Source organism: Vibrio sp. Vb0349 (genome assembly GCF_033338975.1).
Genome location: NZ_JAWOTS010000021.1, coordinates 20,976 through 61,417, shown reverse-complemented (window position 1 = coordinate 61,417; position 40,442 = coordinate 20,976). Strand labels below are relative to the sequence as shown.

Below are 40,442 nucleotides of genomic sequence, written 5' to 3'. Positions count from 1 at the left end.
TTAAAATACAAAACGCCCGATGAAGTACATCGAGCGTTTTAGTTAAAAAGTGTCAACCCATATCAGGACGGGTCATAAACTATTGAATGAACGATTCAACCTGTTGAAATAGTAGAACAATCCATACAAAATTATTGATAAACATAATAATTAACTAGCAACTCTACTTACTTCTCATATCGTCACTTTACTTCGTCCGCTTTGCAAAACTGTCGACAACTCGACACATTATTTTTCTATACTGATTTACGCCCATTAATTAGCACAAATGTAAAACAGCATGAATATGGAAGTTGAAGTGTGTACACATGGTGCTTACTTACAACGCGTACCGCGCAGTTTTTTTCAAAAGCTGCTGGGCATCAAGGAAGTATACGTATGCACAAAATGTGGTTACGTCATGAAAGTTAAGTAATTAGCCCAAGAAAAAACCAACCGCAAAAAAAAAGCGGCTCAATTGAGCCGCTTTTCACATCTAGATTAGCCTTATTCTTCGGTTTCCGCTTCTACTTCTTCGCTTCGACGAGTATAAAAACGCGCGAAGAACAAACCGACTTCAAACAGTAAACACATCGGAATAGCGAGTAAGGTTTGCGAGATCATGTCTGGTGGCGTTAACACCATACCTACGACAAACGCAGCCACTATAATATAAGGACGTTTCTGTCTTAAATCTTCTGGTGTAGTGGCCCCAGTCCAACACAACAAAATAATCGCAACAGGCACCTCAAATGCGATACCAAACGCCATAAATAGCGCCAGCACAAAGTCGAGATAACTCGAGATATCAGTTGCAAACTCTACTCCACCAAGAGAGATGGCGGTAAAGAAGCCAAACACCAATGGAAATACCACGAAGTAGGCAAATGCCACTCCACAGTAGAACAATAGCGAACTAGAGAACAGCAGTGGCATGATCAATCGACGTTCATGCTTGTACAAACCTGGCGCTACAAAGGCCCAAACTTGATACAAAATAAACGGCACCGCAATAAATACCGAAGCAATTAACGTCAGCTTAAGTGGCGTAAAAAAAGGTGACGCTACATCCGTAGCAATCATGGTCGCGCCTTCAGGTAGACGTTCTACTAAAGGTGCGGAAACAAACTCGTAAATGTGGTTAGAGAAATAAATTAGTCCGACAAACACGACCAACACTGCGAGGATTGAGCGCAGTAGTCGGTTGCGAAGCTCCAACAAATGACTAATTAAAGGTTGTGTCTGCTCGACGGTAGACATGGCAAACCTCTTATTAAAAACCAGATCAAAAAGGAGCTACCAATCACTAGTAGCTCCTCCTAATGAGACTATTCGGCTTTCTTATCTGCCGCTGTAACCTTGCTCTCTTCCGCTTTCTCTACCTTTTCTGCTGCTGGCTCTGTTTTTACAGGCTCAGCCTCTGAATCGGTGTTCTTTGCGTAAGGACGATTTACAGATTGCGCTGCCTTCTTCAACTCTTCAACTGAAGATTTCAACTCAGGGGATAAATCATCCATCCCCATTTGTTCTGCTTTGCGCAAGTTTTCTTGCAGCTCTTGGACTTTCAGCTCGTGTGACAATTCGTCTTTGACGCTATTTGCCATACTCTTAGCGGCACCGATAAAGCGAGACACGCTGCGAATAGCATGAGGCAAACGCTCCGGCCCAAGAACGACCAGACCAACAACAGATATTAATACCAGTTCCCAAAAACCGATATCAAACACGTTTTACGCCTGCTCTTTGTCTTTTTTCGTTTCAGGAGCAGCTTCTTTTTTCTGCTGCTCTTCTAGACTTTTTGGTTCGAAGTCTGCGTCTTTGTCATTTTTCGCAGGTTCATCTTCGCTCATCGCTTTTTTGAAGCCCTTAACGGCACCACCCAGATCGCCACCGATACCACGTAGTTTCTTTGTTCCGAATAGCAATACAACAATTACAGCAATGATTAGAAGTTGCCAAACACTGATACCACCCATTCTCTTTACCTCGGGTCTTTAAACAAACAAAAATATTTCAAGAGTTTAACGTCTATTGACGATAAGCTCGCCAACTAAGCAGCCAAAATGTGACACCTGCGATACCGCAGGCCAACGAAAGCTGCTCAAAAGCATCGTTCACCAATATTGCCGAGCATACGACTAAAGTCGCGCCAACGCCAAACAAAAACTTTCCTGTCGCCTGCTGGCGCTTGCTCTGGCGATACCCTTGATAAAGCTGATCCATACGTTGATTCATCGCTTTACCTTGTTTCAGGCTATCGTAAAGTAGCTCTGGCAGTTCAGGTAATTTCTCTGCCCAAAATGGTGCGCGGTCTTTAATCGCATTCACTAGAGCTTGCGGCCCAACTTGATTCATCATCCATTCCTCCAGGAATGGTTTTGCGGTCTCCCACAAATCAAGTTGAGGATATAGCTGCCTACCAAGCCCTTCCACGTACAACAGCGTTTTTTGCAACAGTACAAGCTGTGGCTGAACCTCCATATTGAATCGACGTGCCGTGTTGAACAAATTCAACAACACATGACCAAAGGAGATTTCGCACAATGGCTTAGCAAAAATAGGCTCACACACAATGCGAATCGCGAACTCAAACTCATCGACATTGGTATCCGCAGGCACCCACCCTGAATCCACATGTAACTCCGCCACTCGGCGGTAGTCACGATTGAAAAACGCCAGGAAGTTTTCCGCCAGATAACGCTTGTCTTCGCTATTAAGTGTACCAACGATTCCGCAATCTAGCCCTATCCACATTGGGTTCTCTGGATGTTCGGGTTTGACGAACACATTACCCGGATGCATATCGGCATGGAAAAAGCTGTCTCGGAACACCTGAGTGAAGAACACACTCACACCGCGTTCCGCGAGCAATTTCATATTGGTGCCATTTGCTTTCAAGCCTTCAATATCAGAGACTTGAATGCCATATATTCGCTCAGAAACCATGACAGTTTCATTACTGAAGTCGGGAAAAACTTCAGGAACATACAATTCTTCGCTGCCCTCAAAGTTGCGGCGCAACTGAATGGCATTCGCCGCCTCACGTCGCAAGTCGAGTTCATCAAGCAGGGTTTTCTCGTACTCACGCACGACTTCAACTGGTTTTAAACGACGTGCTTCAGGCATCGCTCCGGCGACTATACGCGCCATTCGGTGCATCAGTTTTAGATCTGAATCAATGACTGGGCGAATATCTGGGCGGATAACCTTTAATACCACTTCTTGGTTAGTGTCTTTTATGCGCGCAGTATGTACTTGAGCAATCGACGCAGACGCCAGTGGTTTGATATCAAACTCGGTAAACCATTTTTCTAACGGACCACCTAATGCTTGCTCCATCTGCTTTTTTGCCAACTCGCCATCAAAAGGCGCGACTTGGTCTTGAAGTAAAGCTAGGGGATCAGCGATATGCGGAGGAAATAAGTCACGGCGCGTCGACATCATCTGACCGAACTTAATCCAAACCGGCCCCAGCTCTTGCAGTGCTAAACGCAGACGTTCACCGAGTGGTTTTTCTGGGTGCTTGTTCTTAATCCAAAACAAGCTTTTGCGCAGTAAAAGCGGAGCTTTGGTCAGTTGGTGATCGGGAAGCAGCTCATCTAAGCCGTATTCCAGTTGTACTTTGGCGATGTGGTATAAGCGCTTTAGTTCTGCTGGCGTCATGGTTTCTCCAATGCAGGCTTATCTGCATCCAGCTTATTCAGCAAAGCCGTTAAACGAGCTTCAATGCGAGAAGCCTGGCTGCGAACCTCATCAACTTGGTCGCAGAAATAGGCCACTTCTAACGGAGCGGGAGCCAGTTTCCATTCTTCAGTCACTACTTGCGCAAGATGACGCTGGTGTTTTTCTGCTTGAGACGCAAGAAAGTTGCCGATGTTTTTTGAACCTTGCACAAAGGTATGTGCGGCGACATCGCCAGTCACGCGAGACAACCACTCTTCAACATCTGGTTTGCAATCCACCATCAACTGAGAGAATTTCTGCGCCAATTGAATATCGCCTTCGAGTTCAAGTTTATCTTGTTTAATAAGACGAGTGATGTTGGCCTGATCGCGCAGCTCTGGTAACACACTCAAGTTGAGCGATAGATAGCAGTTAGGCTGCCCTTCGTAATGACCGAGCACATCAATTTGCTGACTAAAAACGAATGTCAGTGTTTTATTGATCTCTTTCAGGTGAACTTGAATAACTTGACCTTTTAGACGCGCTAAACGACGGCCCAATGCAGGGTCGTCTTTGATCAGTGTATTCAGTGACGTTTCAATCACAGCGGTGATAAGTGGTTCAAATGGCATGCCGTTAACCCTTAGAATTTATAACCGCGATGCAAAGCCACAATACCACCAGTTAAGTTGTAGTATTTGGTGTTTTCAAAACCTGCTTCTTGCATCATGCCTTCCAGCGTTTCTTGGTCTGGATGCATACGGATTGACTCCGCTAGGTAGCGGTAACTCTCTGAGTCATTCGCAACTAGCTCACCGATTCTCGGCAACAAGTGGAATGAATATGCGTCGTATACTTTCGATAACGGCTCTAGCACTGGTTTTGAAAATTCCAACACCAATAGACGGCCGCCTGGCTTCAGTACGCGGAACATTGAACGAAGCGCTTTGTCTTTGTCAGTCACATTACGCAAACAAAAACTGATGGTGATAACATCAAAATAATCATCAGGGAACGGCAGTTCTTCTGCGTTGGCTTGAACATAATGCACGTTACCCACAATACCGTTGTCACGCAGTTTATCGCGACCAACGTTAAGCATTGAGTTATTGATATCGGCAAGGATGACATGGCCTTCATCGCCAACAATGCGCGAGAATTTCGCCGTCAAATCACCCGTACCACCACCTAGGTCAAGAATACGTTGGCCAGGGCGAGCACCACTACAATCGATAGTGAAGCGCTTCCAAAGGCGGTGAATACCACCAGACATCAGGTCATTCATGATGTCGTATTTTGTTGCCACGGAGTGGAATACTTCGGCAACCTTAGTCACTTTTTCGTCTTTTGCCACTGTAGAGAAACCAAAGTGAGTGGTTTCATTCTCTAACGCTGTATTGGATTGCAAACTTGTGTCCGTCATTCTAATTCCTCTTAGGCAGCGCTTTCCTCTACGGGGCGTTTGTTGACAAATAAAATCGCCCACTGCACTGCGGGCGATTAGTTTACTTTATCCTCAGCCGGATGTCTTTCTACTAACGGGTCATTTTCTGAAAATGCATCACTCTGCGCTAACTGCGCGAGGTCGGAAGAAATCGGTCGTTTAATTTCAACTCCCAAGTGTTTAAAGCTTTCGGCTTGGCGAATCACATTTCCGCGCCCTGTGGCAAGCTTGTTCATCGCACCTTGATAGCTTTGATTCGCCTTATCCAGCGCACCGCCGAGCCCCTCCATGTCGTCTACAAACAATCGTAATTTGTCGTAGAGTTTTGTCGCACGCTGCGCAATCATTTTGGCGTTTTCATTTTGGCGTTCATTGCGCCATAGATTATCAATGGTGCGCAATGCCACCAGCAACGTTGTTGGGCTCACCAAAATGATGTTTTGCTCCATCGCGTCTTTAATCAAGCTCGGATCGGCTTGAATCGCGACTTGGAACGCCGGCTCAACCGGGATAAACATCAGAACATAGTCCAAACTCTGAATACCTTTGAGTTTGTGGTAGTCCTTCATGCTTAACCCTTTGATATGTGAACGTAGAGCAGCTAAGTGCGCATTCAAAGCCTGATCGCGCTCAGCATCAGTTTCGGCGTTGAAGTAGCGCTCATAGGCAACCAGCGCCATTTTAGAATCCACAACCACTTGTTTGTTTTGTGGGAGATGCACAATGACATCAGGTTGGTAACGCTTGCCTGCTTCATTTTGTAAGTTCACCTGAGTCTGATATTCGTGCCCTTCACGCAAGCCAGATTCGGCAAGTACCCTAGCGAGCACCACTTCGCCCCAGTTACCTTGCTGTTTGTTGTCCCCTTTCAACGCTTGGGTCAAATTAACCGCTTCGCGCGTCATTTGCTCGTTCAAACGTTGCAGGTTTTTCAGCTCATGCACTAAGGTATGGCGCTCTTTAGCTTCTTGGCTAAAGCTGTCATTAACGTGCTTTTTGAACCCTTCTAACTGTTCTCTAAGCGGTGACAACAAGCCTTCTAAACTCTGACGGTTTTGCAAATCGACCTTCGCTGTTTTTTCTTCAAACAGTTGATTTGCCAAGTGCTCAAATTGTTGTTTCAAGCGTGCTTCCGCTTGTTCTAAAATTTGCAGTTTTTCGGCATTAGCTTGGTTAATTTGCTCATGGCGAGCTTGCTGTTCACGCAGCTGCGTTTCTAGACGTGATTTGTGTTCACGCATTTGACCAAGCTCATCAAAGTATTGCTGGCGCTCTTGCTTTACAGCCTCGAAGTAACGCAGTTTTTCCATAGCTGCCATCAGCTTTCCGTGCGTTTGACGCACTTCAAACGCGGCTTTATCGCGCTCATCATCTAATTCATCCAACTCTTGCTGGGCATCGGCAAGGCTTTGCTTGACCTGTTCAAGTTGCTGTTGATGAAGCTGTTTTTCTGAAACAAGTTGTTGCTCGAGAAGCTGAGTTTGGGTGATAAAACGCTGTTTCACCCACCAACCGGCAGCGACACCACTAAGCGTGGCAGCACAAAGAGAAGAGAGAATGAGAGATTGGTACTCAAGAATCCATTGCATAATAGCGAGTTAGCCTGTGTTTTGTATCTATAACAATGGTATTTAGACACTGGATAAATGTCCAGTTTGTTGGATGAAAAATCCTCGCATACACTAGGCCTTCCTATAATATTCTTTCTTCCGCTCAAATTATCCAAACCGAGCGGCACATCATCACGCAGAGGCATCATGAACGAGCGTCGCGCCCTAGGATTTGGGCTCTCAGCAGTATTACTTTGGTCTACCGTTGCAACCGCATTTAAACTCACGCTGGCAGAATTTACGCCGATTCAAATGCTATGCATTGCCAGCATCGTCTCTGCGATTGCACTAACACTAATCTGTGGTGTGCAAGGTAAATTGGGCCAGTTAAGCGCTACATTTTTCTCAAACCCTTGGTATTACCTACTGCTTGGGTTGATTAACCCTTTGGCGTATTACGTTATTCTGTTCAAAGCATATGACTTGCTGCCCGCATCTCAGGCTCAAGCAATCAACTACAGCTGGGCCATCACCTTAACGCTAATGGCCGCTGTTTTCTTAGGACAAAAGATCCGTGGTAAGGACTGGCTGGCTTGCGGTTTTAGTTATGTCGGTGTGATAGTGATTGCCACACAAGGCAATCTTTTAGGCATGGAATTTGAGAGCCCGTTGGGTGTTGGTCTTGCGCTGCTATCAACGCTGCTGTGGGCCGGTTACTGGATTTTAAATACCAAAAATAAGGCCGACCCTGTGGTTGGCGTTCTGCTCGGCTTTTTGGTCGCTATTCCATTCGCCATTGGTTTAAGTCTTTATGAAGGTGCGAGCTGGCAGGCAATCTCAGCTAAAGGCTGGGCAGCGGTGACGTATGTCGGACTGTTTGAAATGGGGATCACTTTCGTTTTGTGGCTGAGCGCACTCAAATCAACGCAAAACACCGCGCGTATCAGTAATCTGATCTTTGCTTCTCCATTTATCTCACTCATGTTGTTAGCTACCATCATCGGCGAAGAAATTCACCCTTCAACCTTGATTGGCCTGGTATTGATCATCAGTGGCTTAGTCATTCAGCAAGTCTCATGGGGCAAGAAAACCAAAGCGGTAAACGCTTCTTAATCACCTATCAAAAGCCCTAAAAAACAATGCAATAAGTTGGATAAAAAAGAGATATAGATAACATTTTAATGATAGAAAGCACTTTACGCTGCTAGGATTTAGCTACGCGTTGGATACGATACTCACAAAGCCCAATAGCTTACGCTAGATTCTAATATAATTACCTTTGGGCGATTTAGGACTCGTTATTAATTATGTTTCGCTTCGCTATTCCTTCGCCTTTGATGGCAGACTGGCAACACGTTCTGCGACAATGCTGTAATGTAACTCAAGCTCAGGGACAGCTTTATACTCTGAGCGATACTCAGCAGTGGCTATCGACTGAGGTGTCCACCTCAACCCAAAATCATCGTGCTATCGTCGATGTGATAACGCAAGTTGTCGATCACTTTACGCCGACAGATTTTACAGTTAGCCATACCCCCTTTGAAGAGCAAACCTTGAGCATAGGACCGATTTGGCTACCAAATGGCGAATTGCTTGCCGTACTGACACTGACTCACCCTAATGATCAATCAACGGTTGTTTCGGCATGGCTAAGCGCAATGGCGGGGCGGATCAGCTATGATATCAACTTGCACTGTCAGCAAGAACAAACGCGACATCAAAGCGCGGAAATAAAGCCAACACCAACACTACAAGAGTTTATCGACTGCCTTGAAGACCACGTATGGATAAAAGGCATGGATGGTCTTTATTCGATGACCAACCGAAGCGTAGAAAATGCGTGGCAAAAAACCAACAGTGAAATCATTGGAAAAGACGATTTTGCTCTGTTTAGCCATGAACGTGCGGAAAAATTCATTGATGCCGATAAATTGGTGGTAGCCACGGGCACGCAAAATATTGTTGAAGAATGCCGTCAAATTGATGAAAACAATAACCCCACTTGGCTAGAAACCATTAAGTCTCCTGTCCGTGATCATGCGGGAAACTTAATCGGCATTCTGGGGATGACACGTAACATCACCCGCCGAAAAATGGTAGAAACGCAGCTCTCCTTAGCGTCCCAAATTTTCAACAATTCGCAAGAAGGCATGGTCATTACAGACCGCAATGCCAACATCATTGATGTAAACACGGCTTTTACCCAAATTACAGGTTACCGCTCTGAAGAGGTGATAGGAAAAAACCCACGAATTCTGCGCTCAGGCCATCATGATCAAGGTTTCTATCAACAGTTGTGGCATCAACTCGAAAACAAAGGCCAATGGAAAGGCGAATTCATCAACAGAAAGAAAGATGGCAGCATTTATCCGCAATTAGCGACCATTAGCGCCGTAATGGACGATAAAAACCACCTTATTAACTACATTTGTGTGTTTGAAGATATCTCTGTGCGTAAGGCACACGAAGAAAAGCTGCAGCGCATGGCTTTTTACGATCCATTAACCAATCTACCTAATCGCACTCATTTACTTAGCTTACTCGAGCAACACATCGAAACCGGACACAAAAGCCAGCAGACGTTTGCCACCCTATTCTTAGATATCGACCATTTCAAACACATCAACGATAGCATGGGCCACTTCTGTGGTGACCAATTGCTGTCTAAGTTAGCGATTCGTCTGCAAGATGTGCTTCACCTCAATGCGCATGTGGCTCGCATTGGCGGCGATGAATTTGTGATTATTTTGCCAGACATCCATAGTGATGTTGCCTTACTGGAAACCGTCGGCGATATTCTAAGCGTATTCCAGCAACCATTCGACTTGGCAAACCACGACTCACTTCGTGTCTCGACAAGTATTGGTATTGCCTTGTACCCAAGAGACGGTCAAGACAGTGAAACCTTACTGAAAAACGCAGACACCGCGATGTACTTAGCGAAGAAAAATGGACGCAACGGCTACGCGTTTTACTCACCGGATTTGACCGATAAATCCGTATCCCATGTACGCATTCAATCCGCTTTGCATCAAGCAATAGAAAAACAACAACTCCGGTTAGAATTCCAACCGCAATACAATTTGGAACAAAATACGATTGTCGGCGTGGAAGCTTTATTACGCTGGCAGCATCCAGAGTTTGGCCTTGTACCACCAGCAGACTTTATTCCAATTGCAGAAAAAACAGGGCTGATTCAAAGCATTGGTGAGTGGGTGTTACAACAAGCCTGTTTGCAAGGTAATGCTTGGCTGGACCAGGGCATCGAGTTTGGCAAAATCGCCGTCAATGTTTCTGCGTTGCAGCTTCAGCAGTCAAATTTCATTCAGCGATTAAGTACTATCCTCGATAACACCGGATACCCTGCCCAACGGTTAGATTTGGAGATCACAGAGAGCTTTTTACTGATCGACCCTCAACAAGCCATTGCATCGTTAAATCAATTACGAGAACTGGGTATTGAGATTTCTCTGGATGACTTTGGAACTGGCTATTCGTCTTTGTCTTACTTGAAAGGTTTGCCAATCAACAAACTGAAAATTGACCGCTCATTTGTCAGTGATGTCCCAAGTAATAGCGACAGCAACGCGATTGTGAATGCCATTATTGCCATGGGAAAAACGCTGTCGTTGAAAGTCGTCGCGGAAGGGATAGAAACTCGGGAACAAGCCGATTATTTATTCGAAAAAGGCTGTATTTATGGTCAGGGATATTTATTTAGTCAGCCAGTGAGCGCTGAAAAACTGTTTCGTTGAACCAGCTTGCTCCTCAAGTCACTCTCGCGGTGCCACGTCCGCGGAGGTGATTTGTTTTGCTTGATTTTGGGTTGATTGGCATAGCTCTAGACGATCAACCAAAATATTGATACAAACCAGCAACGGCACACCGATCAATAGTCCCATTCCGCCCCAAAGCCAGCCCCAAAAAACAAGCCAAACAAAAATCACTAATGGGTTTAAGTTAAACCTTTTCCCCAATAGTGTTGGTGTAACAAACTGACTTTCAATCAAATTGAGCAGTAAATAGATAGACACCACCGTCAGCATAAAACTGACCGACTCCAACTGAAGATAAGCAACAAAGCCAAAGCTCACCATGGATATGACAGGGCCGAGGTACGGCGCAAAATTCATCACGCCTGCAAATGCGCCCCATAGAAATGGATCTTCAAGGCCTAGAACAAAAAACACGGCCCCGACACTCAACCCCAACCCCGCATTCACTAAAGTGATGGTGCCAATGTATCGAGATAGGTCTTTCTGTAGCGCTTTGACCAACTCAATCGCTTGGCGCTGTTTGGCGAACCCATGTAAGTAAGACACTGACTTTCGAAATAAGCTTCGTCCATGATTGAGCATAAAGTAAACCATAAACAGCACGATCATCGCTTGTGTCAAAATCGTCGGCGTAGTGGTCGCGAGCGTTTTTACCAAAGAAAAGAAGGTGTTGTTCCCGACCTCATCCATACTCATATCATTGGCGATATTCAATGGAGTATTAAGGTGATCAGCCGAAGCTTTAGTAACTTCGCTTACTTCTTGCGACACATTTTTCACGATACTGGGCAGCTCAGACCACCATTGCTTGGCGGGCTCCGACATGGCGGCAAGACCAATAATTGAGGCGCCAACGAGGAATGACAGCGTCAACACGACGGTAATAGCACGTGGTAAACCTTTGTCTTCAAGATAATTAATGAAAGGACTGCACAGCAGAGAAATAAAGGTGCTAAGCACAATAGGTAACAATATTGGCTTGGCAAAATACAGCCCTGGGACGAGTAACAGGACGAGAAGCGTTGCACCAATCGCAGTGTTGGCAGGAATGTTCAATTTCGCTGTCATAATAAGCTCAGAATCGGTAAGAAAATTTTGCGGTGAAATCCGCTATTAGAGTGGTTCGCCCTCTGTCGTAGCAGCGTTGCTTACTTGTGTTGCTGCATTTCCATTTTGCTCCGCATCTGACTCATCCAGAGAAGCTGCCGCGACCGGCTTTGTGAGCGAATCGGTAATATCAGACACGCTGCTAACCAATAGCCCCATTGACGAAATAGAAGAAGTCAGTCGAGACAATCGACCTGCTTTTGCTGCGGTAACGGCAACGACAGCACTAATGCCTAATGTCGTCCAAGGGTTTTCTCTCACAAACTTCTTGGTGGTAAACGTGAACATTTCCATCGACAAACAGCATTGCTCTAGAGACGCTTTACCTTCCATCCGCTTGATCCGCATGGCTCGATTGAGCTTTTGTAGCGAGCGCATCCCACCCCTCCTGTAATTGTTCTGTCGTATTTTTGAATCCAAGAAATCCAACTAAACGCTTCTGCCACCAGGCTAAAGCAAATAATGCCAAGCCTAATGATGTGATAAATACACCCACGGCAACATATACGTTGGCAGTTAACTGATAAGCCACCACTCCAGAGGCAAGGCACAAACTGAATACGAACAATACCGACAATAGGGTAAAAACAACGGTACACAGCAAAATCTGACGCACTGCGGACACGTTAACTTTCATCTCCAAGAGGAACAAATCCAACGTTGAACCTGACCATGCTTTTAGCGATTTCGTCAGTTGGTCCAATTGCGCAAGAATGCTGCTCAAACCATTAATGGTTTGTTGGATATCCTGTTCTTCTGCCCCATCAGGGGCTCGGCCGCTGTCTGAAGCCGCCGAGCCTGATTGCTGATTGGTAACTTGCCCTGAGTTATTCATGTGAAGCCTCGCCTTTCTGTTGTGTGGCTTAATCCTTGGTGACCACTATTATTTGATCAGCTTCGAAACCGCCCAACCAGCAAGGAAGGCACAGCCTATGCTCAGCAATGGGCGCTCCTTGATTACATTTTCTGCCGACTTAGTCGCCTGCTGAACTTGCTGTGCACCGACATCCAGCTTCTCTTTGGCTTGGTCTTTCATCGCGCCAACGGCTTCCGTCGTGGCTTGTTCCGCTAAGTGATATGCTTCTTCTAACTGCTCTTGAGGTTTTACTGTGCTTTCTTTTGTAGTAGCCATAACTAGCCTCCATTAATGAGTTGAATAGTGAATCAAGTGAAACAATGTTTGACCTCACTTACTCCCTACAAAGCCATATCCATGCCATAATTTTAAGTCATTGTTTTTTATTGATTTTATTTTTATTTCGATAAAAAGCCGTATCTGTACGTGTAATTCTTTCCAGGCTTTCCCCGCCATTCTTGTAATTTTTTCTTAGCGCCTTACCGACTGTTAGCAAGTTATTGCAAAACAAGACATTAAGTCACTGATTAATAAGACTTAAAGTTCATTGGCATACAACCTGCAAATGAAGACGAAACATCGTGTTTGTATTCCATACGCTCAAACACCCCTATCACCAGTAAATAAGGAGTGGCATATGAAAAATGAAAACATCGCCTCAATCATTGAGCTTATCGAAAGCGGAAATGAAATTTACAACAAGGCCATCGAGAACATCGACAACACTTCTTTGAATAATGTGTTGGTAGAACTGCTCAGAGTACGTGAGCGTGCAGTCATTGAGCTCACTCCCTACTCTCTAGCAAGTAACAATGAAGAATCTGCCGACGACACTCCGGTTTCCTACACCATCAAGGCGCGTGAGGTCTACAGCGACGTGATGAAGGAAGTGTCCTCTGACAAAGAGTCTATGTATTTAGAACAGCTTGAAGGTGTCGAAAGCAAGGTACTCAAAGAGATTGAGAATTTGATTACTTCCCACCCAGAGCAGGCGGATAACTCGGTTCTGCTGAAAGTTCGTAGCGATATAAAAAGCTGCAAAGAAAAACTCAGCAGCATCAGCCTTATTAGCTAAAACTTGGTGGTCGCCTTTGCAATAAAGCTCGGTATTGATCAAAGAAATGGCCAACTTGCTTTGGCCATTTCTGACAAGCCCACAGGCGCATTAACATAACCATCACGAGAAATGTCCCACGACAATAGTCATAAATAAAGAGGTCACTATGACATTGGATAACAATCGAGTAAGGGAGCTACTCGTAAAAATGACACACCATCGCCAAACGTGTTTGCCTCTCGTTAACCCGCAATCACACATGACACTCGCAAGAGCGGCATATCGATTCGTGAAAATAGAAAAAGTGATGATCAAAAAGATGGCGAAGCTGTTCTTCGATCAAGATGGTGAACAATTCATTGCAGAAAATGCCACCGAATACGGCGTTGCCGAGTTAGGCAATTACAAAGAAATGCATTTTATGAATAAACTACTGTTAGATGATTTAAAAGCCCTGCTTAGAGCCATTGACGACACCAACTTAACCGCACTTGTTTCTTATTGGTTAGCTGCTTTACAAGTTGAAAACGATGAAATTGAAAAGCACTTACCTCAGGGTGAGTAATTGTACTCGCCCTTCTTTCTTTCACTTTGTTTAACCCTCATCCCCAATCAACCTAATAAAAAGGTGTAGATAGACAAAAGCCGCTGCATCTACGCAGCGACCTTAATAGCCTTTTTACGACGCACACCAAATCATCAAACAACACAGAAAAAGCGCCATGTAGAATACGAAGCAAATGGCGCGTAATCCGCGGATTATCTGTGTTAAAGCGAAGCTGATTTACGTCTCTGGCTTGGAACAAATACGTTCAATGACTTTGGACGCAGCTTGATTGCCAGTTGCTCATCAGAATACAGTTCACCATCAATCACATACTCAATCGGTTTATTCGCAGAAATAGTGACGCTCTGAGCCGTCGCGTATTGAAAATGTGTCGATTCTTCCTGTGCGCCTACGCTCGTTAATGTCAGATCCGACAAGGCGATAAGACGTCCGCCTAAAGACTCGGTGTTATCTAAATATGTGATATGCAGCTTGCCATCATCAGGCTGCGGCGCATCACCACCTTGGGCAAGCAACGTACTAAATGGAGCGATATTCGCAACGACAAAACTATGGACTTCAAGCGTTTGTGTATTATTGTCGTGGTTTCCATCTTCAGTTGGATCGTCTAACGAAACGGTTAAAGCTTGCGTTTCTTCCGCCACTACAGCATTAAAAAAGCCGGTGAGGTAAGCGAGTTGTCCAAAAACATTTTTCTCTTCTCGCTGAGCGTGCTCGATCATTTTCTGTTCTAGCCCAATACCTAAGACCAATAAAATAAGCCGCTGATTGCAGTCCGCAGTATCAATACGTTGGCAGTGTCCGCCAAGCAACGCTTCACACGCTTTTTCGACCGGTGAGAATTTTGCGCCAACGCCATAGAGCACATGACATAACGCATTGGCAGTTCCGAGCGGAACAATACCGAGTTTGAGGTCGGTATCCACCAATTGGCTCGCAACCTCTGTTACAGTGCCATCGCCACCAGCTACGATGATTTGCTTAGCTCCACTTTCTTTTGCCTGTTGTGTTAGCTGCTCGGCGCTGAGGTTTGTGGTGGTTTGATGAATACTCAAGCGATATTTTTTGGTTAGCTCACGAATCAAGTGCTGTTCGTTTTCCCCCCATTTGCCGCCACCTGCAACAGGGTTAACCACCATCCAAGTGGATTGATCCAGCCCCAGTACGCCTTTTTCACTGATCGCTCGTAACGTCCTAATCTGTAATTTATTCAATCTCGCGGTACTGCGTACGTCATTGATTTTTTTCATCACGGATTCAACCGTCAGTGACGGGTCTTTGCTCAGTAAATACGCCGCCACAACAAACACTGAACGACCACGCCCTAACGCACAATGCACAACCACGGCCCGCGAGCACGAGATTTGAGTATCAATCCAGTTAATCGCATGGCGAAGACGCTCTAGCGTTGGGGCTTTGTGGTCGAGTACCGGAATCGAAAGGTAATGAAACTGCTTGTCGGTCATCGCGCTTTCAAGGCCTGCAAATTCTGCGGTGACATCGACAATACAAGAGATCTCATTGGATTCGAGAAAATCTAAGTCACTCTGAAACAAACGGCGAGATAGGTATAAATTGTCGCTGACTTTTTGGATTGGAGGTACAGTATCACGCCGTCTTTCCCAGGCGTTATACGCTCTAGCCCCCAATAAAAATGGGATGAATGCCCAGCGAATCCACCTGACAATCTTGCCATCTTGGTTTTTTCTAAAAATAGAGGGAATGTCGAATACGTAGGCTACGCTGACCAACGCTAAAGAAAGAGATATCCACAAGAACAGCAGACTAACGATAATTTGAGGCGTATAGATAGCGGCCAATAAACTGATCAGAGCGCCAAGAATATAATATTTGATGATAAACATTCGCTCTCCTTGCCTTCAGCGAGTGCACTTTTTAGTGGAAGTTAGAATACGCGGGGGATTGAGCTTGGATACATGAACTTGAGTAAACGCCTTGATTGAGTGCCTTCCCGTGCCGAAATGGCACGAAAAGGTCCAACACTCTACCTAGCTTGCCATCTCTTCAACATAACCATCCGCTAGTTTCATTTTCTGCTTATCGGTCATTACCTTGCCGGCTAACTGGAAGAAACGCTGCTCTTCTTCCTCAAGATGGTGCAACACTTTGTGACGTAAGGTTTTCATTAGGTTGAGCCACGCTGGCGAGCTCATATCGGTTGCATCAAGCTGTGCAATCACTTTATCAATTTCATGATGCTCTGCGATGCCATGGCGAGTGAGATCAATGGTCTTATCGCTATCTATTAAAGGCGCGTAGAAAAACCGCTCTTCTGCCGCTGCGTGCTGTTCGAGTTCCTCTTTAAGGTTGTGATAAAACTCTTCACGAGCGGGGGAATCTCCAGACGTTTCCATCAGAGCATCGAGTAAAAGGCGTTGCTTTTCATGACTCTCTTTCAGTACATCAAATATGTTTTTCATCTTTGACTCCTTATCTGATTGTAAACAATTGGGACAAAAGGAAGGGCGGTTATTGACCGCCCCTCTCTTACATAGCTATGCGTAAAAAACCTAACCTGATTCGGCTAACAGTCTTGGTCTTCAGCGTTTAGATTTTCTTTAATGTTTTCACATTCATCTTCAATCGCATTTTGGGTTTCTTCGGCGGCTTCATCTATCTTTTTGCCGGCCTGTTCCATTGGCCCTTCTTCACTACAAGCTGCCAACGCAAACACCAAACCGAATACTGCGGCGATACGGTAAATAAATGACGTAAGTCGCATGGAATCTCCTATCTATTTACGTTTTTTCTTCCCAGCAGAACAATCACTATTGATACAATTAATGACAATAGGAATAGGTAAAATATCACTTGCGCGATAGAGGCAGCAGCTCCTGCAATACCGGTAAAGCCTAATAGTGCAGAAATTAGTGCCAGTGCCAGAAAAATAAACATCCAACGAACCATAGTGTTACCTCCTAATAAAAGTGGGTTAAATCACTCGGCTCGCTATTATTGAACCACTTCTAGCTTATCAATCACCTTATTTACGTCATTGGTGTTATTTGCAATTGAAATTGCAAGATCATGCTCCGCATCTGAATTAACTTTACCTGCCAACGTTACCGTTTTGTGTTCTGTCGTTACATCAATATCCGTGCCACTCACATTGGTATCCATTAGTAGGCGCGTTTTAACTATAGTCGTGATTTTAGAATCGGTCAGTGTAGCTAAAGCTTCTGAATCAGTTTCTTTCTTGCCTTCATTCACTACTGACAATTCGTTGTTTACTTTTTTCACACCATCAAGACCAGTAACAAGCTCTTCGGCAAGTGATTTTTCAAGATCATTGTTTACCGAACCAGAAAGGGTAACGACCTGATTCTCAACATCGGTATTGATATCAAAAGAGTTGAGATTGCTGTTTAGCAGTAGCGTGGTTTCAGCTTTACCATCTAGCCAAGCGTCCATGGATTCTTTTTCCCATTTATCACTCGCTAAGACTGCTGTAGATGAAGTAGCAAGAACTGACGTAAGTACAATTTTAGCTGCGATGTTATTCATGGTAATTCTCCTTTATTGACGTTGCACTTCCCTAGGAGCAAACCATGTGCCAACTTTATAACTTATTGTTTTTAATTAACTAATAAAGAAAAGAGGTAAAAATGAGATGAGCAATAAAGTATAAGCATGAATTATTTACACGTAAAAAATGTAATTTTTAATCGGTGATAAAGCCTCCGTCACTTGTGCCGAAATAACCTGATAAAACAGAAAGGCTATTTCTCCAGAATCAATTAATAGCAAAATTATTATTTAAAAAATAAAAATCTGAACAAAAGGAAATATCTACTGATGGCTCTCACCGATATATATCAAAAAGGGGCTAACAACATAAAAATACCGAACAAATCCTTAAATCTATGCTGACAATATTTTGTCTTGTGAAGTGAGAATAATCCACGTACATTGTTTCTGTCATAGTAAAGAGGACATTTCTATGTCGATGCCAAGCCTGTTTCTAAGAATACAAGATCCATCACTTAAAAATGCCATCGCTTCTTGCCAGGAACTGAACAAATTTCGTCTGCATGACATCGATGCCGCAGACCAATGGATTGAAGATTTCCTACAACTCAAACCGGAAGTTGCGATTGTTGAAGTCGCCCACTTTACTAGTGCAGATTATCAACGTCTTTCTAATATCGAAGACATCTATGATATGGACTTGATCATCATTAGCTCAGGCGCTCCAAACGAGAACTTGGATAAGCTGATGAACTTGGGTGCTATTTTTCACTACAGAAAGCCCGTTGATATTGCCATTCTGACGGACACCCTGAGCGAAGTCAGCCAGTACTATCAACACAAACAAGATCAAGGGCGTAAAGTGTCCACCAGCGATCTTGACCAATTTGGTCTTTTGGTCGGCTCTTCCTCTCCGATGCATCAGCTCTATCGTATGATCAGGCGCGTTGCAAAAACCGAAGCCAACGTCCTTATTGTCGGTGAAAGCGGATCAGGCAAAGAACTGGTGGCGCAGACCATCCACTTAGCGAGTGAGCGTAAACAACAGCCCTTTATAGCGATTAACTGTGGTGCCATTAGCCCTGAATTGGTTGATAGTGAACTGTTTGGCCATGAGAAAGGCGCTTTTACCGGAGCAAATAAAACTCACCAAGGTGTATTTAAGCAGGCAGAGGGCGGCACCCTATTTTTAGATGAAATCACCGAGATGCCTATCGAGCATCAAGTGAAGCTATTGCGGGTGCTAGAAACCGGAGAGTATCGCCCAGTTGGCAGTAATACGGTTCATATCGCTAATACTCGCATCATTGCTGCTACAAACCGTGATCCTAAAATCGCCATTGAGGAGCAGTTCCTGCGTGAAGATCTGTTTTTCCGCTTATCGCATTTCCCATTAACGATACCGCCACTGCGAGAACGAGGCGGTGATATCGTCGGTCTGGCCAAGCACTTTATCGCGCACCGCAACGCCAATGAGGCAAAAACCAAAACGATTCTTGACTCTGCGATCCAAAAAATCGCTGCACACGACTGGCCAGGTAATGTCCGTGAGCTCAAACACACGATCGAGCGTGCATTTATTTTGGCTGATGACACCATCCGAGATGAACACCTTATCTTCGACACACCACCATTGGAAACAGGCACCAGCATCGAAGACCTTGTTCCGGCGGGCGTTTCGCTAGAAGAGCTAGAAAAAGCCGCCATTCTCAATACCCTTGAAGAGAATCAAGGCAATAAAACGGAATCAGCGCAGGAGTTAGGCATTAGCGTGAAAACGCTCTATAACAAACTCGAAAAGTATCAAGACGAGTAACTCGCTATGGGAATACAAAAAGAGCACTGACTTTTATTCAGTGCTCTTTTTGTATCTTATCTTTTATGCAGTTAGGCTGCGTTTGGTGTTTGATTAAACCCACTGCCCCGCAACAAAGCCGCTCGACCAGCACCACTGAAAATTGTAGCCCCCTAGCCAACCAGTCACATCCATCACTTCACCAATAAAATAAAGCCCTTTAATGTCTTTGCATTCCATGGTTTTCGAGGATAAGTGATCAGTATCGACACCGCCGAGTGTCACTTCCGCGGTTCGGTAGCCTTCAGTGCCATTCGGGGCGATATCCCAATGCTCTAGACGCTCCACAATCGCCGCAAGCTCCTTTTGATTGAACTGTTTTAGCGGTTTATCGACTAGCTCTTTACGTTCAATTAAGACTTCAACCAGACGCTTAGGCAGCACTTTGGCAAGCGTATTCTTGAGTGACTGATTTGGATGCTTCTCACGACTGCGTTCTAATAACTCAGCAACATCATCGTTTGGCACAAGATTGATCAACACCTTTTGTCCGGCTCGCCAGAATGAAGAAATCTGTAACACTGCTGGACCAGATAACCCACGATGTGTGAACAACAGGGCTTCTTTGAACATGGTGCCATCTTCAGCCGTAATTTCCGCAGGTACCGCGATACCAGATAACTCAGCAAAGTCTTCTTTGTCTTCTTTATGCAGAGTAAATGGTACAAGCCCTGCCGTGGTTGGGATAACTCGAAGACCAAATTGTTCCGCGACTTTATAACCAAATGGTGTCGCTCCCAGTTTTGGCATCGACAAGCCACCTGTTGCGATAACTAAAGACTCACATTCGACAATCTCAGTACCAGCATGCAAACGAAAGCCTTCATCAATTTTTTCAATCGAATGAACATCGCATTGGTAACGCTGCTCGATGTTCGGCATGTCACACTCAGCTAACAACATCTTCACGATATCTTTGGCCGTAAATGCATCGACACAAAACAACTGGCCGTGATCACGCTCTTCGAACTCAATGCCATGTTTACACACCATCGAGATAAAATCCCAGTTAGTGTATTGGGAGAGCGCCGACTTAACAAAGTGCGGGTTTTGACACAAATAGTGATTAGCTGAAACGTCGTAGTTAGTGAAGTTACAACGACCACCGCCCGAGATAAGGATTTTACGTCCTGGCTTTTTAGCATGATCGAGCACCAAAACACGGCGGCCTCGCTTGCCTGCTTCTGCAGCACACATTAAACCTGCTGCGCCTGCGCCAATTACAACAACATCAAATTTCTTACTCATCGGTAGCTCTTAGACTGATTGGTATCGAATCAAAATAAAAAAGGATGTGCACATTGCACATCCTTGCTTTCTAGGCGCGACATTCTACCGACAAATACCGAAAGGGAAAAGCGCTTAAACTCTAAGCGCTCTGTATGTCCGTAAAATCTCAGACAGAACAACTATCTAGATTATTGACTCTTAGAGAATGAAGGCTGCAAGTAGCGTCACGCCGAGCAACGCGGTCGATAGAACAAACAATTCACGCACTCTTTCACACTTACCAGTAAAAATTTCATCGTGGTGATGATGATATTCTTTACTTTTAATGTAGTGATACAACCTCACCTGCTTGGTGACATTTCCATGAGTGGTAAAAAAACCATTACCATCAACTTGCTGATATAACAGCGGATGCGCTTCACGCATGATATAAATTAGAGAACGAAGAGCGGTGAGATACCGGATCATATTAACTCCAGTTACCACCATTAGCGCAAATAAGATTGTGTCTCCACTGATCATCTTTTCCTCCCTACATCTTCAACAATGCTCAAGAGAAAAAGACGACCAAGACTTCGTCTTTACCCGCTACTTACAACGTCCCAAAACGCGTTTACGCAGCTGGAGCATCCATGATTGAAGATGAACCTTCTTTCGCCATTTGTGCTAGATCTTTGTCGATGAAGAACAACGCTTTACCGTCTTCACCTACCAGTTCGATCTTATCTAAAATCCCTTTAAACAACTTCTCTTCTTCGTGCTGTTCTGACACGTACCACTGTAGGAAGTTAAACGTTGAGTAGTCTTGGCTAGTAAATGCAACGTGCGCCAGTTTGTTGATTTTTTCCGTGATCATTTGCTCATGTTCAAATGTCTCGCGGAAAACGTCACCTAGGCTCGCAAAGTCATGCTTTGGCGCATCAATAGCGCCTAAGATTGGCATTGAGCCAGTTTCACTCACGTAAGTGAATAGGCGTTGCATGTGCTCCATTTCTTCTACGGCGTGAGCGCGTAAAAATTCAGCCGCACCTTCAAAACCTTTGTCTTCACACCAAGCACTCATTTGTAAGTATAGATTGGATGAGAAAAATTCTAGGTTAATTTGCTCATTCAATTGTTCGACCATAGTTTGAGACAGCATGTTAACTCCTATTATTGTGCATGCAATATACCCAAGTAACCTCGAAATAAATGACGCTGCGAGAATAGCTTGGTCTGGCAGACACGGCGAAGTTTCACTTCAACTCTAGTCAGTAACACTACGCTTATTTCAGCATATCAAAGTCACTTGGGTATAACGCCACTATAACATGATTACTGAGACAAGACTTTGTACCTACGGCACCGATATGAGATCACTTCAGCAAATTTTTTTTGGGGTTGGTGCTAATCTAAAACTATGACCTTACAAGGAGATAGCAATATGAGTTACAAACACATACTTGTGGCAGTCGACCTTTCAGACGACAGTAAAGTGTTGATTAAGAAAGCCGTATCACTGGCTAAACCTCTGGATGCGAAAGTCTCTTTTATTCACATCGACGTGAACTACGCAGAACTCTACACCGGGCTTATCGATATCAATATGGCAGAAGCGCAACATCAAGCAATGGAAGCATCGCGCACACAATTGGCAAACTTCGCAGAATATGCGCAATACCCAATTGCCCATACTTTAGTCGGTAGTGGCGATTTGAGTAATGAGCTGTGCGATACCATTCAAGACTACAGCATTGATTTGGTGGTTTGTGGTCATCACCAAGATTTCTGGAGCAAGATTCTATCTTCGACTCGACAGCTGATTAACTGCTCACCAGTCGATATGCTGGTCGTACCGCTAAAAGACTGATTGGCGCAACGATAAAACTTGGTTAGACTGCGGGCACATTTGTTGTTGATAAAGATTCTCATCCATGGCTTATCTATCCGCAGTTACCCTACTTTGGGCATTCTCATTTAGCCTGATCGGCGTTTACCTCGCCGGTCAGGTTGATTCTTGGTTCTCGGTGTTCATGCGCGTGGCACTGGCGAGTTTGGTTTTCATTCCCTTTTTGAAATTCCGTGGCGTTAGCAAATCCCTAATCGCGAAACTGATGACCGTCGGTGGCTTCCAGCTCGGCTTGATGTATTGCTTCTACTACCAATCTTTTTTGCTCCTTTCCGTGCCAGAAGTATTGCTGTTCACCGTATTCACACCCATTTACGTCACGCTAATCTATGACTTCTTGAAAGGTCGCTTTTCACCTTGGTACTTAGTTACCGCTGCAATAGCCGTATTTGGTGCCGCCTGGATTAAATTTGCAGGCATTAATGAAGATTTCCTACTGGGCTTTTTGGTCGTACAAGGAGCAAACCTCTGCTTTGCCATCGGTCAGGTGGGCTACAAATATATCATGGAGAGTGAACCCGTCGATTTGCCACAACACACCGTGTTTGGCTACTTCTACTTAGGTGCACTTTGTGTAGCAACCGTGGCTTTCGCGCTCATGGGTAACCTCGACAAACTACCCACCACTACAACGCAATGGGGCATTCTGACATACCTTGGGTTGATTGCTTCTGGTTTTGGTTACTTTGCTTGGAACAAAGGCGCGACTATGGTGAACGCAGGCGCACTGGCAGTAATGAACAATGCATTGGTTCCGGCGGGCTTGATTGTAAACATTGTGATTTGGAACCGCGATGTTGATGTCATGCGACTCGCCATTGGCGGTGCGATCATCATGCTATCCCTATGGATTAACGAAACCTGGGTGAAAAAGCGCGTAGAGATGAGTTACGCCAATAAGTAACGCGGCTAATCCTATAAACATTTCGACAATAAAAAACGCTCTCCGACTGGAGAGCGTTTTTTGTTTGATTAATGCACTTTGGCTTGTGAGATTGCGCTCATCAAAGCATTAGGTGGCGTTGGCAGCAACACTTCTAGTTTCGCATTGCGCGCTTCAAGCTTGCGCTGACGCTTAAGTAACTTTTGTTGTTTTTTCGCCACTTTTAGCAACTTCTTTTGCTGCTTATAGTGCTTTTTCAGTGTTTTTTTCGCTTTCTTGAGCGATTTTTTATCCGCTAAATCAAACCATACTAGTGCGTCGGCTCTTACTGGCTCCGGAGATTTTTCGGCTTGTTTTTTCTCTTTCACACGCTCAACAACACGCTTCACAATCGCGGCTTTTTCGTTGCTTTGTTTAGTGGTCACTGGAATCGCTTGTGATGGCAGAGCTTCAACCAATAAGCCACATGCTTGTTGCTCACTCAATGGCTTGTCTTGGCATTTTTGTGGAGGAATTGCGGCTGGCTTACAAAGGGTATCTTTGGCCGATGAAGAGCGTGCGCAAGAACGACAAACGAATTTTGGTGCGACAACTAAACGATGGATATCACCAAGTTCTGCCGCGATCTGTTTGCGACTCATTTTACATAAACGTTTAGCCATTCTACTACTCCAGCTTCCCAGTTATCGACCGCATCACAACAAGTGAAATAATAATAATTCTTAGTTAGATATACAGTCAGGGAAGGGAATTAGCAAGAGAAAACTATCAATATAGACGAGGAAAGAGAGGCTGAGTCACAGCACGATACACCGTACTGTGACAAGAAAAGTTGAGCCGTCAGGAAGTTATGCCATCGATGCTTTAACATAGACATCGAAGCGATTTTTTTTCGTTTCAATCGCCATGGTCGGTTTTTTCTCGTTCAGCCAGTTAGCATAATCTGGGCGTTTAACTACTACACGCTTTGTGGCTAACGCCATGGCTGGTTCTAGTAGGCCATCGGCGTCCAAATCAGCGCCAACCAACGATTGGAAAACGCGCATTTCTTTTTTCACGAGCGCCGACTTCTTTTTATTTTCTGGGTGCGGATACATCGGGTCAAGATACACCACATCTGGCTGGACAAAGTCTTTATCTTGCGCCAATTGTTCCAGCGCATCATGGCTAGAGGCATGGATTAGCGACATGCGCTCAGATACCCAGGTGCCGATTTCTGGGTCTTGTTTCGCTCGATCCAAGCCATCATCTAACAAAGCCGCTACGACTGGATGACGCTCGACCATCTGCACTTTACAACCTAGCGAGGCGAGCACAAACGCATCACGACCAAGACCTGCCGTGCCGTCTAACACGGTTGGCGTTGCCCCTTTGTTCAACCCCGCCGCTTTCGCAATTGCTTGGCCTTTACCACCACCGAACTTGCGACGATGACCTACCGCACCACCAATCAAATCCACAAAGATTGCACCCAGCTTTGGCTCATCCACTTTACGTAGCTCCAAACGCTCGGTGGTTAGCACCAAAGCAAAATCGCTATCGTCAGTGTGTGAAAGCTGCCAACGCGCAGCGAGTTCATCAAGATGAGATTGTTGAGACGGGTTTTCACAGATCAATTGCAGTTGCAAAAGGAGGCTCCAATAAAAATCGAGGTAACTGGCGCTGAGTGTATACCTAAGTTACCTATTAATGCTAGGTTGAGCTTGCTACGCAGAGGTTATACAGCCGTCAGTTGCTCCACTAGCTCAGAAAGCGGCTTAGGATGGCCAATACCGTAGCCTTGGCCGTAGTCCACACCGAGGTCTATCAAATGCTGCATGACCTGGTCATTTTCGACAAACTCCGCCACCGTCACTTTGCCGAGCTGTTTCGCCAAGTCATTGATTGAACGAACCATCACGCGGTCCATTTCATTTACGTTGATATCTTGCACGAAAAGACCATCAATTTTCACGATATCGACAGGAAGTTTCTTTAAGTAACCAAATGAAGACAATCCAGATCCGAAATCATCCAATGCAATCATGCAACCCAAAGCCTTTAGCTTGGTAAACAGCTCAATGGCTTGATCCAGATTACTCATCGCTGCTGTCTCGGTGATTTCTAAGCAGATTTTTTCACACGGCAGAGTCGAACTTTCCAATCGATCCAATAAGAAATCAATAAACTCTTGATTCCCCATAGATTGACCTGAAAGGTTTATCGAACAGCGACCAAGCTGTTCAACCACCTCAGGACGCTGTTCAAACCACTCTAGCGTTTGAGTAATAACCTGCTTATCAATCCAATGGGCAATGTTGTAGCGCTCGGAAGCAGGGATAAACAGCGCAGGAGAAACATAATCACCGTACCCATTGCGAATACGCACCAAAATCTCAAAATACATTTGAGTCTCGTGCTTTTGTAAGCTTTTTATCGGTTGAGCAAACAGTTCTAAACGTTGATTCGACAATGCCTCATGCACCAAATTGACGCTCTGCATTTCCATCTGACGACGCTGCAACTCTTCGTTATCTAAGCTGAATAGATTATAGCGGTTACGGCCTTGCTCTTTAGCGGCGTGACAAGCAGAGTCTGCTTGAGCGTGCACCATTTGTGGCGTATCAGCGGTATGATCGATGATACGGATACCAATTGAGCAACTGATGAACAGGCGTGTGTCTTCCCAAATAAAGAGGTGTTCGCTTAGTGTCGAGATGATCAGTTTGGCAATATTGATGGCGCCATATTCGTCACAGTCTTTGAGTAACACCGCAAACTCATCGCCTCCCATTCGAGCCAAGATGGAATTGTACGGCAGAACGCCTTCCAGCATACTTGCGCAGAATTGAATCGCCGCATCACCTGCATCATGCCCAACCGTATCATTGAGGACTTTTAGTTGATCTAAGTCGAGGTACAACATGGCGTGGACTCGACGATGGCTGTCCACTTCGCACAGTGCGGTCTTAAGCTCTAGTTCAAAGTGGTTTCTGTTGTAAGTCCCCGTCAGTAAGTCATAGCGAGCTTGGTATTCCAATTTCTCGGAAAGCAGTTTGGTTTCGGTAATATCTTCGCCCACAATCAGCAGTTGCTCAGATTCACTCAGCGGACGAATATTCTCGCGCACCCAAACACGATGACCATTTGCATGACGATACTCGACTTCACGTCGCCAAACACCATGCACTTGCTGGTTGGGTTGCAATAACACTTGGCGAGGGAACAGCACTTTGTCATCAAAATAGAACTCCCTCAGGCGATGTCCGAGCATGTCCATCGGTTTGTAGCCAAGAAGTAGTTGAGCAAATCGATTCACTTCTTGAATTCGGTTATTACTATCAAGCGTCACCATCATCACGGGCTGCTGCTCGTAATAGTTGCGTAGGGTTGACTCACGTTGGTAGAGCTTGTCCTCCATCAATTTACGACTGGTAATATCGCGCGCTTCAAACAAGTATTGCTTATGATTCCCTACTTGCTGAGAAAAAGGCTTGAGCGAAACTTCTAACACCAATGCGCCGTGTTCTTTACTCCAAATTTCAGCTTCAAACGTCGACACTTGATGGTGAGGCGCGTGGAAATACTCCTCAAGTAACGCTTGTGCTTTTTCACTCCAGTTGGGGTGAAACCAAAGTGGTCGGTCTAAACGCAGTCCTTGGTGATAAAGTAAGGATTGAAGGTGATCGTTGCCCGATTTAAGCACACCGTTGGCATCCAAAATGCCCATATACTGCATGCTCTGATCGAAAATCGATTCTAGAATAGCCTGGCTTTCTCGCGCAGCGCTCTCACTGCGACGCATCCGCTGTAAATAATAACCCATCAGCAAAATGACCACCGACATCACCACAAACAGACTACCAAACAGGCGAATTTCCTTGGCAAAACGTTCAGAAAGCTTCATTGGCTTATTAAAAAATACCGCAGAAACCTCTTGTTCAGCCCCCAATCCCCAACGCGCTACCGCTTGGTAATCGAGCTTTATTTCAGAATCACTTTTTTTCACCTCAGGCAGAGGCTGATCAGGGTTATCCAAAACGAATTCAAGCATCTCTGCACTCTCAATACCATGCCGATAACCACTTTGAATAACCCCTCCAACTGCGCCATGACCCAAACCAATGTCATGCACCATAAACAGCGGCGCGTTTGAGACTTTGTTGACACCAACCCAGTCACGCTCGCTGCCAACCATACCTTGTTTATCTCGGTAATAGGTCCAAAACAAGACGACTTTATCGGAACTCAGTTTTGCGACTTGTTGTTTTAGATCGATGATGCTGTCTGGGACAACTTGTACGATTTTGTCTCGATATTGCGGGAACTTGAGGACAAAATTGTCGATTTGATAACGCAACACCTCACCGGTCACCGAATGGTCACTGACGATGAGAACTTGTGTGTAGTTCGGATGTAAGCGCTCAATAAGAGCGAGATTCGCTTCCAAATCGACATCTTCCATGACTCCGGTTGCATTCAGAGAACGATGTAAAGAAGGATGGTAGTTATTAATGCCGTTAAATATAACTGGGGTGTCTTTGATGATTGGGGCTAAACGCTGCATGAGTTCAAGTGCATTGTTATCGCTCACTAAAATGGCATCGAATCGCTCTTTGCGTAATTTTGTAAGATACAAGGATTTTAGTTGCGCAAAAAACTGCTCACTCTGGTTACGTTTCGAGTCTAGATAGAGCACACGCATGTCCAGCGCTCGATCGCCCAGCTGTTGCTCGATGCCTCGCTGTATGGAGTCCGTCCAGAAAAAACCCTGATGATAGGAGTGCACGACCAACACCTTCGGATCTGAGGCCGTAGCAAACGCGCTCCAACATAGCGCGGCAATAACCAGAAAACGCTGCACATTATCTCCATAGCTCGGAGTTAACCCGCAGTTACTCCTGCCAAACCTTGTGAATCCTATCCGCTATGAGTATAAAAGGGAGGTAAAACTCTATCCCTAACGGAAATCATAGTATGAATGCGAGCCTGCCGAAACTCGACGACCTTGACCGCGCAATATTAAAAACACTGATGGCTGACGCCAGAACGCCCTACGCAGAAATGGCAAAGCAGTTCGATGTCAGCCCTGCCACTATCCATGTGCGTATCGAGAAGATGAAGTCGGCTGACATCATCGAAGGAACGGAGGTGATCATCAATACCAAAAAGCTTGGCTACGATGTGTGCTGCTTTATTGGTATTAACCTCAATGCAGCTCGTGATTACCACTCCGCGTTAGAAAAACTCAACGCGCTCGACGAAGTCGTTGAAGCTTACTACACCACGGGCGCGTATAACATATTCGTCAAATTGATGTGCAAATCGATTGAAGAGCTGCAATTTGTACTGATCGACAAGCTGCAAGCCATTGATGAGGTTCAGTCCACAGAGACATTGATATCGTTGCAGAACCCGATCAACCGCAACGTAAATCCGTAAAATTTTTTATAAAAAATGTACAAAAAAGGCCAACTGAACGGTTGGCCTTGATGTTTTTTGCTCAATTTACGCCGCAATACCCGAATGGCGCAACAGTGCATCGATTTGTGGCTCGCGGCCACGGAAGCGCTTGAACAGCTCCATTGGCTCTTCACTGCCCCCCATTTCTAGAATGTTGTTCAGGAAGCTTAGGCCCGTCTCTTTGTTGAAGATGCCTTCTTCTTCAAAGCGAGAATACGCGTCTGACGACAGTACTTCAGCCCATAGGTAGCTGTAGTAACCCGCACTGTAGCCACCAGCAAAAATATGGCCGAAGCTGTGTGAGAAACGCGCCCACTCAACCGCAGGAACTACCGCGACTTTCTCTTTCACTTTCGCCAGAGTTTCCAGTACACGCGCACCCACTTCAGGGTCATATTCGGTGTGAAGCGTGAAGTCGAACAAGCCGAATTCTAGCTGACGCAAAATACCCATCGCAGATTGGAAGTTTTTCGCTGCGAGCATTTTGTCTAGCATCGCTTTAGGTAGCGGCTCACCTGTCTCATAGTGACCAGAAATGAACGCCAGCGCATCCTCTTCCCAACACCAGTTTTCTAGGAACTGACTTGGTAGCTCAACCGCATCCCAAGGCACGCCATTAATACCTGAAACAGCACCTGTATCAACTTGCGTCAACATGTGGTGGATTCCATGACCAAACTCATGGAATAGCGTCACGACTTCATCGTGCGTGAACAGTGCTGGTTTGTCGCCCACTGGACGGTTGAAGTTACACGTTAGATACGCAACCGGCGTTTGCAGCTCGCCAGATAGCGTAACGCGACGACCACGACAATCATCCATCCACGCGCCGCCACGTTTGTGTTCACGAGCGTAGAGATCTAGGTAGAAACTGCCACGGAGTGTGCCTTCAGCATCAAAGATATCGAAAAAGCGCACGGACTCATGCCAAGTGTCTACGCCTTCGCGCTCAGTAACGGTCATGCCAAACACGCGGTTTAGCACTTCAAACAGACCGCTCACGACTTTTGACTCTGGGAAGTATGGGCGCAGTTCTTCATCCGAAATTTGGAACAGGTGCTGCTTTTGTTTCTCGCTGTAGTAAGCGATATCCCAAACGTTCAGCTCTTCAACACCAAACTCACTTTTCGCAAACTGACGTAACTCTTCGACTTCACGTTCACCTTGCGGTTTCGCTCGTGTCGCTAGGTCATTCAGGAAGCCCAGCACTTGATCCGGCGTTTCAGCCATCTTTGTTGCTAACGACTTTTCACTGTAAGTATTGAAACCTAGCATACGTGAAATTTCATGGCGCAGTTTTAGCTGCTCAGTAATGATTTCTGAGTTATCCCATTTGCCTGCGTTTGGACCTCGATCAGAAGCGCGCGTCACGTACGCTTCGTACACTTCTTTACGCAACTCTTGGTTATCGCAGTACGTCATGACAGGTAGGTAAGATGGGATATCTAGCGTAATTAGGTAACCATCTAACTCTTTTGCTTCTGCGGCAGCTTTCGCTGCTGCCAGCGCCGATTCTGGCATACCTGCTAGGTCTTTCTCGTCTGTGATGTGCTTGGTCCAACCCATGGTGGCATCCAGCACATTGTTAGAGAATTTAGAGCTCAGCTCAGACATACGTTTGCTGATCTCGCCGTAACGGTGCTGCTCATCGGATGGCAAACCAATGCCTGATAACTCGAAATCACGCAGTGCATCAGTGATGGTTTTCTGCTGGGCACGAGTTAACGTTGCAAATTCTTCGCTCGCTTTGATGGTTTTGTACGCTTCGTACAACCCTTTGTGCTGACCAACCCAAGTGCCGTACTCTGACAAAATTGGTAGGCAACTTTCGTAAGCTTCACGTAGCTCTTCGCTGTTCACTACCGAGTTCATGTGACCCACTGGCGACCAGATGCGGCTTAAGCGATCATCCGCTTCTTCAATTGGCGCAATCACACTGTCCCAAGTTGGGTGAGCGTTGTCTTGTAGAACTTCATCGATTTTTGCTCGGCAGTCAGCAATCGCTTGCTCAACGGCAGGCTTGATGTGTTCTGGTTTAATTTGAGAAAACGGAGGTAGGTCCGTAAACGTCAGAAGAGGATTAGACATGAATAATTCCTTTTGTGTTTTGACTCTGTGATTGCCTGTCTATTTTGTGTAGATAGGCCAACTCAATGTACAGACGAGCCAGCAACATGGATTGGGGGAGCTCCGTTCCCTTTCTCTATGCCGCGATGACCATCATATAGTCAACCAGCGCTACTCTGTCCTTGAGTCTTGTTATACCTAAATGAAATTTCACACCCTTTTGAGTGCGAGAAACTCACCTAGTTCAATTCGATTACCAATAGTAAGTGTGGGTGACTTAAAGAAATTTCAATAGCGTCCCCTTATCAGAGGAACAGATTTGATTGGAAGTTCTACATCTTTAAGTTACTTGAGTATAATACCGCCATAGAGTGAAAATCACAGACCACACTCAACCAAAGAGTGTTTCGAGAGTTTAATTTGTTAAGTTACCGCCACAGCTTCCACGCTGGCAACCATGCCGACGTGGTCAAACACATCGTTCAAAGCCTCATTCTTGATGCGCTGAAACAAAAAGATAAGCCATTCGTTTATCACGATACCCACTCGGGTGTGGGCCGTTACGATCTGACTCACGAATGGTCTGAAAAAACGGGCGAATACAAACAAGGCATCGCACGTATTTGGGATAACCCAAGCATTCCCGAAGACATCAAAAGCTACATCGATGCCATTAAAGTGCTCAACAATGGCGAGAAGCTGCGTTACTACCCAGGCTCACCACGTGTGGCGCGCGCGCAAATCCGCCCACAAGATCGCATGGTGCTGACCGAGTTGCACCCGGCCGATCATCCATTGTTAGAGCAAGAATTCCATCGTGATCGCCAAGTGAGCATCTTCAAAGAAGACGGATTCCAACGCCTCAAAGCAAGCTTACCGCCACAAGAACGTCGTGGTTTGGTGCTGATTGACCCACCATACGAACTCGCGAAAGAGTACCGCGATGTGGTGCGAGCGATTCATCAGAGCCATAAACGTTGGGCAACCGGTATCTACGCGATTTGGTACCCAGTGGTAAACCGTCACGACATCGAAGATATGATCGAAGGCTTGGAAGCACTGGGCATTCGTAAAATTCTGCAAATCGAGTTAGGTGTTGCACCAGATACCAACGAGCGCGGCATGACGGCATCCGGCATGATTGTGATTAACCCGCCATGGAAACTGGAAAGCCAGATGAAAGAGATTCTGCCATTCCTGCAAGACGCGATAGCACCAGCAACTGGCCACTGGAAAGTGGACTGGATTGTGCCAGAGTAAGCACTTCAGTACCGATATCTTCAAGCGCAACGATATTCTCGTTGCGCTTTTTTATGCTCTCACCTTTTCCCTCCAATCGTGCTTATTCTTCTTTTTGTGCCTCTCATCGCTATTTGTCATAAGTATTGTCGCTTTTTCCCATTTAGGAATTAGTCGAATTCGATTTATGATAGTGGGATAACGGTGGCATTGAGTTCGGGCAAGGTCATCCCAATCTATCTATGTACCAGATAAAATTTATAAGCTCTTGGAGAAAGTAATGGCGACTCATTTTGACTATATCTGTATCGGTGGCGGCAGTGGCGGCATCGCATCTGCAAACCGTGCGGCGATGTACGGCGCGAAAGTTGCGCTAATCGAAGCTCAAGACCTTGGCGGTACCTGTGTCAACGTAGGTTGTGTACCGAAAAAAGTGATGTGGCATGGCGCGCAAATCGCAGAAGCAATGAACCTGTACGCAGAAGATTACGGTTTTGATGTCGACGTGAAAGGTTTCGACTGGAGCAAACTGGTTGAGAGCCGTCAGGCGTACATTGGTCGTATTCACCAATCTTACGATCGCGTTCTTGGCAACAATAAAGTAAGCGTGATTAAAGGCTTTGCTAAGTTTGTTGACGAAAAAACTGTCGAAGTAAACGGTGAACACTACACAGCAGATCACATCCTGATCGCGGTTGGTGGTCGTCCTACTATTCCAAACATTCCAGGCGCTGAATACGGCATCGATTCAAACGGCTTCTTCGACCTAGCAGAGCAACCAAAACGCGTTGCGGTTGTTGGCGCAGGCTACATCGCAGTTGAAATTGCTGGCGTACTGCACGCGCTAGGTACAGAAACGCACCTGTTCGTACGTAAAGAGTCACCACTACGTAGCTTCGATCCAATGATCATCGATACATTGGTTGAAGTGATGGACGCAGAAGGTCCAAAACTGCACACCCACTCTGTACCAAAAGAAGTGGTAAAAGAAGCCGATGGCAGCCTAACTCTGCACCTAGAAAACGGTGAAAGCCAAAACGTTGACCAACTGATTTGGGCAATCGGTCGTCACCCAGCGACAGACGCAATCAACCTAGCGTCAACTGGTGTTGCAACGAACGAAAAAGGTTACATTAAGGTAGACGAATACCAAGAAACCAACGTGAAAGGCATCTACTGTGTGGGTGACATCATGGAAGGCGGTATCGAGCTAACACCAGTAGCAGTGAAAGCGGGTCGTCAACTTTCTGAGCGTTTGTTCAACAACAAACCAAACGCGAAGATGGACTACGATTTGGTACCAACTGTGGTATTTAGCCACCCACCAATCGGCACTATCGGTCTTACAACGCAAGAAGCAGAAGAGAAGTACGGCAAAGACAACATCAAAGTCTACACATCTGGCTTTACGGCGATGTACACCGCTGTTACTAAGCACCGTCAACCATGTAAGATGAAGCTTGTATGTGCGGGCGAAGAAGAAACGGTTGTTGGCCTACACGGCATCGGTTTCACGGTAGATGAAATGATCCAAGGCTTCGGCGTAGCAATGAAGATGGGCGCAACCAAAGCAGACTTCGACTCTGTTGTGGCTATCCACCCAACGGGCTCTGAAGAGTTCGTAACGATGCGTTAATTACGCGCTAATCGCATTGCTGATTTCAGTGAATCATTTGAAAAGGTCATCTTAGGATGACCTTTTTTTGTTATCCCATGCTTAACTCGCATTTTCCAATAACGTGCGAATAAACTCGGCTTTAATAGCACTCTCCTGCTTACCATCATGAATCAGACACAAGTCTGCACGCAGTGACTCTTTCAGCTTGATAAAACGAATCCCATGCCAATGATGCTGAGAAAACGTCGACGGCACCAACGTCACGGTATTGCTGTTTGCCACATACGCCATCAAAGTGCTTGGCTCCACCACTTGTTTGCCAATATGGGGTGAAAAGCCTTCTTGCAGACAGGCATTGATGATGAAGTTTGCCGAGGCAGAATTCGCCAAACTCATAAACGCAAACTCACACGCCTTTAAATCTTGGAGCCGCAGCAAAGATTTGCTGGCTAACTCATGTTGCTCCGACACCGCCACCACAAACACATCTTTGCCCAAAGACACCGACTGATACGGATAAATGTTGAGTGCATCGGCAAAACGTACAATGCCCACGTCGATTTTCTTCTCACTCAGATGCTTCTTTTGCGTCTCTGGGTTAAGGTCAAAAATGTCGGCGTGATAAGTGCTATGCTCAGCATGGAAGCGCTGTAACAAACGATCAAATCCGCCCCAAAATGCACTACTTACCACACCAACTCGCAAGATATTTCTCTGGTTCAAACCCACTTGCTGCACTTGATTGAGTGAGACATCCAAGGTCTGAAAAATCAGTTGGCATTTGGACTCCAACAATCGCCCGGCCTCCGTCAGCATGACGTTTCTTGAATCACGCTCAAACAGTTTGACGTTAAGCACTTCTTCCAACTCTTTGATGCGATTGCTCAACGGCGAATTGGTGATATTAAGGTTCTCGGCGGCCTTAGTGAAATGCTTGGTTTGTGCGACCTCGTAAAAGTAACGCAGCATCTTCAGCGTCACGCGCTCAAATGGTTCTGACTTCATGCATTGAGTCCTAGCGAGTTTCATTATCCTCTTTTTAAGGATGATAGTAGAGAATAAAGCAAAGATAACCAGCGCAGAAAGTCACACAATGGAATCAACACACAACCAGAAGGTGACTAACATGAATCACGATCCAGTAATCGACGCGCTACAAACCATTCGCGAACGCAAACCAAACTTCCAACCTAAAGCGGCGTTTATTTTAGGCTCTGGCTTAGGCGTATTGGCAGACGAGCTACAAGACAAAGTGGTCATTCCATACGAAGAGCTCGAAGGCTTTCCGGTTAGCACCGTGCAAGGACACTCTGGTGAGTTGGTAATTGGCACCATGGACGGCGTAGACGTAGTGTGCATGAAAGGTCGCGGTCACTACTACGAACACGGCTCAATGAAGGTCATGACAACGCCCGTGCGCACCTTTAAAAAGCTGGGCTGTGAGTTTCTGCTCGTCACCAACGCGGCAGGCTCCCTTCGCCCTGAGCGTATTGATGTCGGTTCTCTGGTGGTATTTCATGACCACATCAACACCATGCCTGAATCGCCAATGATCGGTCCGAATGATGAAGAGTACGGCCCGAGGTTCTTCAGCCTCGCCAATGCGTACGACAAAGACCTGCGCGCAGAAGCGTTTGAAGTAGGCAAAGCCAATGGCATTCACCTGAATGAAGGTGTGTTTGTCTCTTACACGGGCCCCAACTTTGAGACCGCAGCCGAAATCCGCATGATGCAAATCATCGGTGGTGACGTAGTGGGCATGTCGGTCGTGCCAGAAGTGATTTCTGCGGCGCATTGCGGCTTACCCGTATTGGCAGTATGTGCGATCACCAACATGGCAGAAGGCTTGGGAGATGTAGAATTGTCTCACGCCCAAACATTGAAGTGCGCGAAGCTAGCCGAAGCAGATTTCATTCGCTTTATTAAGCGCTTTATGAAGCATCACTTCTAAAACCGTTTCATTCCCAAAAGCAAAAGGGTCATCAAGTAACTTGATGACCCTTTTTCGTATCACGTTTTCTAACGTTCGGGGGTATTTCGGAGCCGTTTGTGCGTTTTACTTAACTGCGCGAACCAATTCAGCAATGCCTTCCCAATCGCCGTTGTCCATCATTGCGGTTGGCACCATCCACGTACCGCCACAAGCTACAACCGATTTCAGCGCTAGGTAATCTTCCACGTTGGATGGGCTCACGCCACCTGTTGGCATGAATTCCACTGGGTAAACCGCCGTGAGTGCTTTCAGCATGTTTACGCCGCCTGATGGCTCAGCAGGGAAGAACTTCAACGTACGCAGACCCATTTCCATCGCTTGCTCAACCAAGCTTGGGTTGTTTACACCCGGTACGATAGTCACACCACGTTGCTGACAGTATTTCACTGTGGTTGGGTTGAAGCCTGGGCTAACGATAAAGTCCACGCCCGCTTCGATCGCGATATCCACTTGTTCTGTGGTCAGAACGGTGCCCGCGCCAATCAACAATTCTGGGTACGCTTCACGCATGATGCGAATCGCCTCCGCCGCCGCTTCGGTGCGGAATGTCACTTCCGCACATGGTAAACCGTTTTCTACCAACACTTTTGCCAGTGGCAGAGCGTGTGCTACGTCGTTGATTGCGATAACTGGGACGATTTTGATATCTCTTAATCGTTGTTCAAGTGTTGTCATGGGGAACCTCTAAAGAATAAAGCTTAATGTTGCGACGATAATAAACGCGATACCGCCAAGTAACGTTTCCATTACCGTCCAAGTTTTTAATGTGGTTTTCTCATCCATCTCAAGCAAACGAGATACCAACCAGAAACCAGAGTCATTGAAGTGAGACAGTACCGTTGCACCACCCGCAATCGCGATTACGATAAAGCAAAGGTCGAGTTCACTCAAACCTGTTGATGCAGCCACAACTGGCGCGATAAGAGCTGCCGTAGTGGTGAGCGCTACCGTTGCCGAGCCTTGAGCAACACGCAGACAGGTTGAAATAACAAACGCCGCCACAATCACAGGCATACCTGTATCTGTAAGAACGTCAGCCAGTGCATCACCGATACCACTTGAACGCAGTACGCCGCCAAACATGCCACCTGCACCCGTTACTAGGATAACACCACAGATAGGAGCCAATGACTCACCACATAATTTTTCTAGTTTTGCCATGCCGTAGTCTTTGGCAAACACAGCCAGACAGACAATCAAAGTGATCAGCAACGCAACTGGGGTTTTACCTAGCATGCGTAGGAACTCAACCAGTGCCGTTTTGCCATCAATCACACCCGCAACCGCCAGTGTGTTCAATACCGTATCCAAACAGATTAGCAGGACTGGCAGCACAAGGATGGTCATAACCGTGCCAAATTTTGGTGCGTTGCGCTCATCCACCATTGCTTCGCCATTAAAGAAGGCTTTAGATAGTGGGATATCGAATTTTTTGCCCGCGTACAAACCAAATAGGTAAGCGCCAAGGTACCAAGTTGGAATAGCAACCAAAATACCCACCACCAATAGCAGACCGATGTTTGCGCCAAGGAATTCTGCCGCTGCAACCGGACCTGGGTGTGGTGGAACAAACGCGTGCATAACCGCAAAAGCACCAGCTGCAGGCAACGCGTATTTAATTGGTGAGCCACCAAAACGAGCCGCCACACTTAGGATGATTGGCATCATCACTACAAGGCCAGCATCGAAGAAGATTGGGAAGCCAAACAGTAATGAAGCGACGCCCAAAGCAAATGGTGCGCGCTCTTTACCAAAGCGACCAATCAAAGTGTCTGCCAGCACTTTCGCACCGCCAGTCACTTCAAGAATTTTACCGATCATCGCACCGAGACCAACCAGCAATGCCACGGAAGCCAGCGTGCCGCCGAAGCCGCCCATCATGGTCGATACGACTTTCTCTGAAGGAACGCCAGTGGCGATTGCCGTACCTAAACTCACCATAGTAAGGGAAGCAAAAGCATGGACTTTCAGTTTAATGATCAGAACGAGTAACGCTGCAATGGCAAGGCCTGCAATCGTCAGTAGGAACGTAGGATCTGGGGCTTGGGTTAATTGCTCCATAGGTTCACCTTTAAGAATTATTGTTTGTGTTATGGTTCACATTTATTTCAGTTACCGGTAACATGTTACCGATAACATGAATAAGATAAACCCATATTTTAAAGTGAATTCAAAAATTGAGATCACGCGCAAATTTGGTTATGAGGATAAGTTATGGCTGGTAGTAGTGTCATCGTTATGGGCGTTTGTGCTAGTGGTAAAAGCACAATTGGTGAGCATCTAGCGAAAAAGCTAGGGCGTAAATTCATTGATGGTGATGATCTTCATCCACGAGCGAACATTCAGAAAATGGCTTCGGGCCAGCCTCTGAACGATGATGATCGCAAGCCATGGCTAGAACGCATTCGTGATGCGGCGTACAGCCTAGAAAGCAAAAACGAACACGGCATTATTGTCTGTTCAGCACTGAAAAAGATTTACCGCGATCAGATCCGCGAAGGCAACAACAACGTGACCTTCTTGTTCCTTGATGGCGATATGGAGTTGATCCTTAATCGCATGCGTATGCGCAAAGGCCACTTCATGAAAGAAAACATGGTGAAGAGCCAATTCGAGACACTAGAGCGCCCAGACAACGAGCCTCAAACTCTGATCGTCAGTATCGACGGAGACATCAGCGACGTGGTGGAACGCTCTGCCGCTGAGCTAATCAAAATGCAAGCGATCGAGGTGGCGTAATGACTCACTCTGTTGTTCTTGAGGTCACACAGCGTTTGACCGAGCGCAGCCGTGAAGCGCGCGCTGCGTTTCTTGCTCGCACCGAAGTGCAAGCAGAAGCGGGCAAAGGCCGCGTTGGTTTATCTTGTGGTAACTTAGCCCATGCAGTCGCCGCTTCTTGCTCTTCTGAAAAGAAAAATATTCTCGATTTTACTCATGCCAATGTCGCGCTGATCAGCGCCTACAACGACATGTTGAGCGCCCACCAGCCGTACCAAGACTACCCAGCACAAATCAAAAAAGTGCTGGCGGACTACGGCCATACAGCGCAAGTCGCAGGTTGTGTGCCAGCGATGTGCGATGGGGTGACTCAAGGTCAAGCAGGCATGGATATGTCACTGTTTTCGCGTGACTTAATTGCGCAATCAACGGCGTTGTCTTTGAGTCACAATGTCTTTGATGCCACATTACTGCTTGGCATCTGTGACAAAATCGCACCGGGGCAACTGATGGGCGCGCTGTCTTACGCACACCTACCAACGGCGTTTGTGCCAGCGGGTCTGATGGCAACAGGCATCAGCAACGAAGAGAAAGTCGACGTGCGCCAAAAATACGCAGCGGGAGAAGTCGGCAAAGACGCTCTGCTGGATATGGAGTGTCGCGCTTACCACTCTGCGGGGACGTGTACGTTTTACGGCACCGCCAACACCAACCAGTTGGTGTTCGAAGCCATGGGCTTGATGCTGCCAGGTTCGGCATTCATTCATCCCCATACCCAACTGCGTAAAGCGTTAACCAATCACTCGGCTCTGAAAATCGCCTCAATGACGGCGGGTTCTGCACACTTCCGTCCGCTGGCCGAGGTGGTCACAGAAAAGAGCTTGGTCAACGGCATCATCGCTCTACTTGCATCTGGCGGCAGCACCAATCACACCATTCATATGATCGCCGTGGCGCGTGCTGCTGGCATCTTGCTCACCTGGCAAGACATCAGCGATCTGTCGGATGTGGTTCCTTTGTTAGCTCGCGTTTACCCGAACGGCCCAGCCGATATGAACGCGTTCCAAGACGCGGGGGGCGTGCCCGCGTTATTGCACCGCTTGAACCAATCCGAGCTTTTGCATCGCGATGTGAAACCCGTGTTTGGTGAATTTGAAGACCAAATGACGCTGCCGAGCCTTGTCGATGGCCAACTGACTTGGACGCCGTGCCAAGGCAGCCAAGACGGTGACGTGATCGCCAAACCAGACGCCACTTTCCAAAACACCGGCGGCACTCGCGTACTTCACGGTAACTTGGGCAAAGCCGTGGTGAAAGTGTCTGCGGTGAAAGAAGAGCAACGCGTGATTGTGGCACCAGCGACCGTATTCCAATGCCAACACGAAGTGGAGGCCGCGTACAAACGTGGCGAGCTGAACAAAGACTGCATCGTTGTGGTCACACACAACGGCCCAGCGGCAAACGGCATGCCTGAACTGCACAAACTGATGCCCATTTTAGGTAACGTGCAAAAAGCGGGCTTTAAAGTGGCGCTGGTTACTGACGGTCGTTTATCTGGTGCATCCGGTAAAATTCCGTCTGCGATTCATGTTTCTCCAGAAGCCATTCGTGGTGGCGCGATTGGTTTGGTGCGCAACGGTGATTTGATTCGTCTGGATTGCCAAACGGGCGAACTGAACAACTTAAGCGATACCACTGGACGCGAGTTGATTCATTTCGATACCGAATCGACCCAACAAACTTGGGGACGAGGCTTGTTTAGCGTGATCCGCCAAAACGTATCGAGTGCAGAAGAAGGCGCAAGCTTTATTGTTTAAGGCGAGAAGAAAGACCTCGTCATTCCGACGAGCCCAAGCAAGATCAGGAATTTAATATCAACGTGCTGTGAAGCCAGAGAAAACTCCTCTGCCACAGCACTTTTTGTTGGTAGATTCTGAATCACGCTCGTCCCTCGCTGTTCAGAATGACGAGTTTTTGAGATTGGCCACCGCTCTTTCTAAAACGAATGAATCCGTCATTC

At 46.2% G+C, this 40,442-nt stretch carries 39 protein-coding genes; 13 read left to right on the top strand and 26 right to left on the bottom strand.

Translation table 11 applies throughout. From position 1 onward, the window contains the following. Positions 1 to 486: 486 nt before the first annotated feature. The 7 genes from tatC to rmuC all read right to left on the bottom strand — a co-directional run bounded on the left by tatC (position 487) and on the right by rmuC (position 6,675). On the bottom strand, positions 487 to 1,239 hold the full coding sequence (gene tatC / locus R7Q47_RS18510) for a twin-arginine translocase subunit TatC (RefSeq protein WP_005379234.1): 753 nt from the start codon (positions 1,237 to 1,239) through the stop codon (positions 487 to 489). Positions 1,240 to 1,307: 68 nt separating this feature from the next. Beyond that, a complete protein-coding gene (tatB, locus tag R7Q47_RS18505; protein WP_005382959.1) occupies positions 1,308 to 1,706 on the bottom strand; it encodes a Sec-independent protein translocase protein TatB in 399 nt (132 codons plus the stop codon). A 3-nt stretch (positions 1,707 to 1,709) separates the two neighbouring features. Then, positions 1,710 to 1,955 (bottom strand): Sec-independent protein translocase subunit TatA, encoded by a 246-nt coding sequence (gene tatA / locus R7Q47_RS18500; protein ID WP_005382958.1) that lies wholly within the window; start codon positions 1,953 to 1,955, stop codon positions 1,710 to 1,712. Between the two features lie 52 nt (positions 1,956 to 2,007). Beyond that, complete coding sequence (ubiB, locus tag R7Q47_RS18495) at positions 2,008 to 3,642, bottom strand: ubiquinone biosynthesis regulatory protein kinase UbiB (protein WP_005379226.1); 1,635 nt, start codon at positions 3,640 to 3,642, stop codon at positions 2,008 to 2,010. Continuing rightward, positions 3,639 to 4,274: an SCP2 domain-containing protein gene (locus R7Q47_RS18490; RefSeq protein WP_005379213.1), complete on the bottom strand. Its 636-nt coding sequence runs from the start codon at positions 4,272 to 4,274 to the stop codon at positions 3,639 to 3,641. Before R7Q47_RS18490 ends, ubiB begins: the two co-directional genes overlap by 4 nt. An 11-nt stretch (positions 4,275 to 4,285) precedes the next feature. After that, complete coding sequence (gene ubiE / locus R7Q47_RS18485; RefSeq protein WP_017635022.1) at positions 4,286 to 5,065, bottom strand: bifunctional demethylmenaquinone methyltransferase/2-methoxy-6-polyprenyl-1,4-benzoquinol methylase UbiE; 780 nt, start codon at positions 5,063 to 5,065, stop codon at positions 4,286 to 4,288. Between the two features lie 77 nt (positions 5,066 to 5,142). Continuing rightward, positions 5,143 to 6,675: a DNA recombination protein RmuC gene (rmuC, locus tag R7Q47_RS18480; protein WP_005382956.1), complete on the bottom strand. Its 1,533-nt coding sequence runs from the start codon at positions 6,673 to 6,675 to the stop codon at positions 5,143 to 5,145. Positions 6,676 to 6,843: 168 nt separating this feature from the next. On the opposite strand from rmuC, the gene R7Q47_RS18475 reads away from it, so the two are divergent. Both R7Q47_RS18475 and R7Q47_RS18470 read left to right on the top strand, forming a co-directional pair. Beyond that, positions 6,844 to 7,749 (top strand): DMT family transporter, encoded by a 906-nt coding sequence (locus R7Q47_RS18475; protein ID WP_213960917.1) that lies wholly within the window; start codon positions 6,844 to 6,846, stop codon positions 7,747 to 7,749. 194 nt (positions 7,750 to 7,943) lie between these two features. Then, positions 7,944 to 10,391, top strand: a complete 2,448-nt coding sequence (locus tag R7Q47_RS18470; protein ID WP_318089312.1) for an EAL domain-containing protein — start codon at positions 7,944 to 7,946, stop codon at positions 10,389 to 10,391. An 18-nt stretch (positions 10,392 to 10,409) separates the two neighbouring features. Here the strand turns inward: R7Q47_RS18470 and R7Q47_RS18465 are convergent, their stop codons facing one another. The 4 genes from R7Q47_RS18465 to R7Q47_RS18450 are packed head-to-tail and all read right to left on the bottom strand — an operon-like array spanning position 10,410 to position 12,651. Continuing rightward, complete coding sequence (locus tag R7Q47_RS18465; RefSeq protein ID WP_248487194.1) at positions 10,410 to 11,480, bottom strand: AI-2E family transporter; 1,071 nt, start codon at positions 11,478 to 11,480, stop codon at positions 10,410 to 10,412. Between the two features lie 45 nt (positions 11,481 to 11,525). Continuing rightward, positions 11,526 to 11,852, bottom strand: a complete 327-nt coding sequence (locus tag R7Q47_RS18460; RefSeq protein WP_005379200.1) for a hypothetical protein — start codon at positions 11,850 to 11,852, stop codon at positions 11,526 to 11,528. Beyond that, on the bottom strand, positions 11,842 to 12,354 hold the full coding sequence (locus tag R7Q47_RS18455) for a phage holin family protein (protein ID WP_005379198.1): 513 nt from the start codon (positions 12,352 to 12,354) through the stop codon (positions 11,842 to 11,844). The genes R7Q47_RS18460 and R7Q47_RS18455 overlap by 11 nt, the downstream gene beginning before the upstream one ends. Before the next feature lie 48 nt (positions 12,355 to 12,402). Next, positions 12,403 to 12,651 (bottom strand): hypothetical protein, encoded by a 249-nt coding sequence (locus R7Q47_RS18450; protein WP_005379196.1) that lies wholly within the window; start codon positions 12,649 to 12,651, stop codon positions 12,403 to 12,405. A gap of 361 nt (positions 12,652 to 13,012) precedes the next feature. Between R7Q47_RS18450 and R7Q47_RS18445 the strand changes: the two genes are divergently transcribed. Together R7Q47_RS18445 and R7Q47_RS18440 are read left to right on the top strand one after the other, a co-directional pair. Continuing rightward, positions 13,013 to 13,450 carry a DUF2383 domain-containing protein gene (locus R7Q47_RS18445; protein ID WP_005379194.1) on the top strand — a complete coding sequence of 146 codons (438 nt, stop codon included), beginning with the start codon at positions 13,013 to 13,015 and terminating at the stop codon, positions 13,448 to 13,450. Between the two features lie 148 nt (positions 13,451 to 13,598). Beyond that, complete coding sequence (locus R7Q47_RS18440; protein WP_005379193.1) at positions 13,599 to 13,997, top strand: hypothetical protein; 399 nt, start codon at positions 13,599 to 13,601, stop codon at positions 13,995 to 13,997. 203 nt (positions 13,998 to 14,200) lie between these two features. On the opposite strand, the gene R7Q47_RS18435 is transcribed toward R7Q47_RS18440, so the two are convergent. The 5 genes from R7Q47_RS18435 to R7Q47_RS18415 form a co-directional block, all read right to left on the bottom strand. Further along, positions 14,201 to 15,865, bottom strand: coding sequence for a diacylglycerol kinase family protein (locus R7Q47_RS18435; RefSeq protein WP_318089309.1), 1,665 nt, complete (start codon positions 15,863 to 15,865; stop codon positions 14,201 to 14,203). Between the two features lie 144 nt (positions 15,866 to 16,009). Beyond that, positions 16,010 to 16,441 carry a hemerythrin domain-containing protein gene (locus tag R7Q47_RS18430; RefSeq protein ID WP_005379185.1) on the bottom strand — a complete coding sequence of 144 codons (432 nt, stop codon included), beginning with the start codon at positions 16,439 to 16,441 and terminating at the stop codon, positions 16,010 to 16,012. 104 nt (positions 16,442 to 16,545) lie between these two features. Next, entirely contained in the window at positions 16,546 to 16,743 is a 198-nt protein-coding gene (locus R7Q47_RS18425) for a hypothetical protein (RefSeq protein ID WP_005379178.1), read from the bottom strand. A gap of 8 nt (positions 16,744 to 16,751) precedes the next feature. Then, complete coding sequence (locus R7Q47_RS18420) at positions 16,752 to 16,928, bottom strand: DUF1328 family protein (protein WP_005379177.1); 177 nt, start codon at positions 16,926 to 16,928, stop codon at positions 16,752 to 16,754. Positions 16,929 to 16,973: 45 nt separating this feature from the next. Then, complete coding sequence (locus R7Q47_RS18415; RefSeq protein ID WP_047103707.1) at positions 16,974 to 17,525, bottom strand: BON domain-containing protein; 552 nt, start codon at positions 17,523 to 17,525, stop codon at positions 16,974 to 16,976. Between the two features lie 436 nt (positions 17,526 to 17,961). Here R7Q47_RS18415 and R7Q47_RS18410 point away from each other — a divergent pair, with 436 nt between their 5' ends. Next, a complete protein-coding gene (locus tag R7Q47_RS18410; protein ID WP_005382945.1) occupies positions 17,962 to 19,305 on the top strand; it encodes a sigma-54 interaction domain-containing protein in 1,344 nt (447 codons plus the stop codon). Between the two features lie 93 nt (positions 19,306 to 19,398). On the opposite strand, the gene R7Q47_RS18405 is transcribed toward R7Q47_RS18410, so the two are convergent. The 3 genes from R7Q47_RS18405 to ftnA all read right to left on the bottom strand — a co-directional run bounded on the left by R7Q47_RS18405 (position 19,399) and on the right by ftnA (position 21,715). Continuing rightward, positions 19,399 to 20,592 carry an NAD(P)/FAD-dependent oxidoreductase gene (locus R7Q47_RS18405; RefSeq protein WP_005382944.1) on the bottom strand — a complete coding sequence of 398 codons (1,194 nt, stop codon included), beginning with the start codon at positions 20,590 to 20,592 and terminating at the stop codon, positions 19,399 to 19,401. Positions 20,593 to 20,772: 180 nt separating this feature from the next. Then, on the bottom strand, positions 20,773 to 21,096 hold the full coding sequence (gene uspB, locus R7Q47_RS18400) for a universal stress protein UspB (protein ID WP_005382937.1): 324 nt from the start codon (positions 21,094 to 21,096) through the stop codon (positions 20,773 to 20,775). 91 nt (positions 21,097 to 21,187) lie between these two features. Next, a complete protein-coding gene (gene ftnA / locus R7Q47_RS18395; protein WP_005379167.1) occupies positions 21,188 to 21,715 on the bottom strand; it encodes a non-heme ferritin in 528 nt (175 codons plus the stop codon). 282 nt (positions 21,716 to 21,997) lie between these two features. Here ftnA and uspA point away from each other — a divergent pair, with 282 nt between their 5' ends. Further along, positions 21,998 to 22,423 (top strand): universal stress protein UspA, encoded by a 426-nt coding sequence (uspA, locus tag R7Q47_RS18390; protein WP_005379165.1) that lies wholly within the window; start codon positions 21,998 to 22,000, stop codon positions 22,421 to 22,423. A gap of 64 nt (positions 22,424 to 22,487) precedes the next feature. After that, positions 22,488 to 23,366 (top strand): carboxylate/amino acid/amine transporter, encoded by an 879-nt coding sequence (locus R7Q47_RS18385; protein ID WP_025768287.1) that lies wholly within the window; start codon positions 22,488 to 22,490, stop codon positions 23,364 to 23,366. 68 nt (positions 23,367 to 23,434) lie between these two features. Here the strand turns inward: R7Q47_RS18385 and R7Q47_RS18380 are convergent, their stop codons facing one another. From R7Q47_RS18380 to R7Q47_RS18370, 3 genes are all read right to left on the bottom strand, one after another. Then, a complete protein-coding gene (locus tag R7Q47_RS18380; RefSeq protein ID WP_154204928.1) occupies positions 23,435 to 24,007 on the bottom strand; it encodes a hypothetical protein in 573 nt (190 codons plus the stop codon). A gap of 186 nt (positions 24,008 to 24,193) precedes the next feature. After that, the gene (locus tag R7Q47_RS18375) at positions 24,194 to 24,973 is read right to left on the bottom strand and encodes a class I SAM-dependent methyltransferase (RefSeq protein ID WP_005379162.1); all 780 of its coding nucleotides are present in this window, start codon (positions 24,971 to 24,973) and stop codon (positions 24,194 to 24,196) included. An 89-nt stretch (positions 24,974 to 25,062) separates the two neighbouring features. After that, positions 25,063 to 28,188, bottom strand: coding sequence for an EAL domain-containing protein (locus R7Q47_RS18370; protein WP_167415566.1), 3,126 nt, complete (start codon positions 28,186 to 28,188; stop codon positions 25,063 to 25,065). A gap of 113 nt (positions 28,189 to 28,301) precedes the next feature. Between R7Q47_RS18370 and asnC the strand changes: the two genes are divergently transcribed. Continuing rightward, positions 28,302 to 28,766, top strand: a complete 465-nt coding sequence (gene asnC / locus R7Q47_RS18365; protein WP_005389595.1) for a transcriptional regulator AsnC — start codon at positions 28,302 to 28,304, stop codon at positions 28,764 to 28,766. A gap of 66 nt (positions 28,767 to 28,832) precedes the next feature. Here the strand turns inward: asnC and prlC are convergent, their stop codons facing one another. Further along, positions 28,833 to 30,875, bottom strand: a complete 2,043-nt coding sequence (gene prlC, locus R7Q47_RS18360) for an oligopeptidase A (protein WP_017635033.1) — start codon at positions 30,873 to 30,875, stop codon at positions 28,833 to 28,835. A gap of 399 nt (positions 30,876 to 31,274) precedes the next feature. Between prlC and R7Q47_RS18355 the strand changes: the two genes are divergently transcribed. Both R7Q47_RS18355 and gorA read left to right on the top strand, forming a co-directional pair. Next, entirely contained in the window at positions 31,275 to 32,114 is an 840-nt protein-coding gene (locus R7Q47_RS18355; RefSeq protein WP_005379158.1) for a 23S rRNA (adenine(2030)-N(6))-methyltransferase RlmJ, read from the top strand. A gap of 259 nt (positions 32,115 to 32,373) precedes the next feature. After that, complete coding sequence (gorA, locus tag R7Q47_RS18350) at positions 32,374 to 33,729, top strand: glutathione-disulfide reductase (protein ID WP_213963093.1); 1,356 nt, start codon at positions 32,374 to 32,376, stop codon at positions 33,727 to 33,729. A gap of 81 nt (positions 33,730 to 33,810) precedes the next feature. Here the strand turns inward: gorA and R7Q47_RS18345 are convergent, their stop codons facing one another. Then, entirely contained in the window at positions 33,811 to 34,716 is a 906-nt protein-coding gene (locus R7Q47_RS18345) for a LysR family transcriptional regulator (RefSeq protein WP_025622053.1), read from the bottom strand. A 121-nt stretch (positions 34,717 to 34,837) separates the two neighbouring features. Here R7Q47_RS18345 and xapA point away from each other — a divergent pair, with 121 nt between their 5' ends. Further along, positions 34,838 to 35,662 (top strand): xanthosine phosphorylase, encoded by an 825-nt coding sequence (gene xapA / locus R7Q47_RS18340; protein ID WP_064368884.1) that lies wholly within the window; start codon positions 34,838 to 34,840, stop codon positions 35,660 to 35,662. 105 nt (positions 35,663 to 35,767) lie between these two features. On the opposite strand, the gene R7Q47_RS18335 is transcribed toward xapA, so the two are convergent. Beyond that, entirely contained in the window at positions 35,768 to 36,379 is a 612-nt protein-coding gene (locus R7Q47_RS18335) for a bifunctional 4-hydroxy-2-oxoglutarate aldolase/2-dehydro-3-deoxy-phosphogluconate aldolase (protein ID WP_318089304.1), read from the bottom strand. A 9-nt stretch (positions 36,380 to 36,388) separates the two neighbouring features. After that, positions 36,389 to 37,765 (bottom strand): GntP family permease, encoded by a 1,377-nt coding sequence (locus tag R7Q47_RS18330; protein ID WP_012841240.1) that lies wholly within the window; start codon positions 37,763 to 37,765, stop codon positions 36,389 to 36,391. Between the two features lie 153 nt (positions 37,766 to 37,918). Here R7Q47_RS18330 and R7Q47_RS18325 point away from each other — a divergent pair, with 153 nt between their 5' ends. Both R7Q47_RS18325 and edd read left to right on the top strand, forming a co-directional pair. Further along, positions 37,919 to 38,443: a gluconokinase gene (locus R7Q47_RS18325; RefSeq protein WP_053349770.1), complete on the top strand. Its 525-nt coding sequence runs from the start codon at positions 37,919 to 37,921 to the stop codon at positions 38,441 to 38,443. Next, the gene (gene edd, locus R7Q47_RS18320) at positions 38,443 to 40,239 is read left to right on the top strand and encodes a phosphogluconate dehydratase (protein ID WP_222716758.1); all 1,797 of its coding nucleotides are present in this window, start codon (positions 38,443 to 38,445) and stop codon (positions 40,237 to 40,239) included. Before R7Q47_RS18325 ends, edd begins: the two co-directional genes overlap by 1 nt. The last annotated feature ends 203 nt before the right edge of the window (positions 40,240 to 40,442 follow it).

Excerpts from the sequence above, each read along its gene's own strand:
- tatC (WP_005379234.1), bottom strand. The coding sequence starts at position 1,239 with ATGTCTACCGTCGAGCAGACACAACCTTTAATTAGTCATTTGTTGGAG.
- tatA (WP_005382958.1), bottom strand. The coding sequence starts at position 1,955 with ATGGGTGGTATCAGTGTTTGGCAACTTCTAATCATTGCTGTAATTGTT.
- ubiB (WP_005379226.1), bottom strand. The coding sequence starts at position 3,642 with ATGACGCCAGCAGAACTAAAGCGCTTATACCACATCGCCAAAGTACAA.
- R7Q47_RS18490 (WP_005379213.1), bottom strand. The coding sequence starts at position 4,274 with ATGCCATTTGAACCACTTATCACCGCTGTGATTGAAACGTCACTGAAT.
- ubiE (WP_017635022.1), bottom strand. The coding sequence starts at position 5,065 with ATGACGGACACAAGTTTGCAATCCAATACAGCGTTAGAGAATGAAACC.
- rmuC (WP_005382956.1), bottom strand. The coding sequence starts at position 6,675 with ATGCAATGGATTCTTGAGTACCAATCTCTCATTCTCTCTTCTCTTTGT.
- R7Q47_RS18475 (WP_213960917.1), top strand. The coding sequence starts at position 6,844 with ATGAACGAGCGTCGCGCCCTAGGATTTGGGCTCTCAGCAGTATTACTT.
- R7Q47_RS18470 (WP_318089312.1), top strand. The coding sequence starts at position 7,944 with ATGTTTCGCTTCGCTATTCCTTCGCCTTTGATGGCAGACTGGCAACAC.
- R7Q47_RS18465 (WP_248487194.1), bottom strand. The coding sequence starts at position 11,480 with ATGACAGCGAAATTGAACATTCCTGCCAACACTGCGATTGGTGCAACG.
- R7Q47_RS18460 (WP_005379200.1), bottom strand. The coding sequence starts at position 11,852 with ATGGAAGGTAAAGCGTCTCTAGAGCAATGCTGTTTGTCGATGGAAATG.
- R7Q47_RS18455 (WP_005379198.1), bottom strand. The coding sequence starts at position 12,354 with ATGAATAACTCAGGGCAAGTTACCAATCAGCAATCAGGCTCGGCGGCT.
- R7Q47_RS18450 (WP_005379196.1), bottom strand. The coding sequence starts at position 12,651 with ATGGCTACTACAAAAGAAAGCACAGTAAAACCTCAAGAGCAGTTAGAA.
- R7Q47_RS18445 (WP_005379194.1), top strand. The coding sequence starts at position 13,013 with ATGAAAAATGAAAACATCGCCTCAATCATTGAGCTTATCGAAAGCGGA.
- R7Q47_RS18440 (WP_005379193.1), top strand. The coding sequence starts at position 13,599 with ATGACATTGGATAACAATCGAGTAAGGGAGCTACTCGTAAAAATGACA.
- R7Q47_RS18435 (WP_318089309.1), bottom strand. The coding sequence starts at position 15,865 with ATGTTTATCATCAAATATTATATTCTTGGCGCTCTGATCAGTTTATTG.
- R7Q47_RS18430 (WP_005379185.1), bottom strand. The coding sequence starts at position 16,441 with ATGAAAAACATATTTGATGTACTGAAAGAGAGTCATGAAAAGCAACGC.
- R7Q47_RS18425 (WP_005379178.1), bottom strand. The coding sequence starts at position 16,743 with ATGCGACTTACGTCATTTATTTACCGTATCGCCGCAGTATTCGGTTTG.
- R7Q47_RS18420 (WP_005379177.1), bottom strand. The coding sequence starts at position 16,928 with ATGGTTCGTTGGATGTTTATTTTTCTGGCACTGGCACTAATTTCTGCA.
- R7Q47_RS18415 (WP_047103707.1), bottom strand. The coding sequence starts at position 17,525 with ATGAATAACATCGCAGCTAAAATTGTACTTACGTCAGTTCTTGCTACT.
- R7Q47_RS18410 (WP_005382945.1), top strand. The coding sequence starts at position 17,962 with ATGTCGATGCCAAGCCTGTTTCTAAGAATACAAGATCCATCACTTAAA.
- R7Q47_RS18405 (WP_005382944.1), bottom strand. The coding sequence starts at position 20,592 with ATGAGTAAGAAATTTGATGTTGTTGTAATTGGCGCAGGCGCAGCAGGT.
- uspB (WP_005382937.1), bottom strand. The coding sequence starts at position 21,096 with ATGATCAGTGGAGACACAATCTTATTTGCGCTAATGGTGGTAACTGGA.
- ftnA (WP_005379167.1), bottom strand. The coding sequence starts at position 21,715 with ATGCTGTCTCAAACTATGGTCGAACAATTGAATGAGCAAATTAACCTA.
- uspA (WP_005379165.1), top strand. The coding sequence starts at position 21,998 with ATGAGTTACAAACACATACTTGTGGCAGTCGACCTTTCAGACGACAGT.
- R7Q47_RS18385 (WP_025768287.1), top strand. The coding sequence starts at position 22,488 with ATGGCTTATCTATCCGCAGTTACCCTACTTTGGGCATTCTCATTTAGC.
- R7Q47_RS18380 (WP_154204928.1), bottom strand. The coding sequence starts at position 24,007 with ATGGCTAAACGTTTATGTAAAATGAGTCGCAAACAGATCGCGGCAGAA.
- asnC (WP_005389595.1), top strand. The coding sequence starts at position 28,302 with ATGAATGCGAGCCTGCCGAAACTCGACGACCTTGACCGCGCAATATTA.
- prlC (WP_017635033.1), bottom strand. The coding sequence starts at position 30,875 with ATGTCTAATCCTCTTCTGACGTTTACGGACCTACCTCCGTTTTCTCAA.
- gorA (WP_213963093.1), top strand. The coding sequence starts at position 32,374 with ATGGCGACTCATTTTGACTATATCTGTATCGGTGGCGGCAGTGGCGGC.
- R7Q47_RS18345 (WP_025622053.1), bottom strand. The coding sequence starts at position 34,716 with ATGAAGTCAGAACCATTTGAGCGCGTGACGCTGAAGATGCTGCGTTAC.
- xapA (WP_064368884.1), top strand. The coding sequence starts at position 34,838 with ATGAATCACGATCCAGTAATCGACGCGCTACAAACCATTCGCGAACGC.
- R7Q47_RS18335 (WP_318089304.1), bottom strand. The coding sequence starts at position 36,379 with ATGACAACACTTGAACAACGATTAAGAGATATCAAAATCGTCCCAGTT.
- R7Q47_RS18330 (WP_012841240.1), bottom strand. The coding sequence starts at position 37,765 with ATGGAGCAATTAACCCAAGCCCCAGATCCTACGTTCCTACTGACGATT.
- R7Q47_RS18325 (WP_053349770.1), top strand. The coding sequence starts at position 37,919 with ATGGCTGGTAGTAGTGTCATCGTTATGGGCGTTTGTGCTAGTGGTAAA.
- edd (WP_222716758.1), top strand. The coding sequence starts at position 38,443 with ATGACTCACTCTGTTGTTCTTGAGGTCACACAGCGTTTGACCGAGCGC.